At 42.3% G+C, this 56,663-nt stretch carries 60 protein-coding genes (2 of these 60 only partly in view); 35 read left to right on the top strand and 25 right to left on the bottom strand.

Annotated features, from left to right (window positions below; genetic code table 11):
* Window positions 1-28, top strand: partial view of a Na/Pi cotransporter family protein gene (locus OFO12_RS02400; RefSeq protein WP_270869332.1) — the end only. It extends 1,778 nt beyond the left edge of the window; 28 of the gene's 1,806 nt are visible here — the last part of the coding sequence; its start codon lies beyond the left edge, outside the window; its stop codon occupies window positions 26-28.
* A gap of 75 nt (window positions 29-103) precedes the next feature.
* On the opposite strand, the gene OFO12_RS02395 is transcribed toward OFO12_RS02400, so the two are convergent.
* From OFO12_RS02395 to recA, 6 genes are read right to left on the bottom strand one after another with little or no spacing between them, the layout of a single operon-like run.
* Complete coding sequence (locus OFO12_RS02395; RefSeq protein WP_270869331.1) at window positions 104-721, bottom strand: hypothetical protein; 618 nt, start codon at window positions 719-721, stop codon at window positions 104-106.
* Window positions 722-731: 10 nt separating this feature from the next.
* Entirely contained in the window at window positions 732-1,364 is a 633-nt protein-coding gene (locus OFO12_RS02390; RefSeq protein ID WP_270869330.1) for an NAD(P)H-dependent oxidoreductase, read from the bottom strand.
* A 9-nt stretch (window positions 1,365-1,373) separates the two neighbouring features.
* Window positions 1,374-2,108, bottom strand: a complete 735-nt coding sequence (locus tag OFO12_RS02385; RefSeq protein ID WP_270869329.1) for a hypothetical protein — start codon at window positions 2,106-2,108, stop codon at window positions 1,374-1,376.
* The gene (locus OFO12_RS02380; RefSeq protein ID WP_270869328.1) at window positions 2,105-2,638 is read right to left on the bottom strand and encodes an FtsB family cell division protein; all 534 of its coding nucleotides are present in this window, start codon (window positions 2,636-2,638) and stop codon (window positions 2,105-2,107) included. The genes OFO12_RS02385 and OFO12_RS02380 overlap by 4 nt, the downstream gene beginning before the upstream one ends.
* The gene (eno, locus tag OFO12_RS02375) at window positions 2,638-3,888 is read right to left on the bottom strand and encodes a phosphopyruvate hydratase (RefSeq protein ID WP_270869327.1); all 1,251 of its coding nucleotides are present in this window, start codon (window positions 3,886-3,888) and stop codon (window positions 2,638-2,640) included. The genes OFO12_RS02380 and eno overlap by 1 nt, the downstream gene beginning before the upstream one ends.
* Window positions 3,888-4,925, bottom strand: coding sequence for a recombinase RecA (recA, locus tag OFO12_RS02370; RefSeq protein WP_270858502.1), 1,038 nt, complete (start codon window positions 4,923-4,925; stop codon window positions 3,888-3,890). Before recA ends, eno begins: the two co-directional genes overlap by 1 nt.
* Before the next feature lie 132 nt (window positions 4,926-5,057).
* On the opposite strand from recA, the gene OFO12_RS02365 reads away from it, so the two are divergent.
* The 4 genes from OFO12_RS02365 (at window position 5,058) to OFO12_RS02350 (ending at window position 9,003) form a co-directional block, all read left to right on the top strand.
* On the top strand, window positions 5,058-5,921 hold the full coding sequence (locus OFO12_RS02365) for a menaquinone biosynthesis family protein (protein WP_270869326.1): 864 nt from the start codon (window positions 5,058-5,060) through the stop codon (window positions 5,919-5,921).
* Between the two features lie 265 nt (window positions 5,922-6,186).
* Window positions 6,187-7,119, top strand: a complete 933-nt coding sequence (locus tag OFO12_RS02360) for a DUF3137 domain-containing protein (RefSeq protein WP_270869325.1) — start codon at window positions 6,187-6,189, stop codon at window positions 7,117-7,119.
* A 37-nt stretch (window positions 7,120-7,156) separates the two neighbouring features.
* Complete coding sequence (locus OFO12_RS02355) at window positions 7,157-7,933, top strand: UDP-N-acetylmuramate dehydrogenase (protein ID WP_270869324.1); 777 nt, start codon at window positions 7,157-7,159, stop codon at window positions 7,931-7,933.
* Between the two features lie 83 nt (window positions 7,934-8,016).
* Window positions 8,017-9,003, top strand: coding sequence for a cation diffusion facilitator family transporter (locus OFO12_RS02350; RefSeq protein WP_270869323.1), 987 nt, complete (start codon window positions 8,017-8,019; stop codon window positions 9,001-9,003).
* Between the two features lie 193 nt (window positions 9,004-9,196).
* Here OFO12_RS02350 and OFO12_RS02345 read toward each other — a convergent pair whose 3' ends face one another.
* From OFO12_RS02345 to dnaG, 3 genes are read right to left on the bottom strand one after another with little or no spacing between them, the layout of a single operon-like run.
* Window positions 9,197-10,312: a DUF362 domain-containing protein gene (locus OFO12_RS02345; RefSeq protein ID WP_270869322.1), complete on the bottom strand. Its 1,116-nt coding sequence runs from the start codon at window positions 10,310-10,312 to the stop codon at window positions 9,197-9,199.
* A gap of 55 nt (window positions 10,313-10,367) precedes the next feature.
* The gene (locus tag OFO12_RS02340) at window positions 10,368-11,354 is read right to left on the bottom strand and encodes an argininosuccinate synthase domain-containing protein (protein ID WP_270869321.1); all 987 of its coding nucleotides are present in this window, start codon (window positions 11,352-11,354) and stop codon (window positions 10,368-10,370) included.
* Window positions 11,351-13,024 (bottom strand): DNA primase, encoded by a 1,674-nt coding sequence (dnaG, locus tag OFO12_RS02335; protein ID WP_270869320.1) that lies wholly within the window; start codon window positions 13,022-13,024, stop codon window positions 11,351-11,353. Before dnaG ends, OFO12_RS02340 begins: the two co-directional genes overlap by 4 nt.
* A gap of 60 nt (window positions 13,025-13,084) precedes the next feature.
* On the opposite strand from dnaG, the gene OFO12_RS02330 reads away from it, so the two are divergent.
* The 6 genes from OFO12_RS02330 to OFO12_RS02305 are packed head-to-tail and all read left to right on the top strand — an operon-like array spanning window position 13,085 to window position 18,088.
* Complete coding sequence (locus OFO12_RS02330) at window positions 13,085-14,110, top strand: tetratricopeptide repeat protein (protein ID WP_270869319.1); 1,026 nt, start codon at window positions 13,085-13,087, stop codon at window positions 14,108-14,110.
* The gene (gene rnhA, locus OFO12_RS02325) at window positions 14,088-14,513 is read left to right on the top strand and encodes a ribonuclease HI (RefSeq protein ID WP_270864749.1); all 426 of its coding nucleotides are present in this window, start codon (window positions 14,088-14,090) and stop codon (window positions 14,511-14,513) included. Before OFO12_RS02330 ends, rnhA begins: the two co-directional genes overlap by 23 nt.
* Window positions 14,514-14,571: 58 nt before the next feature.
* The gene (gene rnc / locus OFO12_RS02320; RefSeq protein ID WP_270864748.1) at window positions 14,572-15,243 is read left to right on the top strand and encodes a ribonuclease III; all 672 of its coding nucleotides are present in this window, start codon (window positions 14,572-14,574) and stop codon (window positions 15,241-15,243) included.
* A 9-nt stretch (window positions 15,244-15,252) separates the two neighbouring features.
* Window positions 15,253-16,323 carry a chorismate synthase gene (aroC, locus tag OFO12_RS02315; protein ID WP_270869318.1) on the top strand — a complete coding sequence of 357 codons (1,071 nt, stop codon included), beginning with the start codon at window positions 15,253-15,255 and terminating at the stop codon, window positions 16,321-16,323.
* Window positions 16,324-16,345: 22 nt separating this feature from the next.
* Window positions 16,346-17,425 carry a hypothetical protein gene (locus OFO12_RS02310; protein WP_270869317.1) on the top strand — a complete coding sequence of 360 codons (1,080 nt, stop codon included), beginning with the start codon at window positions 16,346-16,348 and terminating at the stop codon, window positions 17,423-17,425.
* A 15-nt stretch (window positions 17,426-17,440) separates the two neighbouring features.
* On the top strand, window positions 17,441-18,088 hold the full coding sequence (locus tag OFO12_RS02305; protein ID WP_270869316.1) for a CatB-related O-acetyltransferase: 648 nt from the start codon (window positions 17,441-17,443) through the stop codon (window positions 18,086-18,088).
* 55 nt (window positions 18,089-18,143) lie between these two features.
* Here the strand turns inward: OFO12_RS02305 and purN are convergent, their stop codons facing one another.
* From purN to tig, 6 genes are read right to left on the bottom strand one after another with little or no spacing between them, the layout of a single operon-like run.
* Window positions 18,144-18,722: a phosphoribosylglycinamide formyltransferase gene (purN, locus tag OFO12_RS02300; protein WP_270869315.1), complete on the bottom strand. Its 579-nt coding sequence runs from the start codon at window positions 18,720-18,722 to the stop codon at window positions 18,144-18,146.
* Window positions 18,704-20,095 carry an NAD(P)H-hydrate dehydratase gene (locus OFO12_RS02295; RefSeq protein WP_270869314.1) on the bottom strand — a complete coding sequence of 464 codons (1,392 nt, stop codon included), beginning with the start codon at window positions 20,093-20,095 and terminating at the stop codon, window positions 18,704-18,706. The genes purN and OFO12_RS02295 overlap by 19 nt, the downstream gene beginning before the upstream one ends.
* Window positions 20,092-21,609 carry a YifB family Mg chelatase-like AAA ATPase gene (locus tag OFO12_RS02290; protein WP_270869313.1) on the bottom strand — a complete coding sequence of 506 codons (1,518 nt, stop codon included), beginning with the start codon at window positions 21,607-21,609 and terminating at the stop codon, window positions 20,092-20,094. Before OFO12_RS02290 ends, OFO12_RS02295 begins: the two co-directional genes overlap by 4 nt.
* A complete protein-coding gene (def, locus tag OFO12_RS02285; RefSeq protein WP_270869312.1) occupies window positions 21,606-22,124 on the bottom strand; it encodes a peptide deformylase in 519 nt (172 codons plus the stop codon). The genes OFO12_RS02290 and def overlap by 4 nt, the downstream gene beginning before the upstream one ends.
* Window positions 22,124-22,708, bottom strand: a complete 585-nt coding sequence (gene clpP, locus OFO12_RS02280) for an ATP-dependent Clp endopeptidase proteolytic subunit ClpP (RefSeq protein ID WP_270858485.1) — start codon at window positions 22,706-22,708, stop codon at window positions 22,124-22,126. Before clpP ends, def begins: the two co-directional genes overlap by 1 nt.
* The gene (tig, locus tag OFO12_RS02275; protein WP_270858484.1) at window positions 22,708-24,018 is read right to left on the bottom strand and encodes a trigger factor; all 1,311 of its coding nucleotides are present in this window, start codon (window positions 24,016-24,018) and stop codon (window positions 22,708-22,710) included. The genes clpP and tig overlap by 1 nt, the downstream gene beginning before the upstream one ends.
* A 171-nt stretch (window positions 24,019-24,189) precedes the next feature.
* On the opposite strand from tig, the gene folE reads away from it, so the two are divergent.
* The 12 genes from folE to tkt all read left to right on the top strand — a co-directional run bounded on the left by folE (window position 24,190) and on the right by tkt (window position 33,568).
* Window positions 24,190-24,774: a GTP cyclohydrolase I FolE gene (gene folE / locus OFO12_RS02270; protein ID WP_270869311.1), complete on the top strand. Its 585-nt coding sequence runs from the start codon at window positions 24,190-24,192 to the stop codon at window positions 24,772-24,774.
* Between the two features lie 103 nt (window positions 24,775-24,877).
* Complete coding sequence (locus tag OFO12_RS02265; protein ID WP_270868510.1) at window positions 24,878-26,068, top strand: NifS family cysteine desulfurase; 1,191 nt, start codon at window positions 24,878-24,880, stop codon at window positions 26,066-26,068.
* A 9-nt stretch (window positions 26,069-26,077) separates the two neighbouring features.
* On the top strand, window positions 26,078-27,079 hold the full coding sequence (locus OFO12_RS02260; RefSeq protein WP_270869310.1) for an iron-sulfur cluster assembly scaffold protein: 1,002 nt from the start codon (window positions 26,078-26,080) through the stop codon (window positions 27,077-27,079).
* Window positions 27,079-27,282, top strand: coding sequence for a hypothetical protein (locus OFO12_RS02255; RefSeq protein ID WP_270869309.1), 204 nt, complete (start codon window positions 27,079-27,081; stop codon window positions 27,280-27,282). The genes OFO12_RS02260 and OFO12_RS02255 overlap by 1 nt, the downstream gene beginning before the upstream one ends.
* Before the next feature lie 63 nt (window positions 27,283-27,345).
* Window positions 27,346-28,017, top strand: coding sequence for a SapC family protein (locus OFO12_RS02250; protein ID WP_270869308.1), 672 nt, complete (start codon window positions 27,346-27,348; stop codon window positions 28,015-28,017).
* 23 nt (window positions 28,018-28,040) lie between these two features.
* Window positions 28,041-28,307, top strand: coding sequence for a NifU family protein (locus OFO12_RS02245; protein WP_270869307.1), 267 nt, complete (start codon window positions 28,041-28,043; stop codon window positions 28,305-28,307).
* Window positions 28,297-28,851 carry a histidine kinase gene (locus tag OFO12_RS02240; protein WP_270869306.1) on the top strand — a complete coding sequence of 185 codons (555 nt, stop codon included), beginning with the start codon at window positions 28,297-28,299 and terminating at the stop codon, window positions 28,849-28,851. Before OFO12_RS02245 ends, OFO12_RS02240 begins: the two co-directional genes overlap by 11 nt.
* Entirely contained in the window at window positions 28,835-30,124 is a 1,290-nt protein-coding gene (locus OFO12_RS02235) for a UDP-N-acetylmuramoyl-L-alanyl-D-glutamate--2,6-diaminopimelate ligase (protein ID WP_270869305.1), read from the top strand. The genes OFO12_RS02240 and OFO12_RS02235 overlap by 17 nt, the downstream gene beginning before the upstream one ends.
* Window positions 30,121-30,468 carry an aspartate 1-decarboxylase gene (panD, locus tag OFO12_RS02230; protein WP_270869304.1) on the top strand — a complete coding sequence of 116 codons (348 nt, stop codon included), beginning with the start codon at window positions 30,121-30,123 and terminating at the stop codon, window positions 30,466-30,468. The genes OFO12_RS02235 and panD overlap by 4 nt, the downstream gene beginning before the upstream one ends.
* A gap of 3 nt (window positions 30,469-30,471) precedes the next feature.
* A complete protein-coding gene (locus OFO12_RS02225; RefSeq protein WP_270858475.1) occupies window positions 30,472-30,795 on the top strand; it encodes a YbaB/EbfC family nucleoid-associated protein in 324 nt (107 codons plus the stop codon).
* Window positions 30,796-30,803: 8 nt separating this feature from the next.
* Entirely contained in the window at window positions 30,804-31,655 is an 852-nt protein-coding gene (locus OFO12_RS02220; protein ID WP_270869303.1) for a polyprenyl synthetase family protein, read from the top strand.
* A 2-nt stretch (window positions 31,656-31,657) separates the two neighbouring features.
* Window positions 31,658-33,568 (top strand): transketolase, encoded by a 1,911-nt coding sequence (gene tkt, locus OFO12_RS02215; RefSeq protein ID WP_270869302.1) that lies wholly within the window; start codon window positions 31,658-31,660, stop codon window positions 33,566-33,568.
* 68 nt (window positions 33,569-33,636) lie between these two features.
* On the opposite strand, the gene OFO12_RS02210 is transcribed toward tkt, so the two are convergent.
* Window positions 33,637-34,446: a hypothetical protein gene (locus tag OFO12_RS02210; RefSeq protein WP_270869301.1), complete on the bottom strand. Its 810-nt coding sequence runs from the start codon at window positions 34,444-34,446 to the stop codon at window positions 33,637-33,639.
* A gap of 151 nt (window positions 34,447-34,597) precedes the next feature.
* Here OFO12_RS02210 and OFO12_RS02205 point away from each other — a divergent pair, with 151 nt between their 5' ends.
* A complete protein-coding gene (locus tag OFO12_RS02205; RefSeq protein WP_270869300.1) occupies window positions 34,598-35,104 on the top strand; it encodes a glycine zipper 2TM domain-containing protein in 507 nt (168 codons plus the stop codon).
* Between the two features lie 111 nt (window positions 35,105-35,215).
* A complete protein-coding gene (locus OFO12_RS02200) occupies window positions 35,216-36,223 on the top strand; it encodes an AI-2E family transporter (RefSeq protein ID WP_270858470.1) in 1,008 nt (335 codons plus the stop codon).
* A gap of 50 nt (window positions 36,224-36,273) precedes the next feature.
* Here the strand turns inward: OFO12_RS02200 and gdhA are convergent, their stop codons facing one another.
* The 6 genes from gdhA to gltX all read right to left on the bottom strand — a co-directional run bounded on the left by gdhA (window position 36,274) and on the right by gltX (window position 43,046).
* Entirely contained in the window at window positions 36,274-37,632 is a 1,359-nt protein-coding gene (gene gdhA / locus OFO12_RS02195; RefSeq protein ID WP_270869299.1) for an NADP-specific glutamate dehydrogenase, read from the bottom strand.
* A 9-nt stretch (window positions 37,633-37,641) separates the two neighbouring features.
* On the bottom strand, window positions 37,642-38,319 hold the full coding sequence (locus tag OFO12_RS02190; protein ID WP_270869298.1) for an MqnA/MqnD/SBP family protein: 678 nt from the start codon (window positions 38,317-38,319) through the stop codon (window positions 37,642-37,644).
* 116 nt (window positions 38,320-38,435) lie between these two features.
* A complete protein-coding gene (locus OFO12_RS02185) occupies window positions 38,436-38,801 on the bottom strand; it encodes a hypothetical protein (RefSeq protein ID WP_270869297.1) in 366 nt (121 codons plus the stop codon).
* A gap of 100 nt (window positions 38,802-38,901) precedes the next feature.
* On the bottom strand, window positions 38,902-40,362 hold the full coding sequence (locus OFO12_RS02180; RefSeq protein ID WP_270869296.1) for a nicotinate phosphoribosyltransferase: 1,461 nt from the start codon (window positions 40,360-40,362) through the stop codon (window positions 38,902-38,904).
* A gap of 50 nt (window positions 40,363-40,412) precedes the next feature.
* Window positions 40,413-41,666: a malic enzyme-like NAD(P)-binding protein gene (locus OFO12_RS02175; RefSeq protein WP_270869295.1), complete on the bottom strand. Its 1,254-nt coding sequence runs from the start codon at window positions 41,664-41,666 to the stop codon at window positions 40,413-40,415.
* On the bottom strand, window positions 41,667-43,046 hold the full coding sequence (gene gltX, locus OFO12_RS02170; protein ID WP_270869294.1) for a glutamate--tRNA ligase: 1,380 nt from the start codon (window positions 43,044-43,046) through the stop codon (window positions 41,667-41,669).
* Between the two features lie 79 nt (window positions 43,047-43,125).
* On the opposite strand from gltX, the gene OFO12_RS02165 reads away from it, so the two are divergent.
* On the top strand, window positions 43,126-43,992 hold the full coding sequence (locus OFO12_RS02165) for a SurA N-terminal domain-containing protein (protein ID WP_270869293.1): 867 nt from the start codon (window positions 43,126-43,128) through the stop codon (window positions 43,990-43,992).
* A gap of 119 nt (window positions 43,993-44,111) precedes the next feature.
* Here the strand turns inward: OFO12_RS02165 and OFO12_RS02160 are convergent, their stop codons facing one another.
* From OFO12_RS02160 to selA, 3 genes are read right to left on the bottom strand one after another with little or no spacing between them, the layout of a single operon-like run.
* On the bottom strand, window positions 44,112-44,825 hold the full coding sequence (locus OFO12_RS02160; RefSeq protein ID WP_270869292.1) for a histidine kinase: 714 nt from the start codon (window positions 44,823-44,825) through the stop codon (window positions 44,112-44,114).
* A 52-nt stretch (window positions 44,826-44,877) separates the two neighbouring features.
* Entirely contained in the window at window positions 44,878-46,698 is a 1,821-nt protein-coding gene (gene selB, locus OFO12_RS02155; protein WP_270869291.1) for a selenocysteine-specific translation elongation factor, read from the bottom strand.
* Window positions 46,691-48,103 (bottom strand): L-seryl-tRNA(Sec) selenium transferase, encoded by a 1,413-nt coding sequence (gene selA, locus OFO12_RS02150; RefSeq protein ID WP_270869290.1) that lies wholly within the window; start codon window positions 48,101-48,103, stop codon window positions 46,691-46,693. Before selA ends, selB begins: the two co-directional genes overlap by 8 nt.
* 171 nt (window positions 48,104-48,274) lie before the next feature.
* Here selA and OFO12_RS02145 point away from each other — a divergent pair, with 171 nt between their 5' ends.
* The 9 genes from OFO12_RS02145 to OFO12_RS02105 all read left to right on the top strand — a co-directional run.
* Window positions 48,275-49,933 carry a 4Fe-4S binding protein gene (locus OFO12_RS02145; RefSeq protein ID WP_270869289.1) on the top strand — a complete coding sequence of 553 codons (1,659 nt, stop codon included), beginning with the start codon at window positions 48,275-48,277 and terminating at the stop codon, window positions 49,931-49,933.
* 2 nt (window positions 49,934-49,935) lie between these two features.
* Window positions 49,936-50,625 (top strand): hypothetical protein, encoded by a 690-nt coding sequence (locus OFO12_RS02140; protein ID WP_270869288.1) that lies wholly within the window; start codon window positions 49,936-49,938, stop codon window positions 50,623-50,625.
* Between the two features lie 193 nt (window positions 50,626-50,818).
* Entirely contained in the window at window positions 50,819-51,022 is a 204-nt protein-coding gene (locus tag OFO12_RS02135; protein ID WP_270864785.1) for a twin-arginine translocation signal domain-containing protein, read from the top strand.
* Window positions 51,023-51,031: 9 nt separating this feature from the next.
* Window positions 51,032-53,953 carry a formate dehydrogenase subunit alpha gene (locus tag OFO12_RS02130; RefSeq protein ID WP_270869287.1) on the top strand — a complete coding sequence of 974 codons (2,922 nt, stop codon included), beginning with the start codon at window positions 51,032-51,034 and terminating at the stop codon, window positions 53,951-53,953.
* Window positions 53,954-53,963: 10 nt separating this feature from the next.
* Complete coding sequence (fdh3B, locus tag OFO12_RS02125; protein ID WP_270862929.1) at window positions 53,964-54,518, top strand: formate dehydrogenase FDH3 subunit beta; 555 nt, start codon at window positions 53,964-53,966, stop codon at window positions 54,516-54,518.
* A gap of 94 nt (window positions 54,519-54,612) precedes the next feature.
* Window positions 54,613-55,224, top strand: a complete 612-nt coding sequence (locus tag OFO12_RS02120; protein ID WP_270869286.1) for a hypothetical protein — start codon at window positions 54,613-54,615, stop codon at window positions 55,222-55,224.
* A 2-nt stretch (window positions 55,225-55,226) separates the two neighbouring features.
* The gene (locus tag OFO12_RS02115) at window positions 55,227-55,730 is read left to right on the top strand and encodes a hypothetical protein (protein ID WP_270858453.1); all 504 of its coding nucleotides are present in this window, start codon (window positions 55,227-55,229) and stop codon (window positions 55,728-55,730) included.
* Complete coding sequence (locus OFO12_RS02110) at window positions 55,727-56,359, top strand: LysE/ArgO family amino acid transporter (RefSeq protein WP_270858452.1); 633 nt, start codon at window positions 55,727-55,729, stop codon at window positions 56,357-56,359. Before OFO12_RS02115 ends, OFO12_RS02110 begins: the two co-directional genes overlap by 4 nt.
* A 52-nt stretch (window positions 56,360-56,411) precedes the next feature.
* Window positions 56,412-56,663, top strand: partial view of a saccharopine dehydrogenase family protein gene (locus tag OFO12_RS02105; RefSeq protein ID WP_270869285.1) — the beginning only. 963 nt of this gene lie beyond the right edge of the window; 252 of the gene's 1,215 nt are visible here — the first part of the coding sequence; it begins with the start codon at window positions 56,412-56,414; its stop codon lies beyond the right edge, outside the window.

The following is a 56,663-nucleotide window of genomic DNA, read 5'->3' as shown; positions in this document are numbered from 1 at the left end:
CGATAATCTGCGCCCAAAAGAGGCATGAAATTTCGCTTTGGCGCGAATTTGCTATTTTAAATTCGCGCCAAATTTAGCCCCTTTTGGTAAAGGGGCATTTGGATTAATCTGCCAAATTTATCGTATCGATAATCTCTCTGGCATGGATTGCATAGTCGTTGGCAAGGGCTTTTTGGAAAATTTCGGCTAGTTGCTCATACGAGCCATCACCTCCGCCGAAAAACTCGCTGTCGCCGAAATTTCGCTCGTTTGTAGAGATTGTTTTATTGTAAATCGGCTTGCCGTTTTTTAGAATTTTAAGCTTCAAATCGTAGCTGATAAATGGTTTTGCTGTTACATCAAAGCCGTCTGCGCTATAAAAGCCAAATTTAAAATCGCTGATTTGCGGGACGATTAAAAGCGCGCTAGGGCTTATGAGTTTTTCATCGCTTATCGTATTTGCTCGCACCAAATACGAGCCGATAAATCGCTTCGTCTCGCCCCCGACAAACTCGCCAAGGCTAAGGGTTAGATCCTTTTTCTTGCCAAGGCTAGTTGAAGAGATGAAAGTTTGCTCGCTCATAATATCAGCCGGGATATAAATTTGGGCTTCCTGCATGGCGTTTGCGACTAGGATATTTTCATCATACGGGGCGACATCTGCGCCATTTTTAAACTCGGCCTTGTGTGCGCAACCAGCAAAAAGTGCGCAAACAAGGGCAAAAGAAAAAAGCTTTTTCACGAAATTTCCTTTATTTTATCACTTTTACGACATCGTCAAATGCACGGCGTAGTTTTTTAGGCTGCGGATTTACGCGGTATCCAAACGGAAGCACGAGTGCCACGCGGCGGTCGTTTGGCTCGTATCCTAGCACTCTTGTAAGCTCAGCCCTATCATCAATCCCCTCGATTGCGCAGCTATCGATCCCGCGGCTTGCGGCCTCGTTCATCATAGTCATTGCTGCGAACATACACTGAGCGTGCGACCAGCCAAATAGCAATTCATCGTTATTTTTGAAATTTGCATTTAAAAATTCATCGTAGAATTTTACCCTCGCCTCGCGCTCTTCTGCGCTTTTGTCCTCACGGCGAGAAATCATTTTGGCGATGTATTCGCTACCGTTTTTGAGCTCAGAAATTTTCGCCATGATTACGACAAGGCGCGCTGAGGTGGTGATTTGAGGCTGTTTCCAGCAAAGATTGCAAATTTTTTGCTTCATTTCATCATTTTGGATAACCAAAAAATCCCATTGTTCAAGCCCAGTCGAGCTTGGAGCTAAAATGCCAGCTTCTAGGATTGCTCTGAAATCCTCGTCTGATATTTTTTTGTTTTCGTCAAAAATTTTGCATGCGTGGCGAAAATTTAAAATTTCTGTATGTGTCATACTCTCTCCTTATTTTAGTTTGATTATGTAGCCATTGGCGAAATTCTCAAAACTAGCGTTTGATTCACCGCTGATTTCGAGGGTGTAAAAGCCCTCATCTCTGGTGATATTAATGTCGTAAAACCCGCCCACATTTACCATAAATCCAGCCTGACTAAGCTTCATTTCGTCCCTAAAAAGCTCGATTTTTGCAAATTTGCTTTTGTTTGTGTCGAGGGATTTAATCTCATCTTTTGTGATGATTTCAAGACTATGATTTTTGATAACGAACTGCAATTTATCGTCAAATTTAATCGTCTCTAACGGCAAATCAAGGCGTGGCGTAAAATATGGCTTAGGCATAGAAATACCGCCGTTCTGCTCCAAATTTGGGTCGTTTGAAGTGACAGAAACATCTAAAATTTTAGAAAGCGCAGGTTTAGCTCGTGCGCTTAGCATAAAATCATCTCGCCAATCCACAGAGCGATTTATGTCGATGATTTTTTCCTGTGTTGCGCCGTTTTCGTCGCTGTAACGCACCACGATTTGTGTGATTACCTTGGCGTTTGAGGGGAGTGAAAACAGCTGCGAGGTAAAGTCATCTGGCGGGATTATGGGTTTTATGACTTGAAATTTAGGCGCACTTAAATTTTGTTCTGCGCTTGAATTTTTGTCTTTGTTTGTGGAATTAGCGTCTAAATTCGCGCTAGAATTTGTATCGCCTAGCAGTAAAACTGCGCATAAAAAGGGTAGTAAAATTTTCATTTAACCAAATCCGGATCTAGCAATCTGCGCTCCAAATATGTCTTTTGAAGCTCGGCATTTTCGCTTTTTAGCCTCTCGATATCCGAAAACAAAAACGCCTTTTGCTTTTGCAAATCGCGCAAAACCTCCAACGAACGCTTGCCAAAAAGCACATCATATAAGAAAAATCCAGCATAAGCGATAGCTACTAACCCGCAAAGCGCAATGGCGATTTTTTTAAATGGCGATTCGATTTTTCTGAAATTTCTAGGTTTGCTAAATTTTGGCGAATTTTGAGAATTTTGCGAATTTTGTTTTGGCGCAGTATTCGCTGTGCGAGCAGAATTTGCGCCCAAATTTGGCTTTTGCGCCGAATTTGCGCTAAATTCTTGCTCGTAGAAATTCCCGGCTAAATTTTCACTTTTGCCCTCTTGCTCATCGTAAAATTTAGCCCCGATTTGGCTTAAAATTTCGCTATCATCGCCAAATTGTGCGCGCTGGGCGTAAGAGCCAAGCTCGCGCGCACCACTACCCTTTTTTTTAAAAAGCATTATAGTTTGTTGCCTAAAAATTCGTCGCTTTCGCACTCGATTTCAAGCAAGCGGTTGTATTTTGCGTTGCGCTCGCTTCTTGAAGTAGCGCCTGTTTTGATTTCGCCTGTATTTAGCGCGACCGCAAAATCAGCGATAAACGCGTCCTCGCTCTCGCCGCTTCTATGGCTCATAATGCAGCGATAGCCGTTGCGTTGTGCTAGGCGGACGGTTTGCATGGTTTGGCTAACAGAGCCGATTTGATTTGGTTTAATCAAAATCGCGTTTGCCACGCCTTTTTTGATACCTTCTAGCAAAATTTTCTCGTTTGTTACAAACAAATCATCGCCTACGAGTTGCACTTTTTTGCCAAGGCGCTCAGTCAGCTTTTTCCAGCCGTCCCAGTCGTCTTCGCTTAGACCATCTTCGATTGAGAAAATTGGGTATTTTTCGCACAAATTCGCGTAGTATTCGATTAGCTCTTCGCTTGTGAATTCTCTGCCTTCTAATTTGTATTTTCCGTCCTCGTAAAGCTCGCTAGAAGCGACATCTAGGGCGATTTTAATCTGCTCGCCTGGTTTGTATCCAGCCTTTTCAATCGCACTCATAATGATTTTAATCGGCTCTTCGTTGTCTTTTAAATTTGGTGCAAAACCGCCCTCATCGCCCACAGCTGTGCTATGACCTGCGTCATTTAGAATTTTCTTTAAAGTTTGATAAATCTCAGCCGCCGCTCTTAGAGCCTCGCTAAAACTATCAAAACCAAACGGCATAATCATAAATTCTTGGAAATCCACGCTATTGTTTGCGTGCGCACCGCCGTTTATGATATTAAACATAGGCACAGGCAAAATACTAGCGTTAGCCCCACCCAAATAGCGATATAGTGGCATATTTAGGCTTTTTGCAGCCGCTCTTGCAACCGCCATAGAGACGCCCAAAACAGCATTTGCGCCTAAATTTGAGTAATTCTCAGTGCCGTCAAGCTCCAACATAGTATCATCGATAAATTTTTGATTATACGCATCGGCTCCCACGATTGCCTCAGCGATTGCTTCATTTACATTAGCGACCGCTTTTAGCACGCCTTTTCCACCAAATCTCGCGTCTTTATCGCGTAACTCCAAAGCCTCTCTTTTGCCAGTGCTTGCCCCACTTGGCACTACTGCGCTCGCTACCGTGCCGTCGCTTAGCTCGACTGTGGCTTTGACCGTCGGATTACCTCTGCTATCTAAAACCTCGATTGCATACACATTTTCTACGAATACCATTATTCTTCTCCTTTATCATCATCGCTAGAATCGCTTAAATTCACGCCTTCGCTTCCCATTTGTTCTTTTATTTTGCCTAGAATTTCATCGGCTACACTTGGATTGTTTTCTAGGTAAATTTTGGCGTTTTCTCTGCCTTGACCAAGCTTCGTATCGCCATAGCTAAACCACGCACCACTTTTATCGACAATGTCGAGTTTGACGCCATAATCTATTAACTCGCCGACTTTGGAAACGCCCTTGCCAAACATAATGTCAAATTCTGCCACTTTAAACGGCGGAGCGACCTTGTTTTTGACCACTTTTACCTTCGCGCGGTTGCCGATTGGTTCCTCGTTTTGTTTGAGTGTGGCGATTTTGCGGATATCGATACGCACTGATGAGTAAAATTTCAGCGCATTTCCGCCTGTGGTGGTCTCTGGCGAGCCGTATCCTGTCATACCGATTTTCATACGAATTTGGTTGATGAAAATCACCGTTGTTCCCATTTTATGCACGACGCCTGTAAGTTTGCGAAGAGCTTGGCTCATAAGGCGGGCTTGAAGTCCTACATGCTGATCGCCCATATCGCCGTCGATTTCGCTCTTTGGCGTAAGCGCTGCGACGCTATCTACAATTATCAAATCAATCGCGCCACTTTTGGCTAGGGTTTCGACGATATCAAGAGCTTGCTCGCCAAAGTCTGGTTGGCTTACATATAGATTGTCTGTATCTACGCCCAAATTTGCGGCATATTTGACATCTAGCGCGTGCTCGGCATCGACAAAAGCGCAGATTCCGCCAGCCTTTTGGCACTCGGCGATGATATGAAGTGTCAAAGTAGTTTTACCAGAGCTTTCTGGTCCGTAAATTTCGATAATTCTGCCCTTTGGCACGCCACCGATTCCAAGGGCGATATCAAGGCCGACTGAGCCTGTGGATATCGCGTCGATCGCCTCGACTTGCTTATCGCCAAGCCTAACCAAAGTGCCTTTGCCAAACGCTTTGTCAATCGATTTTAGCGCGGCGTCAAGGGTTTTTTTCTTTCCTTCGTCCATACTATTCCTTAAAAAAAATCTAAACATCTCATTGTAGCAAAATATCTTTAAAACTTAGTTTTTATTTTTGGTAAATTTTAATCCGTTTTTTGTTATCCTTGATTTAAATTTTTAAAATTTTAAGGTATTAAAATGAAAAACATTAGCGTTGCTCACTCGCCCGATGCGGACGATATTTTTATGTATATGGCGATAAAATTTGGCTGGGTAAATTCCGCGTGGCTTAAATTTGAAAATCATGCAGACGATATTCAAACGCTAAATTTGGCAAGTCTTGCTGGGATTTATGATGTTTGCGCTATCTCTTTTGCGTTGTATCCAAAAATTTACGCTGATTATGCTCTACTTCGCACGGCTGTGAGCTTTGGCGAAGGCTATGGGCCAAAACTGATAAAGAAAAAAGGCGTAAAGCTAAAACCGAATTTCAAAGTCGCCCTAAGTGGCGAACACACGACAAATGCGATGATTTTTCGCATTGCTTACCCAAACGCTAGGATTGTGTATAAAAATTTCTTGGAAATCGAAAATGCCGTGCTTAGTGGCGAAGTCGATGCTGGGGTGCTGATACATGAAAGCATTTTGGATTTTAGCAGTGAGCTTTGCGTAGAGCGCGAAATTTGGGATATTTGGAGCGAATTAAATGGGGAAAATTTACCACTTCCGCTTGGTGGTATGGCGCTTCGCAGATCACTGCCACTCACAGACGCGATTGAATGCGAAAGGGTGCTGACTGACGCCGTGCGGGTCGCTCACGCAAATAAATCTTTGCTTTCAAAAATGCTAATCGAGCGAGATTTGGTGCGGGTTGATGATAAAAAACTCGAAATTTATCTAGGGCTGTATGCAAATGAAAATTCGATTACGATGAACGAAACGCAATTAAACGCAGTGCAAAAGCTCTTTGATTTGGGCTTTGAAAATGGCTTTTACAGCGAACAAATTTGCGCACTAGATATGCTGATACCAAGCGAATATAAGGAAATTAGGAATTTGTAGAATTTTAAATTTCGCAAAAATACTGCCCCGAAATTTTAAATTCGTGGCAATGACAAATTGAGTTTAAATTTTGCCTAATTTGTCATTGCGAGCGCAGCGAAGCAATCCAGCCACGCCGTCAAGCGTTTTTAAATTAAATTTAAAGTGAGAAAATTTGACTATAAGAGAAATAGAAGTTTTAAGAAAATTAGCATTAAATAAGATTAATGGACTAAAAATTCCGTTTTTTCTTTCAACTCTCGCAATCCCAATTGCGGTCGGATTTTTGTTATATAAATTTGGCGATATAGAATTTGCTTTGCCTTTGGCTATTGTAATTTTTGGTATGTCAGCGATGAAATATATAATGATAGATTTTATTGATGAAGACCAGCCTATGACCATAAAAAGAGAAATAATGCCATTTTTGCCACTGTTAATTTTAATGTATTTTGCTGATGATATAACCAAATTTATACCAAATTTCGGCTATGTATTGCTTACGATATTTACAATACTTGCTATGGTTATGTCGTTTTTATTGCTTGTGAAATTCGCGAAAATGGACGAAATAAAAAAATACAAAGATTTATTCAAAAATAGATATTTAAAGGACTATCTTGCAAAATTTGGCTATGAGTATCAAGAAAAAGGCTCATTAGACCAAATAATCTTAAAACATAGTAAATTATTTAACCCGTCCGAAATTTCAAACATAAACGATAAAATTTGTGGAAAAATCGACAAGGTAGAATTTGTTTTTTGTGATTTAATCATCAAAAAAGAGCTAAAAGACGCGCTGTATTTTGGCGTGTTTTTTTATGCAGAATTTAACAAAAATATAAAATCAAAAACTTTCATAAAATCAAAAGACAGCAAGATAAAAAACGCGGAAAATTTAAAAAAAATTGTTATGGACGACACGAAATTTAACCGCACTTTCGAAGTTTATAGCACAGATGCTACAAATGCTATGTATATATTAAGCCCTGCATTGATGAAGAGAATTTTAAGCCTAAAATGGCATTTAAATTTTCCGATTAGCATTAGTTTTGTGGGAAGCAAAATTTACATTTTTATCGATACAGGCAAGGATAATTTCGAGCCAAATATCGATATAAGTGCGATAAAATCGGATAGAATTATCAAAACAGAACTCTCGCACTTTTTATCAATCGTTAAAACTCTAAATTTAAATACAAGAATTTGGAAAGTGTAAAATATTGTATAATAACGCAAAAATTTAAGGCATAGTTATGGCGAAAATTTACAAGGAAATTGACTTTTCAAAATATAGTTCGGTGAAAATCGGTGGCGTGGAAAAAGTTGAAGTTTTAGACGAAAACAGCGAATTTAACGGCTTTGTCGTGGGTGGGGCAAATAATCTTTTAATCTCGCCTAATCCGCCAAAACTTGGAATTTTAAGCGATAAATTTGATTTTATTTCACTTGACGGCGACATTTTAAAAATCGGCGCAAAAACAAAAAGCGCTAAAATTTACAACTTCGCAAAACAGCAAAATCTCGCAAATTTCGAGTTTTTAAAAAATATCCCCGGCACTTTGGGCGGTCTAATAACCATGAACGCAGGACTTATGGGCTTTGAAATTAGCCAAAATTTGCTAAGCGTTCGCACAAATCTTGGCGAATTTGGCAAAGACGAGTTAAATTTCGCCTATCGCCACAGCGAAATTAACGGCATTATTTTGGAAGCCAAATTTAGAGTTTCGCGCGGGTTTAACGCAACCCTTAGCGAAGCAATCGCGCAAAAAAGGGCAAATCAGCCAAAGGGTGCAAGTTTTGGAAGCTGTTTTAAAAACCCGATTGGCGATAGTGCAGGTAGGCTCATCGAAGCTGTGGGCTTAAAGGGTTTTCGTGTTGGCGGGTGCGGATTTAGCGAGATCCACGCAAATTTTCTTATCAATTACGGCGGTGCGACATATTTTGAGGCAATCACGCTCATAAATTTAGCCAAAATGCGCGTGAAAGCCGAATTTGGCGTGGATTTACACGAAGAAGTGGTGATTTTATAGCGCGTGGTTTGCGTGCGTTTGCGATAAATAAATTTTAAGCGAATTTGCGATATAGGCTAGCCAAATTAATCACGGAGTTTTTCATGACTTGCAAGCACGATTTTTATAGCCATAAACCTATTATCCCAAGCCAAGCGTCACACTCGCACAGCCACTCTCATGGCAACTCGCACAGCCACGAGCATTTTCGCGACCACGCTCACTCGCACCACGATCACAGCCACGCAGTGGGGGCGAACACAAACAAAAAAATGCTTAAAATTTGTATCGCAATTACGATTTTTGCGATGATTTTTCAATTCGTTTATTCTATCATTACAAATTCTCTCGCACTTTTAAGCGATACTTTGCACATGTTTAGCCACGCTTTTGCCTTGACTTTAAGCTATTTTGCGGTGAAAATTTCAGAATTTAGCGGTGGAAATGAACGGACATTTGGATGTTTTAGAGCTGAGATTTTAGTCGCTTTTGTAAATTCTATTATGAGTTTTGGGTTCGCCCTTTTTATCGTGTATGAGGCTGTGTGCAAACTGATAAACCCTGAAAGCATAGATGCAAAAACCCTTTTGGTGGCTGCTTTTATCGGGCTTGTAGCAAATGCGATAAGCGGACTTTTGCTAATCAAAGCCGATATGCAAAACATAAATATAAAATCCAGTTTCATACACATGATGAGCGATTTGCTAAGCTCGGTTGGCGTTATTTTGGGTGCTGTGATTGTGTATTTTACGGGTGCGTTTTGGGTGGATTGCGTTTTGGCTATGATGATTGCCTTTGTGATTGGAAAATGGTCATATTCTTTGGCGAAAGATAGCGTAAATGTGCTTTTAGAGACTTCGCCGATACCTATACAAAGCATAAAAAATGAAATTTTATCGCATGAGTTTGTGCTGGATACGCACGATATTCACCTCAGCGAAATTACGCATAATTTTTATGTTTTGACGGCTCATATTGTCATAGAGAGGGAAAATTTAGATAAATTTTCGCAAATCATCGGTGAATTATCGCAAAATTTAATGCAAAATTTGCGTATCGCACACTGCACTTTTCAGCCTGAGTGGAATTGAAATTTGTGTTAAATTCGCGCGAAATTTAACATTGAACGATTTCTTAAATTTTAGGCAAAATTTTGAAATTTTGCAAAAACACTAACCTTGAATTTTAAATTCGTAGATTGCTTCGTCGCTATCGCTTCTCGCAATGACAGATTGGGCATAAAATTTTAAATTTATGCCCAATGAATTTTACTGATAGTTTTATTTACTGACCATCAGAGACCCATTTTCCACTGATACCCTTTACGGCGTCTGCTACTTTGATTTCCACATCGCCGTTATCTATATCTATCAGGTGATAGCGGTCGTTGCCCATATCCATTTCCTTCATATATGAAAGCTGTCTAAGACCATGGCGAGTTTCTATGCGCTCGACGAGATCGTGCTTTGATGACTCTGGCAAGGCATAGACGAGATCAACTGATGCCTGATCTGCTGCTAGGATATCAAGCGAGGCGACGATGCCGATATCAGGAGTCACGACAGGAGCTGCGGCAGTTCCTTCGCAGTCGCAAGAAACGCTCATATTGCGCAATACATTTATAAAGGCGATTTTGTGAGCGAAATATGTCGTTATTGCCTTAGTGGATTCGCTCATGCGCTCCATAAGCTCTTCTTCGCTGATGCTCCACTGATCTTTACCCTCTGCGGAGTGGATCCATTTTTTGCCTATTCGTCCATCAGCGCAACCGATACCGATATTTTTATTCGAGCCGCCAAATCCGCCCATCATGTGTCCCTTGAAGTGAGTAAGGGCAAGAAACGAATCATAATCAAGGATATTTTTTCCCATAGACATTTGGCTAAACCATTTGCCATGTGGCACTGGTAGCAACGCGGTCCCAGCTTCGTCTATTATATCTACCCTAGAAAAGGTCCAGCCATTTGTTTCGAGAGTTTTGCGGTGATCTTCTGTGTTATACCTTGCGCCTGCGTAATAGGTGTTTGTCTCTACAATAGAGGCATTAGCAAGACGAGAACTCATAAGCTCTTTTACCCATGGGCGTGGAATAATATTTGGTCCGTGTGGCTCTCCGGTGTGGAGTTTGAGTGCGACTTTGCCAACTAATACGCTTTTAATCTTGTCAAATATTTTAGTAAGTCCTGCTGGTGAAAGATCCCTTGTAAAATATACATAAGACTCAGGGCCTTTGCGCTGGTCATACGGGATATAGCGTTCTCCGCCGACACCAGGGACTGGGTTTTTAGACGCGTTTGTTCCCTCTTTTTTCTCCGCTGCGCTAGCATAGTTTGAGAGAGCACCAAGTGCCGCCGCGGCTCCTGCCATTTTCACAAACTTGCGCCTTACAATATCTTCCATAGTCTATACCTCTCTTTCTTAAACTTATATAGTATATTTAGTATTATATAATATTTTAGCTAATAAAATATTTTTGCGCTTCGGCCTTATCCTCAAACGGCGTGGCTATAAATTTTTCATTTTCGATGATGACTTCATAGCTTGTGCCTGGTTGAAATTTCATATAAGTTAGCGCAAATTTCGCCGCTAACTCCATGTCATCGCGACTAGCATCGCGCGAAATTAGCGAATATGCACCTACGAGTGGCTCGGTAAATTTAATGCGAGTAAATTTAGGATTTTGGATATTTCTTAGGCGCGCATTATCATCTTCGTTGCGTCCGATTATCATTTTTGCGCCACCGTTTAGGCGCAAATGACGGCCAAATTTTAAAATTTCAGCGTCCTGCGAAGTCTCGAATTTTTCAAATTTCATCATATCTTTGATTTTATCAGCGTAGCTTTGGATCGTAAGCAAACACCCGCCAGCTGGCGTTTCGTAATCATCAAAGCCAAATTCCCCCGCTAACTCCATTTGGCGCGTTCGCCCCCTGCCACTGATATCTAGCAGTTTTTCGCGATCGACCCAGCCGTTGATTTCAGGCGCGCTTGGTGCCATTAGTTTCGCGCTTAGCGGGCGCAAGATTAGATTATTTTCATCGCTACTTAGTTTGCGCACCTGCGCCATTGCAGCGGCTCTTTGGCTCATCGGGCGCTGTCCTAGCACTTCGCCAGAAATCACAAAACTAGCCCCCATTGCACCAAGCATAGAAAGCGCGGTTTTAAACATATACCCGTGGCAGTCTATGCAGGGGTTAAACTGCTTGCCATAGCCGTATTTTGGGCTAAAAAGCACATTTTGCAAATACTCATCTCTGATATCCACGCGCAAAAATTCAGCCCCAGCCATGCGCGCTCGCTCGCTCATAATCTCGCTTTTATCATCTTTACCACCAAAGCCAATATCCATATAAAGTGCCGTAACGCCGATATTTTGCATAGTTATTAATTTTATGGCTAGCATCGAATCTAGCCCGCCGCTAAAAAGTGCGAGTGCCTTCATTTTTTTCCTTTTAATTCGTTTATTTTTTTTTGATATTCGAGGATTTTATCGAGCCTGTCGGGGTCGTTTGAAACAAGCAATTTTTGCATTTGCTCCTCTAAAACCCTGCGACGAAGAAGCATGCAGGCCTTGATAAAATTCGTCTCATTTGTAATGGCTAAAATTTTATTATCCAAGGCAAGCGCGCGCAGACTTTGCTCGTCATCTTCGCTTTTTTGCGCTGATATTAGGGCTTCATACACCCTGCCATGCATACGGAAATCCTGCACGCTAAGGCAGTTTAGGCCGTTTGCCATGAAATTTTCGTTTAAAAGCATGGATTTTATGACTTGAAGCTCGGTTATGTCTTTTAAATTTGAGCTTTCTGGTTTTGGCGGGTTTGGCTCGGCTTTGGCACTCGGCTTTGGCGCGAAATTTGCGCTCGCACCCGAATTTGAACTTAGCGAAAACGCATTAGGCGAAACATCTAAAATTTGCGCTACCAAACTCGTATATGACTGCGCTACCACGGGATTTAGCGCGTTAGTAAATTCTTTGATTTCATTTAGAGCCTGCTCTTTTTGCACGGGGCGGGTTAGATCGTATTTTTTGGCGATTTGTCTGATCAAAAACTCTCCGCCCTCCATGCCATTAGCGTAAATTTGGGCTAGCTCGCGCACTTTGCCAGCTTGCACCATATCGGCTGGATCTGCGCCACCGCCTATGATAACCACGCTATTATCAATCCCGTTTGCGCATAATAGTCTTGCGCTTTTTATCGCAGCGTTGATTCCTGCGCTATCTCCGTCGAAGCTTAAAATCACGCGCAAATCCCCGCGTTTAATCAGTGGCAAATGTAGTGGCGTCAAAGCTGTGCCAAGCACGGCTACTGCGTTGTCGATACCTGCTTGGTGAAGCATTATGACATCCATATAGCCCTCTGTGATGATGAGAGTTTTTTTATCATACGCACTTTTTTTAGCTAGATTGTAAGCGTAAAAAATCCGCGATTTATCAAAAACTGCGCACTGGGGCGAATTTACATATTTGGCTGGATTGCCACTAATCGTGCGCCCGCCAAAGCCCACGATTTTGCCCGTGTGGTTGTGAATCGGAAATGTAATGCGCTCGATAAAGCTAGCATAGCTTCCGCGCTCGTTTTGCTTAATCGCGCCCACATTAAAGGCGTCGCGTGCTTCGATTTGCTCGTTTTGCAAAACACGGATTGTCTGCGCGCTAGATCCAGCCCAGCCAAGGCCAAATTTCTGTATCGTCTCATCGCTAAGACCGCGCGAGTGCAGATACTCTACCGCACTAGGATTGTTATAAAGCTGACTTTGGTAAAAGGCGTTTAGGATTTCTAAAATTTTTTTATCTTCGCGCTGAAAATTGCGCTCGTTTGTGTATTCGAGCTCGAAACCATACATCGAGGCTAGCTTTTCTACGGCTTCTTTGAAATTTAGCTTTTCGTAGTCTTGGACGAATTTTATGGCATTTCCACCAGCCTTGCACGAAAAGCAGTGGAAAATCCCAAGCCGTGAGCTTACGCTCATGCTAGGGTGCGAATCATCGTGAAATGGGCAAATTCCGACGAAATTTGAGCCAGAGCGTTTGAGCGGGACATATCTTTCTACGACATCTACGATATCAGCGACGGCTAAAAGCCTTTCAATACTTTCATTTTTAATCATTTGCAAATTATACCCACACTTTGCTATAATCGCCCTTTATTTTATACCACGAGGCGAAATTTGGACAATTTTTTTCTTGATGATCGCGATCCGATTTTTGGGCTAATTGTTTTAATCAGCATTATTTTGTTAGTTAGCGTTTTAAGCTATGTTTGGGGGATTTTTCACAAAAAAAACGAAAGGACAAATTTAGAGAATTTTATCAAAAAATTTGACACCCTCGACGCGCTTAGCGACGCTCACCGCGAGCTTTTATCAAGCCCGCAAATCGATCAGCCTACCCTTGGGGTGTTAGCGAATTCTTTTGTCAAAAGCGGGGATTATGAGCGGGCGATTGAAATTTATCTAATCGCGCTAAATAAAACCACAAACGGCGCACAAAGGGAGTTTGTGCTGACAAATTTAGGCATTGTATATTTTAAAGCTGGATTTATGGGCAGGGCTGAGGAGGTGTTTTTGGAGGCTTTGCGTCTGCGCCCACGCAATCAAACCGCGCTAAATCACCTAACCGTGATTTATGAGAGGCTTCGCAGGTTTGATGAGGCGTTGCAGGTTTTAGACGCGCTGCAAGAACAAGGCGTAGATGTCTGGCAAGGCGCGCAATATATCAGAGCTCAAATCATAGCAAATGACGCAAACACGCCATTTAGCGAGAAAATAAGGCAAATTTTAGCCCTAAATTTCAAGGGTGCAAAGAGATTTTGCATAGAGCTTTTTATCAAAAACAAAGAGCCATTTGGCGAATTTAGCGAATTTCCAAATTTGAGCGAGGTGATTGATCTAATCTATCCGCTAAAAACAGCCGTAAATTTGGGCGATAGCGACTATAATGCGCTGTTTTATGCGCTTGGTAGAAGCGAGAAAAAGCCAGAAAAACCTAGCCAAATTTTCGAAATAAACGCCCTTGTAGCGATGAAGGAAGCGGGATTTGCGGGGGCTAGTTTAGCGTTTTCGTATTCGTGCGCGAAATGCAAAAGCCAAGTGGGGATATTTTCTCATCGTTGCCCTGTGTGCTACGAAATGGCTAGCGTTGGTGTTGGCGCGAAAATCTCGGAAGCAAACAATGAAATCAGTCAGACTTTTTAGCGACGGTAGCAGTCTTGGAAACCCGGGAGCTGGGGGCTGGGCGTATATTTTAGAATACAAAGGCGCTAAAAAATGCGAGTGCGGCGGCAGTGCGTGCGCTACAAACAACCAAATGGAGCTAACCGCGGCAATTATGGGCTTAAAAGCGCTTAAAGAGCCATGCGAAGTGGAGCTTATCACAGATAGTCAGTATGTGGTAAATGCGATAAATTCGTGGCTTCATAAGTGGATAAAAACGGATTTTAAAAACAAAAAAAACGAGGATTTGTGGAGGGAGTATATCAGAGTGGCAAATGGCCATAAAATCACGGCAATTTGGGTCAAAGGTCATGCTGGACACCCGCAAAATGAGGCTTGCGACAGCCTAGCTAGGGGCGAGGCGCAAAAATATAAAAAGGCTTAAATTTTGCAATGAGCGTTGCTAAATTTAAGAATTTTTGCAAATTTAATAAAGGAAAAAAATGCAAAATTTATCAAATTTAGAAGAAAAACTTGGTTATAAATTTAAGGATAAGGCAAGGCTTGCGGTCGCGCTAACGCACAGAAGCGCCAAAAATGGCGCAAACAACGAGAGATTGGAGTTTTTGGGCGACGCGGTTATGGATTTGATAGTGGGGGAGTATTTGTTTGTGAAATTTAACTCAAATGAGGGCGATCTCAGCAAACTGCGCGCCGCACTTGTCAATGAGACGAGTTTTTCGAAATTTGCTAGGTTTTTGGGGATTGGGGCGTGTCTGAATATGTCGGCTTCCGAGGAAAAAAACGGCGGCAGGGAGAAAAACTCGCTACTTTCCGACGCTTTTGAGGCGACGATTGGCGCGCTGTATTTGGAGGTGGGGCTAGAAAAAACGGCCAAAATCGTAACCACTCTGCTAGAAAAAATTTATCCAAAAATCGAATTTAACGAGCTTGTGAAGGATTATAAAACCTCGCTTCAAGAAATCACGCAGGCGAAATTCGGCGTTACGCCCGAGTATCGCTTGCTAGGTTCAACCGGCCCAGATCATAAAAAAAGCTTTGAAATGGCGGTTTTCGTGGGTGGCAAGGAGTTTGCTAGGGACATCGGAAACAGCAAAAAAGAGGCCGAACAAAAGGCAGCAAAAATTGCGATTGAGATTTTAGAAAAAAATTAGGATAAAAAAATGAACACACTAGGTATAAAACTCAGGCTTTCGACTTTTGGAGAGAGCCACGGCGTGGCGATTGGCGGCGTTTTAGACGGCTTTCCGGCGGGCGTGAAAATCGATACTAAATTTTTACAAGCCGAATTAGACAGACGCAAACCCGGCGGTAAATTTGCCACTTCTCGCAAAGAAAGCGATGAGGTGCAGATTTTAAGTGGCGTGTTTGACGGGCTCAGCACAGGCGCACCGATTGGATTTGTGATTTACAACGCAAATCAGCACTCAAAAGACTATGAAAATTTAAAAGAGCTTTTTCGTCCGGGACACGCTGATTTTGGCTATTTTGCTAAATACGGCATTAGGGATCACAGAGGCGGTGGCAGAAGCTCGGCAAGAGAAACGGCGATAAGGGTCGCAGGTGGCGCGTTTGCGCAGATGCTTTTAAATGAATTTGGCGTGAGCGTGAAAAGTGGAGTTTTAAGCGTGGGCGAGATAAAGGCTGAGAATTTAGACTTCGAAAATGCCCTTAATAGCGAGATTTTCGCGCTTGATAAGGGTGTGGAGAATTCGCAAAAAGAGCTTATAGCAAATTTAAAGAAAAACGGCGAAAGCGTGGGTGCGAGTGTGCTAACAATCGCAAATGGCGCGCCAAAGGGGCTTGGAGAGCCACTTTATGCTAAGGCTGACGCGTTAATCGGCGGAGCTTTTATGGGGCTAAATGGAGTAAAAGTAGTAGAGATCGGCGACGGCGTGGAAAGCTCGCTCAAATTTGGCTCACAAAATAATGATTTTATGGATAAAAATGGCTTTAAATCAAACCACGCAGGGGGCATTCTAGGCGGTATCACGACAGGTGAGCAAATCATCATAAAAACGCATTTTAAGCCGACCCCTAGCATTTTTGCTGACCAGCCGACGATTGATAAAAACGGCGATGAAACGATTTGTTCGCTTCGTGGTCGCCACGATCCTTGTATCGGAGTGCGTGGCAGTGTCGTCTGCACGGCACTTTTACGGCTGATTTTAGCCGATTTACTTTTGCTAAATGCGAGTGCAAATTTGGGGAATTTAAAGAAAATTTACGGATAAAATTTAAATTAAAAGGCAAAAAATGAGAAAGATTTGTTTAATTTTTATATTTTTAAATGTCGCATTTGGCGATATAGCGGATAAATTCGCACAAGAGTGCGAAAACGGAGATGTTAAAATTTGCACACTCTTGGCTAGGAGCTATGAAAGTGGTTTATTAAATAACGAATTGCCATTTGCCTATGAAAAGGTTTTTTTAAAAAATGAGTGTGAAAAAAACGATGCTTTAAGTTGTGCTTTATATACAAATCATTTTGACAAAAAAGATGAACCACAAATTTGGAAAAAAGCCCTAGAAGTTGAAAAAAAAGAGTGCGAAAGTGGGAGTGCAAAAGGGTGTGATTATACAGGACATAGATACGACCATTATGAGCATTATTTTGGTGAAAAATTAGAGAATAATAGAGAAATAGCCGAGCAATACTATGAAAAAGCCAAAGGGCTTTATGAAAAGGAGTGTAAAAACGGCGTGGCTTATAGCTGTTTGCAAATTTGGGAATTAACAACTCGCAAAATGATGAATAGAGATGAAGCTTATGGCGAAAAAATGCTTGAAAAGGCACACCAAATTTATGAAAAAGAGTGTGAAAGTGGCATAGATAATATAGAAAGCTGTATAAAAAGAATTTATAATCCGAACAAACCATATAAAAAATTCATACCTATGCTTAAAACAAATTGTGAAAAAGGAAGCCTATATGCTTGTAAAACATTATTAAATTCCAAATTTTATGATCATCAAGTAGGTAAAAAAAGACTAAAAGAAAAAGAGATACAAGAAATTAGAGAAACATATTTAAGCTTTTTAGAAAAATCGTGCGAAAACGGAAGTGCGGAAGGCTGTTTAGACCTTAGTAGGGTTTATGAGGATTTTAATTTTGGAATAATGGATTTTACAAAAGCCGAACAAGTTCATAAAAAAAGTATAAATTTATTTGCAAAAGAGTGCGATAAAGGCGATAGAAGCAGTTGTCTTGCATTTAGTCGTCAAATTGGTTATTCGTCAATACCTTTTGAAAAAAATGAAAATTTAGCCAAAAAATATTATGAAAAAGCTTGTGAATTGGGCGAAACACTTGCGTGTAAAGCATTAGATAAGTAGCTATATGGAGTAAATATGAAAATTCTCCCAAATCCAAATGAAATCTTCCCCTTAAAATCGGGGTTAGGAAGCGTAACCTATATAAAGCCGACTATAAAAAATCCAAATATAATTGTCGGCGAATTTAGCTATTATGCTGGGCAGGATTTTGAGAGGCAGGTTACGCACCATTATGATTTTATCGGCGATAGGCTAATCATCGGCAAATTTTGTCAAATAGGTTTTGGGGTGGAGTTTATGATGAACGGCGCAAACCACGCTATGGGCGGTGTTAGCACATTTCCGTTTTATATTTTTAAGGGTTTTTCGCAAAATCCGCCTAGCCTTGATAAACTGCCAATCAAAGGCGACACGGTGGTCGGAAACGATGTGTGGATAGGGCAACGCTCGCTCATCTTGCCGGGAGCTAAAATCGGCGATGGCGTGATAATCGGCGCTAATAGCGTAGTCGGTGGCGAAATCCCGCCGTATAGCATAGTCGCCGGAAACCCTGCACGGCTAGTGCGAAAACGCTTCGATGATGAGATGATAAATTTGCTCTTGGGTCTTAAATGGTGGGATAAAAGCGTGGAAGAAATAGAGAATTTAACGGGGATTTTATCGAGTGATGATTTGCAAAAAGTGAAAGAAAAAATCAAAGAAATGCTTGGAAAAACCGAATAAACTTAATCAAATTTGATTGAAATTTAGCGGTGCAAATTTCAATCAAAACCAAATTTTAAATCTCACCTTTTAAAATTTTAACTATTGTGCGAGGCAGTATTTCATGCTCGATTTCGTGGATTTTGGCTTCCCACTCATCGCGCGTTTTGCCATCTCTGGCAAAAGCCTCTTGGGCTATGATTTTGCCCCCGTCAAGCTCTGCGCTGACTAGGTGCACGCTCACACCGCCCACTTGCATATCACTTGCAAAGCTCTCATCGATTGCGTGTGCGCCCTTGAAAAGTGGCAAAAGCGACGGGTGCAGGTTAATCGCCCTGATTTGCTCGCAAAATACCGGCGTAAGCACTCTCATAAAGCCCGCTAGCACAGTTAGCTCGGCGCCACTTTTTTTGATAACTTCTACTACTTTTGCGTCAAATTCCTCTCTACTAACAAACGCTTTATGATCAATAACAACGCTTGTTAGTCCGTATTTTTCGGCTTTTTGGATACCTAACGCGTTAGGTTTGTTAGTTAGTGTTAGCACGACTTCGATTTTAATATCGCCAAAAATTTTGCCATGAAGCTTTTCTAAAATCGCCTCTAAATTACTTCCGCTGCCGCTAAAAAGCACGGCTATTTTTTTCGTAACCATTTTATCTCCTCGATGATGTCAAATGGGTTTAGTGAATATGAGTTTTTCCTAAAATTTCGCCCAGCTAAGGCATGGGCCAAAACGCCATTTATCGCGGCTTCGCGCGAGCTATAACCTTGGGCTAAAAGCCCTGTGATGAGGCCTGATAGCACATCGCCACTGCCTGCTTTGGCTAGCGCGCTAACTCCCCTCTCGCACACAAAAAGCTCGCCACGATGCGCTATAATGGTGTTTGCACCTTTTAGCACGAGCACGGATTTGGTAGCAAGCGAAAATTTGCGCGCTAAGGCAAAGCGGTCTTTTTGCACTTCGCTCACGCTTAAATTTGCAATTTTTGCCGAGCTTAGCAAGGCGGCAAATTCCTTTGGGTGTGGCGTGATAACGGCGTTTTCGTTGCTTTGCAAAATTTCAATGATCGAGTCAGAGTAGCACAAATCCGCGTCGATGACGCAAGGCGTGTTAGATAGGATTTGCGTGTCAAATTTCGCCCCTCCTAGCCCCATACCAGCCCCGATTGCGCTAGCGCCCAAAAACTCGTTTTTGCGCATTAAAATCGGATTTAGATTTTTTACCTTGCCTACGACGCTTACCAACCCTGCGCCGATTGCGTGCGCGCTAAGGGCGGCGATCTGGGCTGCGCCACTCATTTCGCCAGAGGCGATAAAGGCGTGGCCAAATTCGCCTTTGTTTGTGTTTTTTTTCTTTCGAAATGGCAGGCGTAAATCGGACTTTTCTAGCAAAAACGCCTCTGGCGCACTGGCAAATTTATCCTCACAAATGCCTAAATTTGCCAGTTTTATCTTGCCGGTAAAATCTTTTGCCAAATCGCCAAAAAGCGAGATTTTCAGCGCCCCCATACACACCGTGTAATCCGCCTCGAACGCCATAGGTCTTGGCACGCCAGCCAAATCGATTCCGCTTGGGATATCAATGGCGATTTTTAGGGCTTTGGCATGGTTAGCACGCCCTAGTATCTCGCATACTTTCTCGTCCATATCGCGCGATAAACCGCTTCCAAAAACGCCGTCGATTATGCAGTCAAATTTGAAATTTTCCAAATTTTGGCTAAAATTCACGCCGACTTTTTTGGCGATTTCGCTTTGAAATTTAAACATTTCGTTTTTTGGCTCACCAAAGATTAAAAACGCCTCGCACAAATAATCCCCGCTTAGCCTGCGAAGCACGCAAATAGCGTCGTTTGCATTATTTCCTGCGCCACATAGGGCTAAAATTTTTGCCCCTTTTTTCAGCTTTTTGCGGATTAAAATTTCTACGCCACTAGCGGCGTTTTCCATTAAAATTTTCTCATCAATGCCTAAATTTTGGCTTGCGTTTTTGTCAAATTCGGCTGTGCTAAAATACAAATTTTTCATATCTCGCTCCTAGTTCGAAAGCTCAGAGCTTCGAGTAAATGGGCCTTTGCGATGACCTCGCTCTCGCTTAGATCAGCGATACTTCGCGCTACTTTTTTGGTTTTTATAATCCCTCTTTGGCTTAGATTATACCTGCTAATCGCGCTTTCTAGGATATTTTGCGCGCTTGATTCCAAAACGCAAAACTTCTGCACATCCTTATCGCTTAATTTCGCGTTTAGCTCGCTTTGCTGCCTTAGCTTTTGCGCGCGAAAGGCGCACACCACCCTCTCATACATCTCCTCGCTAGATATACTAGATCTATCGTCCTTGCTGACCTCGTCCATAGCCACATATAGATCAATCCTATCAAGCAGTGGCCCAGAAATCACGCTTTTGTATTTTTTGATTTCGTTTGCCGAACATGAGCACGAGGTCGATTGCGAAAACAAATGTCCGCACGGGCAGGGGTTTTGCGCCGCGACAAAGATAAATTTCGTCTCATACTCGGTTTTGGAATTTACCCGCGAGATTAAAATTTTATTATCTTCGAGCGGTTCTCGCAGGCTTTCTAAAATTTGCTTTCCAAAGTGCGGAAGCTCATCGAAAAACAGCTCGCCGCCGTTTGCCAAAGCCACCTCGCCGATACGCGCTCCAAGCGAACCACCGCCGAAAATCGAGCTTCTAGTGCTTGTGTGATGAGGTGAACGAAAGGCTCTGAGTGCGCTAAAATCGACATTTTTGTTATTTAATGACTCATAAGCGCACGAAAGCAAAATCTCACTCACGCTTTGAGGTGGCAAAATTTGGGCTATGCGTTTAGCGCACATTGATTTACCACACCCTGGGCTACCCTCAAAAAGTATATTATGCATACCGCTAGCGGCGATTAGGCTCGCTCTTTTGGCTCTTTCTTGGCCTTTTATGTCTTTGAAATTTAGGGTGAAATTTCGGTTTGGGACATAAATTTCACTGCCTATTTTGATAACATCTTTAAAAATCGGGTGAGTTTCGCTCATAAGGCAGGACGCAGCAAATTCATCATCGCTAAAAAATCTAATCGCTTCTGCTAAATTTTCGACCGCATAAACCTCATAATTTGGGATTGTGCAGGCTCTAAGCGCGATTTCTTTTGGGACTAAAATTTTAGCATTTTTCACATGTGCGCTTAAAAACAGCAGTGTCGAAAACAAAGAGGCTGTGGATTTAAGCGTGCCGTCAAGTCCAAGCTCGCCAAATACGAAAAAATCGTCCCCAAAGCTCTCTTTTTGCAAAGCGATTAAAAGCGCGATTGCAAGGTCGAAGTGCGAGCCGTTTTTGGGCACATCAGAGGGGGAGAGATTTATAATGATTTTAGAGGCTGGGAATTTGAAATTTAGGCTCATCAAAGCCGCTTTTACCCTGCTTTCACTCTCTTTAATCGTAGCCCCTGCAAGGCCAACGATATTAAAGCCAGGAAGGCCTCTTACAAATGTGCTTTCTACACTGACACTGATTAAAGTATCGGTAAAAACAGCGCATTTTAGAGATTTCATTTTGATTTTTCTTTTTTGTTTTTGCAGTATTCTTTGTCAAATTTTTTGCGGTTGTTGTAGCCTATGCGCTCGATAAAAAGGTGCCCGTCTAGGTGGTCTAGCTCGTGCTGGATACACACGGCTAAAAGCTCATCGGCGCTTAGCTCGTGTTTTTCGCCATTTCTATCTTGGTAATTTAGCGTGATTTTGCGCGCTCTTTTAACCTCTTCGTAGTATCCCGGCACGCTAAGGCAGCCTTCTTGGTAGATGATTTCATCTTCTTTTTGTGTGATTACAGGATTTATGAGTTCGAGCAAATCGGCTTTGTCTTGCACGCCCTCCTCGTTGGCTAAATTTATCACAACGGCTCTGATTGGATTAGCCACTTGGATAGCAGCTAGTCCAATGCCGTTTTTGCTTATCATGGTTTCATACATATCGTCTAAAAATTTCGCCAGCTCATCGTCAAATTTGACGACCTCTTTGGAGCGAACATGGAGTTTTTTGTTCGGATATGTAAGAATTTCTAAAACCATTATTTAAAGCTCTTTTCCAATACCTTGTCGATTAGTCCATACTCGCTGGCCTCTTTCGCGCTCATGAAAAAATCTCTCTCGCAGTCTTTTTCGATATCGCTTAAATTTTTGCCTGTGTTTTGGGCTAAAATTTGATTTAATTGCGATTTCATACGCAAAATTTCTTTTGCTTGGATTTCGATATCGGTGGCTTGGCCCTGGGCACCGCCGAGAGGTTGGTGAATCATAATGCGCGCATTTGGTAGGGCATATCGTTTGCCCTTGGTGCCACAACTAAGCAAAAATGCGCCCATTGAAGCAGCCTGACCTATGCAGATCGTGCTGACATCTGGTTTGATGTAATTCATAGTATCATAAATGCTAAATCCGCTCGTAACCACGCCACCAGGGCTGTTGATATACATATAGATATCTTTGTCTGGATCTTCTGCCTCTAAAAATAGCAGTTGGGCTACGATTGCGCTGGCTACATCGTCGTTGATTTCGCCACTTAGCATTACAATGCGATCTTTAAGCAAGCGAGAGTAGATATCATAGCTTCTCTCGCCTCTGCTTGTTTGCTCGATTACATAAGGTAAAAACATTATTCGCCTTCTTTGTCGTCTTTGTTTTTGCTAAAAATATTGTTGAAAAGTTTTTCCTCGATTAGCGCCATTTTAACAGCTGGTAAAACGCCTCTTTTGCGATATTCTTCAAGGTGAGCTTTTGGATCTAGGCCGTTTGAGTAGGCTTCGAAGTAAATAGCTTGGATTAGCTCTTGATCGCTTACATCAATACCGCGTTTTTTAGCCAAAGCGTCGATTAAAAATGTGATTTTTACGCTTTTTTCTGCGCCAGCTCTAAATTCATCGCGTTTTTTCTCAATTGCTTTTTGATCTTTTTTAAATTCTTCGATTGTAGCCTCATCAAATGAGCGCCAAGCGTTGTTGAATTGTAAATTTATCTCTTGCTCGACGATTGATTTTGGCAAATCAAAGTTAAATTTCTCAGCCAAAGCATCAGCCATTTTTGGTTTTAACTCTTCTTCGATTTTTTTGCGAAGTTTGTCGTTTTTGAGTTGTTCTTTAATCGTGCTTTCAACCTTTTCTTTTGTAGGTTTTTCCTCGCCTGGAAGTATGCGTTTTAGCATATCCTCATCAAGCTCAGCAGCTGGTTTTTTGCACTGAATTTCATGTAGTTTTACTTTAAAAATCGCGTCTTTTCCTGCAAGGTGTTTAGCGCCGTATTCAGCTGGGAATTTCACGCTTACATCGCGCTCCTCGCCGACTTTTAGTCCAATCATACCGTCTTCAAAACCCGGGATAAATTGATTTGAGCCGATTTCAAGCACATAATCTTTCGCTTCGCCACCCTCGAAAGCCTCATTATCAACGAAACCTTTGAAGTCAAATTTGGCAAAATCGCCCTTTTCAAGCTCTGTTTTATCTGATTTTTCTAGTGGAGCGACCATTAGTAAAATTTTATTTATCTCGTCCTCGATTTCTTTTTTGGTTACGCGAGGTGTCGAAAACTCAGGGATTAGCTCCTCGTATCCGTCGATATTAACCTCTGGGCGGAAAGAAATTTCCATCTCTACATCGATATTTCCGTCTTTTTCATCGTATTTAGAAAAAATTGGCTCGCCGATTACTTCATCGGCTTTTTTATTTACGCTTTTGATTGATTCGTCGATGATATTTTTAAAAATCTCTTGTTTTGCATCTTGTTCTAACTGCGCGCCGTATCGTTTCATCACGACTGCTACTGGGACTTTGCCCTTTCTGAAACCGTCAATTTTAAGGTTTTTGGCGGCTTTTTTAGCAAGATCATCTACTTTTTTAGCGATAGTGTCTGCATCGATTTTTGTGCTTGCTACTGCGTTAGCAGAGTTTGTTAGCTTTGCATTGATTTCCATAAATTTCCTTTTAAAAAATTTTAAAATTAAAGCGCAGAATATACCAAAATTTTGCTTAATAATTTTAAAATTTGGCAAATTTTATTGTTTGGGGCTAAATTTTGCTTTTAAATTTTAGCGTTATAAAAGGGGAGTTTAAGTAATATGCGCGAAAAATTTTAAAGGAAAAATATGGACGAAAAAAGCAGGGAAGAATTCGCTTCTTGTGTCGCTAAAATGCTAACTTTGCTTGGCGAAAATCCTAAGCGCGAAGGGTTAATAAAAACGCCAATGCGTGTGGCAAAAGCGTATGAATTTCTTACTAGCGGATACGAGCAAGACCCCAAAGATGTGCTAAATGACGCACTTTTTGAGAGTTCAAATAATGAAATGGTGCTTATTAAGGATATTGAATTTTACAGCCTTTGTGAACACCACCTTTTGCCTATTATTGGGCGTGCGCATGTGGCGTATATACCTAATAAAAAGGTCGTTGGACTATCCAAAATTCCGCGTATGGTAAATATTTTCGCGCGAAGATTGCAAATCCAAGAACAACTCACCGAACAAATCGCAAATGCGCTTCAAGAGGTCATCAAGCCCCTTGGCGTGGGCGTCGTAATCCAAGCCCGCCACATGTGTATGGAAATGCGTGGCGTGCAAAAAATCAACTCCACCACGACAACTTCGGCTTTGCGCGGACTATTTATCAGCCGAAACGACACTAGAAAAGAGTTTTTTGATTTGATAAATTCGCCAAAAACATTTGGATTTTAGCGTCGGTAAGTTAAGGTGAAATTTAGTCTAATGATTATATTATCAAACTAGCTTTCAAAAGATTAAATATATCTCATTAATAAAAATTTAAGAAAGGAAATTTATGGAGCGTGTTTATTTAGACAATAACGCTACAACTATGGTCGATCCCGAAGTTTTCGAGGCGATGAAGCCATATTTTTGTGAAAAATTTGGAAACCCAAATTCACTACATAGCTTCGGTAGCGAAACCCACCCGGCTCTAAGACGGGCTATGGACGAGCTATACGAGGGGATTGGCGCAGCAGATGCGGACGATATCGTCATCACAAGCTGTGCGACAGAGAGCAACAACTGGGTTTTAAAAGGTATTTATTATGACAAAATTTTATCAGGCGAAAAGGACAACATCATAATCAGCTCTGTCGAGCACCCAGCTATTAGCGCGACCTGTGAGTTTTTGGAGCGAGTGTGCGGGGTAAAAATCATCAGGCTAGGCGTGGATAGCAATGGCTTAATCAGCCTTGATGAACTAAGAGAGAAAATCAACGATAAAACAGCCCTTGTTAGCGTAATGTGGGCAAACAACGAAACAGGCACGATTTTCCCTGTAAAGCAAATCGCAGATATCGCGCACGAATTTGGCGCACTTTATCACACAGACGCTGTGCAAGCAATGGGAAAAATCCCTGTAAATGTGCGCGCAGCAGGCGTGGATTTTTTAAGCCTTTCTGGACATAAATTTCACGCTCCAAAGGGCGTGGGCGCGCTATATATCAAAGATAGCAAACCGCTTACTAGCTTGCTTCACGGTGGCGAACACATGGGTGGGCGCAGATCTGGCACGCTAAATGTCGCTAGCATAGTGGGACTTGGCAAGGCAATGGAGTTAGCGAATAAATTTATGGCTTTTGAAAATTCGCATGTCAAAAGGCTACGCGATAAATTAGAGGACGCTTTGCTTGAAATTCCACATGTCTATGTCGTGGGAGAGCGCGAAATTCGCGTGCCAAATACGATTTTAGCCTCGATTCAAGGCGTAGAGGGCGAGGCTATGCTTTGGGATCTAAACAAAGCTGGAATCGCTGCTAGCACGGGCTCAGCATGCGCTAGCGAAGCACTAGAAAACAACCCGATCATGGAAGCAATCGGCGCAGATAAAGAGCTAGCTCACACAGCGCTTCGTTTATCTCTTTCTCGCTTTAATACAGAGGCTGAGATTGATTATGCCATAGAGCATATCAGCAAGGCAATCACCAGACTTCGCGGGATTTCTAGCACATTTGCTTACGCCCCACAAGGTTATCAAAAATAAGGATTTAAAATGGCAAAAAACGATTTAATAAATGGTTCGATTTGGGAGCAATACTCAAACAAGGTTCAAGATCGCATGAACAACCCTAAATTTATGGGCGAAATCACAGAGGAGGAGGCCACTGCGCGCGGTGCGAAGCTAATCGTGGCTGATTTTGGCGCAGAGAGCTGTGGGGACGCTGTGAGATTATACTGGCTCATCGACCCTGCTACTGACATTATCATTGACGCTAAATTTAAAAGCTTTGGCTGTGGCACGGCAATCGCTAGTAGCGACACTATGGCAGCGCTTTGTATCGGCAAAACCGTCGATCAAGCTGTAAAGATTACAAATTTAGATGTCGAGCGCGATATGCGCGATACCCCTGACGAGCCGGCTGTCCCACCACAAAAAATGCACTGCTCAGTAATGGCGTATGATGTCATCAAAGCAGCTGCGGCAAAATACAAAGGCATAGATCCTGAGCATTTCGAAGATGAGATTATCGTGTGCGAGTGCGCTAGGGTGAGCCTTGGCACGATAAAAGAGGTGATTAAGCTAAATGATTTAAAAACCGTCGAGCAAATCACACAATACACAAAGGCTGGCGCGTTTTGTAAATCTTGTATTAGACCCGGTGGGCACGAGGCTAGGGAGTATTATTTAGAGGATATTTTAGCTCAAACAAGAGAGGAAATGGAGCTAGAAAAACTCCAAGCCCAAGCCGGTGCGTGTGCGAGTTCTGGTATGGCGCCAGAGGCGAAACTAAGCTTTGAAGAGCTAAATTTAATCGGTAAATTTAAAGCGGTCGAGGCGATACTTGATAGCGATATTCGCCCAATGCTTCAAATGGACGGCGGAAATCTCGATGTCATCGACATCAAACCAAGCGATGATGGCAAAACTGACATTTATATTCGCTATTTGGGTGCGTGCTCAGGGTGCGCTAGTGGCGCAGGCGCGACGCTATATGCGATCGAGGCGGTTTTGAAGGATAATCTAAGCGAAAATATCCGCGTAATGCCGATTTGATGATATACAGGCTAAATTTGGGCTTTTGCTTCAAATTTAGCCGAATTTTAAATTTTATAAATTTTAAATTTTCTAAAACACACGCTTTTAATTTTAAATTCACAGATTGCTTTGGCGATAAATCGCCTTGCAATGACAAATCAATGCTTTTAAATTTTGCTACAATGAATTTAAACGCTAAATTCGCAAATTTCGTGCCATAATAAATTTTATTCTAATCCTAAATTTAGTATAATCGTGGGATATTTTTTATTTAAGGACAAATCATGAGACCGGTTATACTCGATAGCGTAAAACACGCAGACCTAAAATACCACGCAGACGCGATTCCAAACGAGCCGTTTGTGCCTGTAATCGCGCCTGAGGTTCCAGCGTGTTCTGATAAATTAGTCATCGTTTTTACAAACGAGCCTGAGCCAAAAATGGTAGCACTTCTAGGCCGTTCAAAAAATCTTTTAATCGACAAAAGCTACAAAGGCATGGTGCCATCAGCTATCCAAAACTACCCATTTTTCCTAGCCAAAATCGAAGATCGCATGGTGATTTGCTTCGATGAGGACGCCAAACAAATCAAAGGTGAGGGCGAGGCGCTGTTTGAAGAGGGTAAACCAACGCAGTTTTTGGAAAATTTGAAAAGCGTAATGAAAAACTACTGGGAGCTAAACGCCATTACTAGCGAGGCTGCAAAAGAGCTAAAAGAGGCTGGCGTTTTGGAAGCAAAAGAGCTAAATATCCAAAGAGACGGCGAGACGATTACGCTATTAAACGGCTTTTTGATACTAAACCGCGAGAAACTTTTGGGCCTAGATGATAAAAAACTAGCCGAATTTGCGCGCAAAGGCTATTTGGAGCTAGCGTTTTTCCACCTAAAAAGCCTAAGCAATCTACAAACCCTAGGCGATAAAATCATGGCAAAAGACGCGCCAAAAAGCAATTAAAGAGCGAATTTAAAGGAATTTTAATGATACCATTTAGCGATGAAGAGCTTTTAGGTCCTGTCAAGGCTAGTCTCGATACTATCCGCCCAATGCTACAAAATGACGGCGGTGATATGGAGCTTCGTGGCATTAAAAACGGCGTTGTGTATGTCACGCTCACAGGACATTGTCATGGTTGCGCAGCTAGCGGACAGACACTGAAATTCGGCGTAGAAAGACAGCTTCGTATGGATATCCACCCAGAACTTAGCGTCGTAAATATCCCACAAGGCGAGAAATTTGAGCTATAAATCAAAAGGGCTAAACGCCCTAAAATCTGGCAAATTTGAGTTTGCTAAAACATTTTTTGCCCTAGCGCAAGAGCAAAAACCAAGCGATGAGCTTTTGTTTTTAATCGAGCTTTGCGATTTGGGGCTTAGCGAGCCAGAAGAGGCCTTGATGCTGTATGAATTTTACACCCTAAAACCCAAGCCAAAACCTAGCGTTTTGTTTCGAATTTTAAACTCAATTAACGAAAAAATCGCTAAGAAAAATGCTGAAATTTCAAAGAAATTTTCAGACGAGGCTGAGAGGATAGACGCGATTTTATACAAAGATTTCATGCGCGCTGTAAAGGAGAGTGGAAGCTTTAAAAATGTCTTTGAGAGCGTGATTTTCTCGTCAAAAATTGCGGTTGAGAACAAAGACGAGATGATTGAGTTTTTGCAAAATTTGCTTGCAAATGGATTTGATGAAATTTGCATTAATTATATCGAGGCGAGTTCGGAGCATTTCGCTGGGGATTTGCGCCTAGATGAGATTATAAAAAAGATAAAAAATGAAAATAGGGATTAAAAATAGTTTTATTACCGATAATTCGGGCGAGTGCGAGAGCGGGTGCTATTTTGTGCAAACTAGCGCAAATTCCAAATTTAGCGCACAAGCCGAGCAAAACGGCGCACAAATCATTTCTATTAGCAAAGCAAAGGCGCTTTTAGGGATTGATGAGAGTATCAAAATCGTAGGCATTACCGGCACCAACGGCAAAACCACGACCGCTGCGCTGATTTATTCTATGCTTTTGGATTTGGGGTATTCTGTGGGGCTGTGTGGCACCAGAGGGGCTTTCATAAACGATAAAAAAATCGATGAAAAGGGGCTTACGACAAGCTCTGTTTTTAAAACGATGAGTTATTTGCTAGAAGCAACTAAGCAAAAATGCGAATTTTTCGTCATGGAGGTTAGCTCGCACGCAATCGCGCAAAACCGCATTGAAGGGCTAAATTTCACGCTTAAAATTTTTACAAATTTAAGCCAAGACCATTTGGATTATCATAAAACTATGAGTGAATACGCCGCGGTAAAAAGCTCGTTTTTCGCCGATGAGAGTGCAAAGCTTATCAACAAAGACGACGGTCATATCGAATTTAACCTAAAAAATGCCCTAACTTATGGTGTGAAAAATCCAGCCACTTTTAGCGTGCTAGCTTACAGCGTAAAAGGCGCAATCGACGCTATGATAAAAACTCCAAATGGCGAGTTTGAAATTTCTAGCGAATTAATCGGCGAATTTAACCTTTACAACGCCCTAGCAGCCTTTGGCGCAGTTAAAATGCTAACTAATAAAAACGAAAAAGATATCGCAAAGGCAATGTCAAATTTCGCAGGAGTTGAGGGCAGGGTGCAAGTAGTAGCCAAAAATCCCCTTGTCATCGTGGATTTCGCGCACACGCCAGATGGGATCGAAAAGGTGCTAAATGCGCTCAAAGATAACGAATTAATCGTGGTTTTTGGTGCAGGTGGCGACAGAGATCCTCTAAAACGCCCATTAATGGGGGCTATGGTGGAGCATTTCGCTAAATTTGCAATCATCACTAGCGATAATCCGCGAAGCGAAGACCCTGAAAAAATCATAGCGCAAATCGAAGAGGGTATGCGACAAAAAGAAAAAATCACAAAAATCGCAGATCGCAAAGAGGCGATTAAAAAAGCCATAAATTTAGCGCAAAATGGCGAAGTGGTCGTGATTTTGGGCAAAGGCGATGAAACATATCAAGAGATAAAGGGTGTAAAATATCCATTTAGCGATAAAGATGTCGTTTTAGAGATTTTAAAGGAGCAAAAATGAAAATAACAATGCTTCAAAGCAAAATTCACAGAGCCCGTGTAACGGACGCAAATTTAAATTATGTCGGCTCGATTACGATTGATAGGGAGCTTTTAAAAGCCAGTGGCATGATAGAGTTTCAAAAGGTTGAAATTTTAAATATCAACAACGGCGAGCGATTTAGCACATATATCATCGAGGGCGAGAAAAAGGGCGAGATTTGCCTAAATGGCGCGGCTGCGCGCAAAGTCTGCGTAGGCGATGTCATCATCATAGTAAGTTATGCGCAAATGAAGCCAGACGAGGCGAAAAAATTTAGGCCAAAAATCGTGCATGTAAATGACAAAAATGAGATTGTGGAGTAAGAGATGTTTGAGGGAATGGATTTTTCTAAAATGGGCGAAATGATCGAGCAAATGCAAGAAAAAGCAAAGCAGATCCAAGAAGAAAACGCCAAAAAAGAATTTAGCGTCAAAGTCGGCGCTGGTATGGTCGCTATCAAAATCAACGGCGCTGGCGAGGTTTTGGATGTGGAGATCGACGATAGCCTTTTGGAGGATAAAGACAGCTTGCAAATTTTGCTAATCTCAGCGATAAATGACGCCGTAAAACTCATAGAAAACGAAAAGAAAAACGCCGCAACTGCCATGCTAGGCGGTCTTGGCGGACTAGGCGGATTTGGCGCGAATTAGGAATAAAAATGGAAATTTTAAAGGAATTTAAAGAGTATTTGCGCGAAAACCCGCTTCACGCACCTAGTTTTCACCCGTATTTCGAAGAGGCGTTAAATTATATGTTGGGTGCTGGTGGGAAGCATTTTCGCGCTCAACTGCTTCTTGGCGTGGTCGCTGCTATAAATAAAAATAAATTTGCAGACGCCCTGCCTGTCGCAAAAGCCCTAGAAATGGTGCATACATACTCGCTAATCCATGATGATTTACCCGCTATGGACAATGCTGATTTTAGGCGCGCTCATCAAACCATACACAAAAAATACGATGAGGTTACAGCGATACTCGTGGGCGATGCGTTAAATACTGACGCTTTTTTGGTGATTTCTAAGTCAAATTTAAGCGCAGAGATTAAGGTAAAATGCGTTGAAATTTTAGCCAAAAATGCAGGTTCGGCGGGCATGGTTTTGGGTCAAGCGATTGATTGTTATTTTGAGAAAAAACACCTAGAAATATCAGATTTAAAATTTTTGCACCTTCACAAAACAGGCGCCCTAATAGCCGCTTCGTTTGAACTAGGCGCTGTTATAGCGGGTTTGGGCGATGAAAAGGCAAGGAAATTTTATGGCGTCGGGTTAAATTTGGGACTAGCTTTTCAGATACAAGATGACATCATCGACGCCACACAAAGCTCCCAAACCGCAGGAAAGCCTACTATGCACGACACGGATAAAAATTCTTTTACGAATTTACTCGGCGTCGAACGCGCCAAAGAGTATAAAAATTCACTCATTTCGCAAATCGAAGAAAGTATGAGCGATGAGAGTGAAAATTTGCAAAATTTAGTATCAAATTTGATAAACAAATATCTGAAAGGATAAAAATGAGAAGTAAAATTTCAAACACCATTAAATTTTTGAGTGCGGATATGATCCAAAAGGCCAATTCCGGCCACCCGGGCACTCCTATGGGGCTAAGCGATGTGATGAGCGTGCTTATGGAAAAGCTAGTGCATAATCCAAAAAACCCAAACTGGCTAAACCGCGATCGCCTCGTGTTTTCCGGCGGTCATGCAAGTGCTTTGGTGTATAGCTATCTCTATCTGAGTGGCTATGATATCGCGCTGGAAGATTTGAAAAATTTCCGTCAGCTTCACTCCAAAACCCCAGGTCACCCAGAAATCACAACCCCAGGCGTAGAAATCGCCACAGGTCCGCTAGGTCAAGGCGTGGCAAACGCTGTGGGTTTTGCAATGGCGGCAAAATACGCTGCAAATTTGCTAAATGACGAAAACACAAAGGTAATCGATCATAAAATTTACTGCCTTTGCGGGGACGGCGATTTAGAAGAAGGTATCAGCTACGAAGCATGCGCGCTGGCAGGTTACCACAGCCTAGATAATCTAGTCATTATCTACGATAGCAACAAAATCACGATTGATGGCTCAACTTCGATTGCGTGGGACGAGGATATCAAGGTCCGCTTCGAAGCCCAAGGCTTTGAGGTAGCTCGCATAGACGGACACAATTTCGATCAAATCGAATTTGCCCTAGACGAGGCCAAAAACAAAACCAAACCATACCTAATCATCGCAAATACCGCTATCGGCAAGGGTGCATTGGAGCTAGAAGGTAGCCACAAAACTCACGGCGCACCTTTGGGTGAGGATCTCATAAAAAGAGCCAAAGAGGCGCTTGGATTTAACCCTGATGAGAGTTTTAGCGTGAGCGAAGATGTGCTTTTCGCCACTCGCGCAGCCGTAGAAAAGGGCGATTTGGCTGAGAAACTATGGAACGAAAAAATCGCAAATTTAAGCGCGGAGAAGAAAAATTTATTAAACTCACTTCAAAATCCAAATTTTGACGCTATACAATTCCCTGATTTTAGCGGTCAAAAGGTCGCTACGCGCGATAGCAATGGCAAAATTTTAAACGCAATCGCGGCAGCGCTTCCAAGCTTCATAGGCGGAAGCGCAGACCTTGCGGCCTCTAATAAGACCGAATTAAAGGGCTTTGGCGACTTCCCGTATGGCAAAAATTTCCATTTCGGGATTCGCGAGCACTCAATGGCTGCGATAAACAACGCCATTGCAAGATACGGGCTATTTATCCCATTTTCTGCGACATTTTTTATTTTCAGCGACTATCTCAAAAATAGCGCTAGAATGGCGGCGCTTATGAGCCTAAGGCACTATTTTGTTTTCACTCACGATAGTATCGGCGTAGGCGAGGACGGCCCGACTCACGAGCCAATCGAGCAACTCTCAACCTTCCGCGCAATGCCGAATTTCTACACCTTCCGTCCGGCTGACGGCAACGAAAATGTAGAGTGCTGGCGCGCAGCACTTGCCACAAACGCCCCTGCTGCCTTTGTTTGCTCGCGCCAAGGCTTGGAGGCTTTGCCAAAGGCTGTATTTGGCGAGGCAAAAAACGGCGCGTATTTGATCAAAGAGTGCGAAAACGCCGATATCACGCTAGTAGCTAGCGGTAGCGAAGTAGGAATCTGTCTAAAAGCAGCCGCGCTTTTGCAAAGCGAAAATATCAGAGCAAATGTCGTTAGTGCGCCTTGTTTCGAGCTTTTGTGCGAACAAAGCGAAGAATACAGGGCTAGAATTTTCAAAGGCAAAGTCCTAGCCGTCGAGGCTGCAAGTGCGCTAGAATGGTATAAATTCGCTGATGAAATTTTAGGCATGAAGAGCTTTGGCGAGAGCGCACCAGCTGGCGAGCTATTCAAACTTTTCGGTTTTAGTGATGTAAATGTCGCTAATGAAGCGAAAAAACTATTAAATAGATAATCCAAAATTTAGCCAAATTTCAAAATTTGGCTAAATTCCTTTTAAATTTCACTAAATTTTACTAAATTTTACTTGCAATCGCTTGGGGTGATTACGATAGAGGCTAGGTTGTTGTCGATTTTAGGCAGGGTGTAGCGCCACTCCATGGCGATTTCGTTATCTCTGTATTCGGCTAGCTCCTCAGCCTTGCAGTAAAGTTCCAAAAGCTCGCCACTTTTTAAAACCAAATTCGAGCGCAACTTATCCTCGATTTGGCTGATTTTTTCCATTGCCTCTGGTGGAAGGTCGAATTCATAGTAGTGCGTCAAAAGGTTGTCTTGGCAGGTTATGTCGCTATAAATCACAACGCCGTTTTTGTATGGCAAATCCTTTTTGCTAGCCTTGATTAGCGCGATAGTTTCGGCGTTTTGGCATTTATCGGCGTTTTCTTGTGCGCTTTTATTTTGATTTGGAATTGATAAAATTATCGTTTGCGTGGAAGTGGCTGGCTGAGAGGAAACGGCTGGCGCCTCTGCCATCTCAGGCTCACTTGGTGCGAGATTTTTTGTATTAGGCTCATTAGAAACACTCGGCGCGCTTTTTTCTTGCGCGAAATTTGGCGCTTCTAGCGTCTTTGGCGCGCTTGCAATTTCACCCAAGCCATCTTTGCTCGCATTAAAAGCAGCTGGCGTATCAGGCATGGCTAGCGTGGTAGAATTTATAGGTTTTGTCGGTGTTGCGGAGTTTGCGGCAGCGATTTTGTCAAATTCGCGTGAAATTTCTAGCTCTATGGAATCATTTTTTTTCGTGTTTGCTAAGCGCTGTTTTCCTCTTTTTTTCTCCTCTCCGCACCCCGCTAAAAACACCAAAAGACTAGCCAAAACTAGAAATTTTCTCATAAATTTCCTTTTTTTAAATTTTGCAAGAATTATAACGATTTAGGCTTAAATTTGTAATAGCAAAAATTTAGCCAAATTTAATATATGATTAAAATAAATTTACCACGGGAGTGTATAATCCTCACATTTTATCTCATTTTAAGGAGTTTTAATGAAAAAATCTCTACTTAGCCTTAGCGTAGTTGCGATGATTGCGCTTAGTGGTTGCTCTAACAAATCAGAAACTTTGGGACCTGATGTCTATGACGAGCACGGATTAAACCAAGAACAAAGCGCCAAAACTATCCAAATTCTCTCAATCGTCCCAGCCAAGGTCAGGGTCGACAATACCGAAAACAAACGCCTAGCCCAAGCCGCAGGTGGCGTAGTAGGCGCTGTGGGCGGAGCTGTGCTAGGTCATAAAATGGGCGGTCGCCACGAAACAGGCGGAGCTGTGGCTGGTGGCGCAATAGGTGGTGTGCTAGGAGCAGGAGCAGGATCGATGGTAAGCGATACCAAGGTAATCGACGCCGTGACAATCACATATAAAGATGGCAAATCGCTTAAAAGCTCGACACAAGCAGGTCGCGTGTGCCAGTATGCTAATGGCGAAGCACTGATGATTTCATCATACTCTGGCGAGACGAGAATCCAGCCAAACGCGGTGTGCGCTGATTAAATTTAGCCGAATTTACCCGTGAAATTTACGGGTAAATTCCACTTTGCAAAAAATCTAAAATTTACAAATTTTTATTAAAATATAGAACAAATTTCAAAATTTAGGATTACAATGAAACTTCAAATGTCCCTAATCTCGGCTGCTTGCGTGGTGATAATCATAGCAGGACTTAAAGCTGCTGGCTCGATTATCGTGCCGTTTTTGTTAGCGATTTTTATCACGGTTTTGATTTCGCCACTAATGCTATCTATCCAAAAACTGCGCGTTGGGCGATTGTTTAGCTTTTTGATTGTGGTTTTGGGATTTCTTGGCGTTATGGGATTTATGGGCGATATCGTATTTAAGGCGGTCAGAGAGTTTTCGGCGCAGTTGCCGGAGCTGGGGGCGAAATTTAACCAGGTCCTAGGTGGCGCGCAAGAGCGGTTGAATAATTACGGCATTGATTTTGACCTAGCTAGTCTTGGTGCTGAGCCCTCTGAAATGGTATCTCGCGCGACAGCTGTGGCGAAAAAAACAGGCGGAATTGTCAGCACCGGGTTTTTCGTCTTTATTTTGGTCTCGTTTATGGTCTTTGAAAGCTCGGTAATCGACGCAAAAATCAAATATTTTTCCGCGCGTAACCGCGGTATGCATAAATTTATGAAAAAATTTGCCCCAAGCCTGAAAAAATATCTACTTATCAAAACGATTTCAAGTGCCACGACAGGCGCGCTAATCGGGCTTTGTCTGTGGCTACTTGGCGTGCCGTATGCAGCACTTTGGGGGATTGTAGCCTTTATGCTAAATTATATCCCTACAATCGGCTCTATAATCGCCGTTTTTCCGACACTTTTTGTAACCTTGGCGACAATGGATTTAAGCGTGAGTATTTGGGTCGTGGCGATTTATCTTATCGTAAATGTCGTCATCGGAAATATCATCGAACCGCGTTTCATGGGCGAGGGGCTAGGGCTTTCGACACTAAGCGTGCTTGGAGGTCTTCTTCTTTGGGGTTTTGTCTTTGGTGTGGGGGGTATGTTTTTGGCTGTGCCACTTACTATGAGCATACAAATCGCGCTAAATTCGAACGAACGCACGAAATCTATCGCAACGCTTTTAAGCAATAAAATTGAGCATTAAATTTTAAAATTTTAAAATTTCGCTAGGGAAATCCTAGCGAAATTTAGCTATTAAACATAGCCTTGATCTATCATCGCATCGGCTACTTTGCGGAAACCTGCGATATTTGAGCCAAGAACTAAGTTGCCCTCATCGCTGAATTCTTTCGAGGTTTCATAGCTAGTGCGGAAGATATGCCTCATAATCTCGTGTAACCTGCCATCGACCTCCTCGAAACTCCATGATTCAAGTTGCGCATTTTGCATCATTTCTAAGCCACTTGTCGCCACGCCACCAGCGTTTGCTGCCTTTGCAGGGCCAAATAAAAAGTCTTTTTGAGCTAACATAAAATCAATCGCAGCTAGCGTGCTAGGCATGTTTGCCCCCTCGCATACAAGGCGACATCCGTTTGCGTATAGGGTTTTGGCGTCCTCTAAGCTTAGCTCGTTTTGTGTAGCGCTTGGGAAGGCTGCGTCGCATTTGACGCTCCATACGCCATTTCTGCCCTCTGGATACTCGCTAACTGGGGTAAATTTAGCGTTTTTGCGCTCTTTGACATACTCTGCAAGACCTACTCTAAGCTCTTCTTTTAGCTTTTTTAGAAGTGCCAAATCAATGCCGTCTGGATCGTAGATAAAGCCGGTAGAATCGCTAACGGTAACCGGTTTGGCTTCTAGTTGATATAGTTTTTCGACTGTGTATATTGCCACATTTCCAGCACCTGAGATTGCGCAGACTTTGCCACGAAGTGCTTCGCCTTTTTTAGCTAGCATTTCTTGTGCGAAATACACTGAGCCGTATCCTGTGGCTTGCGTGCGAGCTAGGCTTCCGCCCCATGCTAGGCCTTTGCCAGTAAGTGCGCCATCAAATCTGCGAGTGATTTTTTTGTATGCGCCATATAGGTATCCGATCTCTCTACCGCCCACGCCGATATCGCCGGCTGGGACATCTGTATTTTCGCTAATAAGCCTGTGAAGCTCTAACATAAATGCTTGGCAAAATCTCATAATCTCGCCGTCGCTTTTGCCTTTTGGATCGAAATTTGCGCCACCTTTGCCGCCACCGATATTAACGCCTGTGAGTGAATTTTTGAAAATTTGCTCGAAACCTAAAAATTTCAAAACACCCATATTTACGCTAGGGTGAAATCTAAGACCGCCTTTGTATGGGCCAAGCGCTGAGTTAAACTCGACGCGGTATCCCGTATGCACGCAAGGCTCGCCACGATCGTTTGTATAGACTACGCGAAAGCTTAGGCTTCTCTCTGGCACGGTGATTCGCTCTAAAATTCTGTGTTTTGTGTATTTTTCTTCGCGCTCGATTAGGGGAGCAAGAGAGTTAAAAATTTCAGTCGCTGCTTGTATAAAAACTTCTTCGCCCGGATTTTGCTCTTTTAGGTTGTTTAACAACCCTGCCACATAACTGTTCATATCTCCTCCTTAAATTGGTTTATAATTAAATTTGCTTGCTTTTTTTAGGAAAATTTTAAGTGCGCGCCTCTCGCGCGCGCCGACTTTGTAGCTTATGAGTTGGAGGTATTCTAAGATGTCTTTTTCAGCAATTCCTCTGCTTCTAGCGTATTTGATGAGGATATATTGCGGGATTTTGACCTTAGTGCGTAAAAACGCCTCGGTAAGTTTGGCGTAAATTTCGTGGTTTTTAACGGAGCATAAAATTCCAAAAACAAATGGCAAATTTGTGTTTTTGTGCCAAATTTCGCCCAAATCGTAAAATTTCTCCTCCCCTTGCGATAAAATCGCGCGCAGAGCGTTATCGCCGATGATGACCTCGCCATTAATGCCTAAAATTCGCGAGAGCATATTTGAGCTCATCGAGGCTGGATCTAGGCGCGGGGTGGTGTTTTTACGCACGAGCACGCTTTTTACCTTTTTTTGGGCGACTATGCCAAGAGGGTGGGTGGAGTATTTTTTGTGGCGGGATTCTATGCTAGAAATCACGGCCGCATCGACACGCATTGCGCGCAAATCACGACAGAGCTTGCTAGGCACGCCTTTTTTGAGCTCTATGAATTTTTTGGTATGCGCTGGCAAAGGTAGAGATTTTAAATACACATGAAAAGGGAGTAAATTTAAATAATCTATCTTGCCAAATCGCATCCATATTCCTATTTTAAAATTCGTAAATTATATTACTATTTTTGTAAGAAAAAGTTAAAATTTTAAAATTAATAAAACTAATAAATTTTGCCACCAAAGAAGTGGCAAAATTTGGATTAATTGACTTGTGAGATTGAGAGTGAGTTGTATTTGCTAAACTCGACTATACCCTCGCCACCCTCTTTGAAGTGGATACTGACACCTTTGTCATTTTCCATGTAAATTCCGCTAGCTGAGCGTTGGCGAGTTAGGTTGTGAGTTTTGCCCTCGCTATCAGTCAAAACCGCTGTGTCAAACAAATCGTTTGAAGCTAGGCTTAGTTTTTTGCCATTTTCGGTTTTGAAATTTAGCACTTCCATTTTGGCGGTTGCTGTGGTGTGGTTTTGCTCGTTAATCGCGTCCTCTGGGGATTGGCGAAGCTGCTTTGAGGCGCAACCTGCCAAAAGTAAAAGTGCAGTCATGCATGAGAGAATTTTGCTCATTTTCTATCCTTTTAAAATGAAATTTTACGCAAGAAATCTTGCAAACGCGCAATTATAGTCAAAATTTTTATTTCAAAAGTAAATAAAAATTTACTATTTTCTACGATTTGCCTAAATTTGCGTTTATTTCATCAATCAGTGATTTTCGCGTCTCCCAAAGCTTAGCCGATAAATCTACTTTGTAGGTTTGTGGGTGGATATTTCGCAGGTATTCGCACCAAAATTTCGCCTTAGCCTTGCGCGAAAATTCGGCGATTTGCATGACGGATTTTTTCTCGCCGACAAATTTACCATGGACAAACACAGGCTTTAACATAGCCTTTGCGCTGAAATTTTCGAGTTTTTTGCGTTTGTAGGTGTAGAGTGGGTGGAAAATTTCAAGCGCTGAGCTCTCGTCGATACTTTCATTTTCAAGCGTGATTAAATCCGCTAACGCCATGCCGCTATCTTTGTCATAGAGCCTGAAAAACTGCTTGTAGCCGGGGTTGTTTATCTTGCGTGGGTCGTTTGAAATTTTAATCTTTGGCAAAATTTTGCCCTCTTTTTCGATACCGCTTAGCTTATAAACGCCGCCAAGGCTTGAACTATCGCCACCTGTGATTAATCTCGTGCCAATGCCCCAGCTATCGATTTTAGCGTCGAAAAGTTTGAGCTGATCGATCGCGTATTCGTCCAAATCGTTGCTGGCTGTGATTTTGGCGTCCTTAAATCCAGCGTTATCAAGCATTTTACGAGATTGTTTGGTCAGATACTCCAAATCGCCAGAATCAATGCGAATTCCAAGCGGTTTGTGGCCTTGCTCGCGAAGTTCTTCAAAAACCTTAATCGCATTTGGCACGCCAGAATTTAGCGTATCGTAGGTATCGACGAGCAAAAGCGCGGAGTCTGGGTAAATTTTGGCGTAAGCGCGAAAGGCCTCGATTTCGCTAGGAAAGCTTCCAATCCACGCATGAGAGTGCGTGCCGATAGCTGGTATGTCAAAAATTTTGGCAGCCAAAACATTTGAAGTAGCCACGCAACCGCCGATTATAGCGGCCTTTGCGCCAAAAATCGCAGCACTTTTATCCTGCGCTCTGCGAAGCCCAAACTCCATAACCAAATCGCCCTTTGCACTGAAATTTATGCGCGAGCTTTTGGTGGCGATTAGGGTTTGGAAATTTATGGTGTTTAAAATCGCAGTTTCGATTAACTGCGCCTCGATGATATTTGCTTTGACGCGGATTAGTGGCTCGTGCGGAAATACGACCTCGCCCTCATCGACAGCGTAAATTTCGCCGCTAAATTTGAAATTTTCAAGGTAGGTTAAAAATTCCTCCTTAAAACTCCCAAGCGAGCGCAAATACGCTATATCATCACTGCTAAAATGCAAATTCTCTATATAATCCACCACTTCGCTCATACCGCAAAATATCGCGTAACCGCCACCACATGGGTTTTTGCGGTAATACATATCAAAAACTGCGACTTCGTGCGGTTTTAAGAAAAAATATCCTTGCATCATTGTGAGTTGATAAAAGTCAGTAAGCAGGGCTAAATTTGATGAATTTTCGAAATTTTGCATTTTTTTGATACCTTAAATTTTGAAATTTCCCGAAAAACGGGAAATTTCGATTATTTTGATTGTAAAGATTTTTTGTAAGCCTCGAAATCGAAATTGCTTACTCTTGCTACGCCATCATCGATCGCAGCTTTTGCAACAGCAGCTGAAATGATAGCAAACACGCGCGGATCAAATGGATTTGGTATGACATAATCTCGTCCAAATTTTAAATCCTTTTTGCCTAGCATTTTTAGCACATCTGGGTGGATTGGCTCACGGGCAAGCTCTGCCATAGCGCGAGAAGCGGCTAGTTTCATATTTTCGGTGATTTTTTTGGCCTTTACATCTAGCGCACCACGGAAAATGTAAGGGAAGCCCAAAACATTGTTGATTTGGTTAGCAAAGTCGCTTCTGCCAGTGCCTACGATCGCATCGTCTCTCACGGCATACACCTCATCTGGGTAGATTTCAGGCACAGGGTTAGCCAGAGCGAAGATTATCGGCGTTGGCGCCATTGATTTTACCATTTCGGCTGTTACGACGCCCGGTTTGCTAAGGCCAAGAAACATATCAGCCCCCCTCATCGCATCTGCTAGGCTTCTATCGTTTGTGTCGATAGCAAATTCCATTTTTTGCGGGTTCAAATCGTTTCTGCTAGTATGAATTACGCCTTTTGAATCGAGCATAATTACATTTTTTGCGCCAAGACTTTTATAGAGTTTCGCGCACGCGATACCTGCTGCACCAGCACCAGATACTACGATTTTCATATCTTCGATTTTTTTGCCACTGATGTAGGCTGCGTTGATTAATCCAGCGCCTGTAATCATCGCCGTGCCGTGCTGATCATCGTGCATGACAGGGATATCGACGGCATTTTGTAGCTCTTTTTCGATTTCAAAGCACTCAGGAGCTTTAATGTCCTCTAAATTTATTCCACCAAATGTCGGCGAGATAGCCTTGCAAATTTCGACTATTTTTTTAGGATCTGTTTCGTTGATCTCGATATCAAAAGCATCTACGCCAGCAAATTTTTTAAACAAAACCGCTTTTCCCTCCATTACTGGCTTTCCTGCGATTGCGCCTATATCTCCTAGCCCCAAAACAGCCGTTCCGTTTGTGATAACTGCGACAAGATTTGATTTGTTGGTGTATTTGTATGCTAGCTCATTATCGGCCTCGATTACCTTGCAAGGCTCGGCCACACCCGGTGTGTATGCTAGGGTCAAATCCTCTGGTTTCGCGCATGGGGTTTTGACATTTATGCCGATTTTTCCACCGATATGATACTCTAATGCCCTTTCTTTCAAATCATTTTGTGCCATTTAAATTCCTTTCTGTAATAAGCTAGAAATTCTAGCTTTAACCTCGTCGCTACCTAAAATTTCAATCATTTCAAATATCGACGGACTTACGCTCGTTCCTGTTATGGCGACTCGCAAAGGTTGGGCTAAATCTTTTAGCTTCACTTCGTTTGCCTCCAAAAATTCCATTGTCTTCGCCTCGATTTCGCTTGCAACGAAATTTGAGGTTAAAATTTCTTGGAATTTTGCGAGTAAGGCTATCGAATTTTCGTTGATAAACTTTTTATACGCTTTTTCATCATAAATTTTTAAAGGATTGATTAAGGTTGCAATTCCGTTCGCCATTTCGGCTAGGGTTTTTGCCCTCTCTTTGTATTGATTGATGATAAGCTCTTTTTTAGCGTGATTTACTATATCTACGCCAAATTCTAGCAGGTGGGCGCAGGCTTCGGTGGTGCTTAAATTTTTAATGTAATGCGCATTTAGCCAATCAAGTTTGGTTTGGTTAAATGTGCTTGCACTTTTGCCGATATTATTAGGATTAAAGAGTTTTTTCATATCGTTCATGCTAAAAATTTCATCGTCCCCATGCGACCAGCCAAGGCGGACTAAGAAATTTAGCAGAGCCTGTGGCAAATAGCCCATTTTTTTGTATTCCATGACATCTGTCGCGCCGTGGCGTTTAGAGAGTTTTGAGCCGTCAGAGCCATTTATCATAGCGACATGGTAAAATTTCGGAACCTTAAAGCCAAGCGCGTTATAAAGCACGATTTGTTTTGGGGTATTTGATAGGTGATCGTCGCCTCTGATGATGTCTGTAACGCCCATTAGCGCGTCATCTATAACGACCGTGAAATTATAAGTCGGCGTGCCGTCGCTTCTAGCGATGATAAAATCGTCTAAAATGTCTTTGGCTTCAAATTTCATATCGCCTTTGATACCGTCGCTGAATTCTATCGTGCCATCAAGTGGCGATTTTATGCGGATTACTGGCTCGATACCAACCGGCGGAGTGCCTGTGAAATCGCGATACCTATTATCGTATTTTGGGCGCTCTTTTCTGGCTTCTTGCTCGGCTCTTAGCGCGTCTAGCTCGGCCTTGCTCATATAGCATTTATATGCTTTACCTTCATCAAGGAGCTTTTGGACATATTCTTTGTATAAATCAAATCGTGAGCTTTGATAGACGATTTCGCCGTCGTAGTCTAGACTACACCATTTAAACGCCTCTTCGATAGCCTTTGCAGCCTCTACCGAATTTCTTTTTAAATCCGTATCTTCAATGCGAAGCAAGAATTTGCCGTTATTTGCTCTTGCGTATAGGTATGAAAACAGCGCGGTTCTTAATCCGCCGATGTGCAAATACCCTGTCGGGCTTGGTGCGAAACGAGTTACAATCATAAATTTCCTTTTTAAAATTTTACTTTTTAATGTTATAATCGTGGGATTATAAAGCAAAAAGACTAAATAAAGGTTGAAAATGATAAAAAAACTAGCCGTTGTTGCACTTTTAGGTTTTGGCGCGTTAAACGCAAATGTCGTAAATAGCGTCGTGGCTGTCGTAGAAAACGAGCCGATTACGAATTACGAATTAGCCAGAGTCCAAAAGGCCACAGGTGCCAGCCCGCAAGCTGCAATGGAAATTTTAATCAAGCAAAAATTGCAAGATTCAGAGATTAAGCGCAGAGGAATCACCGTAAGCCCAGCCGAAATAGATAACCGCATAAAAATGATTGCCGAGCAGAACAAACTCAGCCTAGAACAGCTACAAAAGGCGTTAAAACAGCAAAAAATGTCAGAAGAGGCGTTTAGAGAAAATGTGCGTCGTGGAATTTTAGAAGAAAAGCTTTATGGACCGCTTTTTGCCGATGTGCAACGCACCGTAACGCCACAAAATGTGCGCAGATTTTATGAGCAAAACCCATCTTTATTCACGACCTTTGATAGCATTACGCTAACTCGCTATATCGCAAAAACTGAAAGCGCTCTTAATCCTATCAAACGCAATCCAAACGCCCGCCCTGGCAATGTATATGTTATGCGTGGCACGCTAAAATCTAGCCAAATGGACGCAGGGCTAAAATACATCGTCACAAGCGTGGATAAGGGCAAATTCTCGCCAGTTATCCCTACGGCAAATGGATATGAGATGTTTTATGTTAATGACAAAAAGGGCGTGCAAACGGCTGATTTCGAAAGCGTGCAAGAAAAGGCAATCGAGGCCTATGTTACTAACAAACGCAAAAAAATGGTCGAGGAATTTAATGATAGAATCCGCGCAAACGCCAATGTTCGCATAATAGATCGCAACCTAAATCCTACAAATTCTACAAAAAAATCTAAATAACTTACCCAAAATTTTGGAAATTTTAAAATTTCCAAAATTTAAATTTTAATGAAATTTTGAAATTTACCCCACGCTAAATTCGTAAATTTAGCGTGGAATTTAAAGTGTAGTTTTGAAATTTATTTTAATTTTGAAGTTTCAATGATAAATGGCACTGAATTCATGCCGGCTGAGAAGTATTTATCGGCGATAGCTTTTGCGCTTTTTAGTTCCTCAGGGCTTACGCTTGAAGCGTTTGCTTTGTTATCTTCGGCATAGTATTTGCGCAAAACAGCGATTTTTTCGGCGTCAGTTTTGGCTGATTTGACTTCTTTGTAAATCAGTGCTGATTTGGCATGACCGCTATCTCCATGCACTGATGTCATTATGATTTCGACATTGTTGCTTTTAAGCGTTCGCTCGATTTCGGCTAACTCTCTACGACAAAACGGACACTCAGCGTCAGTTAGCATTAGCAAAGTTGGCTTTTTAGGGTCATTTCCAAGGGTAATGATATTGTCTTTGCTTTCGCTTTTATAGACGCTTGCTACACCTTTTGAAAGTCTAGATTGTTTGATTTGATCTTTGTAAAGAATCTGTTTTTTAGGGTCGATTACATCCATTAAAACCAAATCTCCACTAGTGAAAATCACCTCTTCTTGTGAAATTTCGCCATTTGAAATTTTCAAAATCACAGCTTGGATATCTTTTAGCCCCTCTACTGGCATACGCTCAGCCACGCTGATTTTTAAATTTGCTGGCAAACCGCCATACATAGATAAAATTTCGCTATCGCTAAGCGCGGCATTTAGGCTTAGCGCGCCCGCAAGCGAGAAAAGTAAAACTTTTTTCATTTTCTTCCTTTTTTAAAAAATCCAACGATTTTAGCCAAAATTTGTAAATAACTTATTTTTTTAAGTAGCGTTTATTATCGATTGTGATGATATCGCCTAGATTATCGAGGTATTCTAGGTAAGAAATCGCAAATTTCCTGCTTAAATTTAGGCTCTCTTTGACATTTGCTACATCGGCAAAACCAGCTTCTTTTATCAAATCATAAAGCTTTTTGATAATCTGGCTTAAATTCCCAGCCTCCACAAAGAGATTGTGCGCTAGGCGAACTACCTTTTTAGAATATGTTAGTTTTTTTAGAGCGTCATCGCCACTGACGCGGTCGATATCGAGCATTTCGTAGATATTATATGGCGCGAGCGGGGCGATTCCGCCTTTTTTGATGATGTCGAAAATTTTGCCCTCCAAGCTCTGTTTTAAATCCTGTAAATTCGCCCCTTTTTTGATATACACGCCACCGGTTTTTTCTATCACGCTGGCCCTTTCTAGCTCACTAAGCACGAGGGAGGCTAAGCTTTCGCTAGCCCAAGAGAGTTTTAGGGCGATTGAGGTTGGGGAAAATACAGCGTGCGGGTTTTTGTCTATGATAAATTTAATCAATTCTTTGATATCGCCAATCGCGCTATTATCATACACGCACAGCGTCGCTTCGTCAAAATATGTATTTGGTATCGTCTTAGCAATCGCTTTTGCGCTATCATAATCCATATCAAATCTCTGATACGCCGAAAACAGCCCAAATCCGTGGCGGTGAAATTTGCTTAAAATTTCAAAGGCTTTTTTGAAATTTTTGTGCAAAAGTGCTGTTAAAAACTCTGCCTTGTTTGCCTTTTTTAGTGGCTCGATGACCGCATTTAGCACCCTTCCACCCCCACACACGCGAGAGTTTGCCAAGCATACAAATGGCTCGTCAAATTTCAAAAACATAGTTTTTTCAAATTTGAAATTTATCAAAAATTCGCCGCTATCAAGCTCTTTGATAATGCGCGCTTTTGCTGGCGTTTGCTTTGAGCCCACACAAAAGCTCACATCTTCCCCGTGCGCTATTTTGCCACGAAAGAGCGTATCGGCTTCGTTAAATCCCCTAAAAAAGCCCTTTTTAGTGAGGATATAGCCTCGCTCTAACTCGCTAGTTTTAGCGTCAAGCGCGATTGCTACGCGGTTTGGCGCATACGCAACCTGCGTGTCGGTGTCGTGGATTTGCAGGCTTTTGGCGGTTAAAATTTTGCCACAATCTGCGCAAAGAAGCTTTTCGCCACGCGAAATTGCCCCGCTAATAAGCGAGCCAGTTACCACCGTGCCAATGCCTTTTAAAGTGAAAATTCTATCTATATAATAGTGCAAAATTCCCCCATTTTTGCGCGGTTTTGGCTTTATATTAAATAGATAAGATTTAAGCTCATCAACGCCTAAATTTGTCTTTGCGCTTAGGAAAAATGTATTTAAAATTTGCAAATTTGAAAATTTGGCTATAAATTCCTCGCACTCTTTTTTAACTTCGTTTTGGCGCGGGCTGTCCGTGAGATCGCACTTTGTGATACACAAAACCACGCTTTTTACATCTAAAAGCGATAAAATTTCGATATGCTCCCTGCTTTGGGGCATTAGCCCGTCATCACTAGCGACGATTAAAAGTGCGCAATCAAACGCATACGCCCCACTAATCATAGTCTTAACTAAATTTTCATGCCCCGGAACATCGATAAATGCGATATTTGCGTTTTTTGATTTTAAATTTGAAAAGCTTAAATCAATCGTGATTCCGCGCTCAATTTCGCTTGCCAATTTGTCGCCATCGACGCCATTTAGCGCCTTTATGAGTGCGGTTTTGCCATGATCGATATGCCCTGCTGTGCCGATTATGACGCTATTCATACATTTCCTTTAAAATTTTTATTAGTTTTTGTAAATCGTGCTTTAAAATGGCGCGAAAATCAAGCAAAAATTTATCATTTTCAATGCGCCCGATAATCCCGCGCGCCCTAAATTTCGCCGAAATTTCCTCTGGGCTAGCGTTTTGGCTAAGCACCAAAGCGACGCTATCGTAGTTTTTGCAAGGCAGACTCCCGCCACCCACAAAGGTTTTTGTGCGAATAAGGCTTGCTTGAAATTTAGTATTTTTTAGCGCGTCCAAAACACCCTGCGCGCGCCTTTCAAGCTCGCTAAGGGGCAGATGAATTTGATCAATCGTAGGAATTAGCGAAAATTCTTTGTTAATGTAAGCCTTAATCGTTTCGTTTAAAATCGCAAGTGTGATTTTATCAGCGCGAAGCATACGCAAAAGCTGATTTTTGCGCAGTTTTTGGATTAAGGATTTCTCGCCCAAGATTATCCCGCACTGCACGCTTCCAAAAAGTTTATCCCCGCTAAAACTAATCAGCCTAGCCCCAGAGGCTAAAATTTCGCCAATTTTTGGCTCGTTTTTAGTTAAATTCGCGCCCAAATCATTTACGCTCCCGCTTCCAAGATCGTAATAATCAATAATTTCGCTAAATTTTTCCTCTTCGCAAATTTTAAATTCCAGCTCTTTTTTCTCGTAAAATTCAGCCTTTTTCTCGCTCGCAAATTTTGCTAAACGCGAAATTTCGCCTATTTCCACACTTTGCGTGAAACCTGAAATTTCAAAATTTGAACGATGAATTTTCATCAAAACTGCCGTATTTTCGTTTATGGCGTTTTGATAATCCGAAATTTTAGTCTTATTTGTGGTGCCAATCTCACGCAAAATCGCCCCAGAGTTTGCCATGACCTCGCTTACCCTAAAACTCCCGCCGATTTCGACTAGCTCGCCACGACTTACCACGACTTCGCGCCCCCTAGCAAAGGTATTTAGCACCAAAAATACAGCCGCTGCGTTGTTATTTACCACAAGTGCGCTCTCGCAGCCAAAAAGCTCAGCCAAAAGCGCGCTAGTATAATCGTAGCGATTGGAGCGCGTTCCGCTATCTAGGTCGAATTCGAGGTTAGAATAGGCGCAAATCGCCCCCTGCGCGCGAGATAAAATTTCAGGCGAAATCACGCTACGACCGAGATTGGTGTGAAGCACGACGCCGGTTGCGTTGATAAGCGGGCGAAGTGCGAGATTTGCGAATTTTTCGTAGCGAGATTTGATTTGCGCGATGATTTGCTCTTCGCTAGCGCACGAATTTTCGCCATTTACCAGGCTGGTTCGAAATTCGTTTATGACCTCTTTTGCGATCCGTAAAATCACAGGCTTCAAAAGTCCATGAAATTCCGCGCTGTTTGCGATTTTATCGACTTTGGGAAGTTTGATTTGCATTTAAAAAATCCTATAAATTTTGTTTTTACGGACTATTTTTATCACTATTTTTATTAAAATTTAACATGCCAAAAAAATTACAAATTTAACTTATGTTTAGTTTAAATTTACATTTAACGATTGTTTAGAAAATGAGTGTAAAAAATGCGAATTTTGTTTTTAGGATAGAAAATGAGCGAATACGGATTTAGCCCAGTGGGCGTAAAAGAGGTCGTTTTAGGCGATAGCATAGAGGTTTGCGCTGATAGCGAAAAACACTTTGTAGTGGCAAATTCGCCTAGCTTAAAGGCTGAAATTTACGCGCCAGAGATAAATTTTTATATAAATTCCACAAACGATGAAATGCTTCAAATCGCTAGAAATGTCGAAATTTTATACGAAGCAAAGGCGGTGATGTTTGATTATGGCGCAGATAATGCCTATCAAAAACCAGTGGGAAAAAATATAATTTTCGTAAGCGATAATGAGCGCAAAAGCTGTGTAAATGCACTCAAAAACGCTGGATTTAAGGTGATTTGCCTAACTCACGCTGAGGTGAAATTCGTCTATGGTGGGATTGGCGATTTGAGTGTAAGCGTGCTAAGTAACACCGATGAATACGAGGTCGAGGCTGATTTTTTCTTAGTAGAAAATGCAAAAAGCTATCAACTTCGTCAAAGTGGTTGCTATGAAATCGCAGGGTTAAATGATGATGAAATTCTAGCTCTCGTATCCGAAAAATCGCCGATTTACACTTACAAAAACAACATTTCATTTAACGCAAACCTCTGTCAATACGAGGGCAGGAGAGTGGAGCTGTGTGCCAAATGCGTGGAGGTTTGCCCTAGTGTGGCACTTTTGAAAGATGAGCAAAATCGCAAGCTTGAAATTTCGCATATTGATTGCATAGCCTGTGGTAGGTGCGTGAGTATCTGCCCCACAGGCGCGATTAGCTCGGCAAAACAGCCACCGATTGCGATTAGCCAAATGGCGAAACTCTACGCTGGCAAAATTCCGCTTCTTGCCCATGAGGCGAGCTTTGGCGAGATTTCGGGCGTGAGTTTGCCTTGTGGGGTGCTTCCATTTGGAATTTTTGCTAAATTTCAGCTTGATGAGATTTTTTTGCTTAGCATAATGCAAGAAACAGGCTCGCAAATCGTGCTTTTTGAGGGCGAGATTTGCGAAGCTACAAAAGATGCGATAAATCTCATAAATAGCGCTACAATGGCGATTTATGGCGTGCAGGGAGTGTTTGCGGCTAGCGATGAAGCCCAGCTAAAAACTGCGCTAAATTTGGCTAAAAGCGGGCAAAAATGGAAATTTAGCCTAAATGAGACAAATTTGAGCAAAATCGAGATTTTCTCATCTCGTATGGCATTTATGGTGGGCGAGGGCGATTACGGCGTGGTCGCAAACGGCGCGTCGCAAAGCCACGCTAAAATCAGCATAAATGAGCAAACCTGCACGCTGTGCCTATCGTGCGCGGGCGCGTGCAACACAGGCGCACTTTTTGCCGATAAAAGCGATAATTCGCTCAAATTTAACGCTTCGCTTTGCGTGGGGTGCGATTACTGCGTGCGAAGTTGCGCCGAAGCTGATACAATGGCGCTTGATTTGTGTGGCGTAGAGCTTAAAAAAGAGTTTTTCGAGTATCAAATTTTAGCCCGCGACGAGTTGTTTGAGTGTATCGAGTGCGGCAAAAAATTTGCCACAAAAAAGGCGATTATGAAAATCGCAAATTTGATGAGCGCGCACTTCGCGGACGACGCAGATAAGGCAAAAACGCTGTTTTGTTGCGCTGATTGCAAGGCGAAAATTATGATTTTAAAGCAAATGCAAGAGGAGATTTGAAAATGGATTTAAATTTGATTAAGGCTAGGTCGTATTATTATGAATTTTTCGCAATTCCGTTTTTTTTCTACGAAAACGGGGCTAAATTTAGCCTGTGGAAAGAGCAACTCGAATTTCTAAAATCATCGCCGATTAGCGAAGCGGACGCTAAGAATTTTGAAATTTTGCAAAATTTTAGTTTTGAGGAGTTTAGGCGCGAGCAAAACGATGTTTTGTTTGATTTTTCCTTTGTCAATGTCCCAACGACAGCTAGTTTTTACGACGAGGGCAGGGACGAGGGCAGAATGAAAATCCTCATCACAAACACCCTTAAAAAGAGCAAATTTCGCCGTAACAGCGAGCTTTGCAAGGATAGCGAGGATTTCGTGGGATTTATTTTTTATCTGCAATCTTCGCTTTTGCGCGATGAGGCGGAGGCGCAAAATGGAAATATTTTCCTTTCAACCGAGCTTTTTGCAAGCGTGATAAATGAGTTTTGCGACCATTTTATAGGGCTTTTAAAGGAGCATAAGAGTTCGAAATTTTTTAGGGCGTTGGCTGGGATTATGGAGAGTTTTTTTGCTTTGGAGCGTTCGCTTTTGGCCATGCCAAAACCGCAAAAAGATAAAAATATCGCCAAAGAATCGATTAATGCTAAGCTTTATCGCGGAAATTTCAAAAATGCGAAGCACAATTTTGAATTTGACGAGTAAATTCGCTAAAATTTTGGCAAAATTTGGCTAAATTCGCCGAATTTTAGCCTTTCTTAAAATAAAATTAATCTTAAATTATAATTTTATTTTTAACCGCTTTATTATTAACTTTTCGTTAATATCAGCTATTTTAAGATATGTAGCAGGCGTTACGACAAAGATTAAAATAAAATTTCCTTTTAAAGGAGAGATTATGCAAAGCAAACGCAGAGATTTTCTCAAAAAATCTCTAAAAGTCGGCGCCGTCGGTGCCGTAGGTATAGCTGCTAGCGTGGCTAGTGCAAACGGTGATAAAGATACTCCCCAACCAAACACAGTTCGCGGAAAATCACCAAAAAAAGAGGTGCTTTACTTTGAAAGTGAAGCGTGGCAAAAATACTACAAAGTAGCGTATTAGGAGTAGATTATGAGTGAAAATACGATCGGCAGAAGGTCGTTTTTAAAACTCGCTGCTTTGGGCGGTGCTAGCGTAAGTGCGTTTGGAGCTAACGACACACTTCGCGAGGCGACAGAGCAAGAGATTAAAAACCCTTTTCCAAATTCGGTTTATAAAAAGACGGTTTGCTCGATTTGTTCGGCAGGGTGCGGTATCATCGCACAGGTCGATGAGAGCACAAACACTTGGATTCGCCAAGACATGGCGGTAGATCACCCGATTTCGCAGGGAAGCCATTGCTGTAAGGGAATCGATCAAATCGATTTAACCAAGTCAAAAATGCGTTTAAAATACCCACTTAAAAAAGTTAATGGTAAGTGGGAGCGCATTACCTGGGATCAAGCAGTTAATGAAATTTCAGCAAAAATGCTAGAAGTGCGAAAAGAAGATGGTCCAGATAGCGTAGAATTTCTAGGTTCAGCTAAATTTTGCAACGAACAGGCATTTTATTTTAGAAAATTTGCAGCATTTTGGGGTTCTAATAATATAGACCATGTTGCTAGAATTTGACATAGCGCAACAGTCGCCGGTGTGGCGAATACTTGGGGTTATGGCGCTATGACAAATCACTTCGGTGATATGGCAGCAAACTCAAAAATGATACTTTTCATCGGTGCAAATTCAGCCGTGGCAAATCCAGTTGGTGGTATGAAACACGCATTGCAAGCCAAAGATAGAAACGGCGCGAAAATCGTCGTTGTAGATCCTGCATTTACTAGAACTGCGGCCAAGGCTGATATGTATATCAGAATCCGCCCTGGCACAGATATTGCATTTGTCTATGGTATGTTGCATTTGATTTTCAAAAATGGCTGGGAAGATAAAGATGTCATCGCAAATCAATCTTATGCAATTGATGAAATTCGCGCAGAGGCCGAAAAATGGACGCCAGAAGAGACGGCAAATGTTACAGGCTGTAAGATCGAAGAGTTGCTCGAATTTACAAAAATGTTTGCTACGACCAAGCCAGCTACGCTGATTTGGGCACTTGGTATCACTCAGCACTCTGTGGGTAGCTCAAATACTAGAATTCTTTCGATTTTGCAATTAGTTTTAGGAAATATGGGCAAACCGGGCGGTGGAACGAATATTATTCGTGGTCACGATAATGTCCAAGGCTCTACCGATATGGGTTGTTTGGCTGATACCTTATCTATGTATTATGGATTAGGTGATGCGGCGTGGAAACACTACTGCAAGGGCTGGGGCGTAGATTTTGATACATTTGTCAAACGCTTTGCTACGACCATTAAAGAGCCAAAACAAGGCGGAAAAGTTCCTGGAACAAATTTTGATGAATATTTCCATGTCGATCCAAACGCCGAGAAAGAGATAACTTGGCGCAACGAAAAAGGCTATTCGCTCTCTAAATGGTGGCAAGGCGTGCTAAAAGAGGAAAAAACATATTCAAGCGGAAATTTACGCGTGCTTTGGGTTCAAGGCACAGGAATTACCTCTATGGCGCATTTGACCAAAATTCAACAAGCTGTTGATAAGCTAGATATGCTAGTTGTAGCTGAGCCTTTCTTAAACGAAGTTGCGATTTTAAGCGATAGAAAGGACGGCATTTATGTCCTTCCTACTTGCACGCAGTTTGAGACAGAGGGGCATTTGCAGGCTACAAACAGAACTGGTCAGTGGCGCACTCAGGTCATCAAACCAATCTATGAGAGCAAGGAAGACCACGAAGTAATGTTTATGTTCGCCAAAAAATTTGGCTTTTATGATGAATACACTCGCGGTATGAAAATGGAAGTCGTAAATGGCGAAATCAAGCAGGTAAAAGCCGATAATGAGCCTTTTGTCTGGCCAGATGACGCTACAAACGAAATCGCAAGGTGCGGTCATAGTATCGGCGCACAAGGTAGAACTGCCGAGAGATTAAGACGCCACCAAAGAAACTGGGAATTTTTCGATCCTGATACGCTAATGGGAATTGGTGGCGAAGTCGAGGGCGAATACTTCGGACTTCCGTGGCCTTGCTGGGACATTAAGCACCCAGGCACGCCTATTTTGTATGATTTAAGCAAACCTTATGAAAAGGGCGGTATGGGATTTAGAAATCGCTTTGGTTTAGAGCATGACGGCGTTTCACAGCTAGCAGGCGAGGGCATAACTCTGCCAGGAGCGAAAATTTCTGGCGGACATGCGCATTTGCTAAAAGATAATATCGAAGAAATGCTAGGAATCACGCTTAGCGAGGAAGAAAAGGCGAAAATGGGGCCTAGTTGGAGTGATGATTATAGCGGAATCATCAACCAAAAAGCGCGTGAATTTGGAATTTGTCCTTGTGGAAACGCAAGGGCTAGGGCGAAAGTTTGGGAGTTTGCCGATCCTATCCCTAAACACAGAGAGCCGTTGCACTCTCCGCGCTGGGATTTGGTGGAAAAATACCCTACATTTGACGATCAGGCTAAAAATTTCCGTGTCGAGGTTAAATTTATCAGCGAGCAGAAAAAGCAGGATTGGAGCAAGGATTTCCCTACGATTATGAGCTCGATGAGACTTGTAAATTTAAGCGGCGCTGGTATGTTAGAGCGCACTAGCAAATACCTTGCAGCAATCACGCCAGAGATGTTTGCTCATGTCAATCCAAAACTAGCGGCAGATTATGGTATAGCTGACGGGGCGATGATGTGGATACACTCGCCACAAGGCACGAAAATCAAGGTCAAATGTATATATTCGCACTCTGTTACGCCAGATCGCATAGTGCTTCCATATAACTTCGCTGGAATTATGCAGGGCGTGGATCTAAGTTCGCGCTATCCAGAGGGGGCGAAACCTTATGTCATCGGTGAGAGTTCGAACACTATCACGAATTACGGCTTTGATATAAATACGCAAATTTCGGAATTTAACGCCGGACTTTGCCGTTTGGAAAAAGCGTAAGGAGTAGATAATGGGAAGAATGAAATTTTATGTAGATGTTCAAAGATGTATCGCATGCTACGGCTGTCAAGTAGCCTGCTCTAATGCGCACGAAGTCCCTGTGGGCATTAATAGACGCAAGGTTTTAATCCTAAATGAGGGTGTTCCTGGCAAAGAGGTGGCTAGCTCGATCGCATGTCAGCACTGCACAGACGCGCCATGTGCGCAGGTTTGTCCAGTGCAGTGCTTTTATATCAGGGCTGACGGGATTGTCTTGCATGATAAAGATAAATGTATCGGTTGCGGATACTGCTTGTATGCGTGTCCATTTGGTGCGCCGCAGTTCCCACGAGATGGCGCTTTTGGCATAAAAGGCGCAATGGATAAATGCACAATGTGCGCAGGCGGACCAGAAGAGACATTTTCTAGTGCCGAGCTTCACAAATACGGCCAAAACCGCATAGCTGAGGGCAAGGTGCCAATGTGCGCGGCGATTTGTTGCACAAATGCGCTTTTAGTCGGCGATAGCACGAAAGTTTCGGAAGTTTATCGCAAACGCGTGCTTACTCGGGGCACAAATTTATAAAATTTTGGGAGAGAAATCTCCCAAAATTTCTCAATTCTATAAATTCTTAATCCTAAATTTGCTACAATCTCTGAAATTTTTTCGGAGAAATTTGATGAAAATTAAAATTTTAAGCGTTTTTACGATTTGTATTTTTGCGTTTTTTACAGGTTGCGCAAAAGCGCCGGTAAATAGCGGGATTGTGCGCACGAGCGAGCCGATTTTTATCACCAAAATGCCAGAGAAAAAATTCATCAGCGTGAGTTTTACAAACACCAGCACGAGTGATTTAAATTTAACCTCGGCTGTGAGCGAATATCTGGTAAAAGACGGATTTGTGGTAGTAAAAAACGAAAAAGACGCCACGATTAAGGTGGGCGGAAATATAAATTATTTTCGCTTGCTAAGCGTTGGTGGGGATTATTATGCAAGGCCTAGGTTTAGTTTTGGCTTTGGTTTTGGTGGTGGCAGAGGTCATAGACACAGCCACTGGGGCGTAGGTATGGGATTTCCGATGTTTTATGATCCATGGTATGATGATGTCTCTGAAAGGCTCTATGACGCGCAGGTTGGCTTGCTAATCAGCGTGAAAGAGGGCAAAGCTTGGCAGGATTATACTACGAATTTGACCTATCAAAATAGTAGCTCAAATTTGTCAAAATCGCGCGCAATCGACGCATTTAATTATAAAATTTACGAACATATAAAACAAATTTTAAGTAGGTAAAAATGATAATAAACGAAAATAAAAAACCAGTTAGAGCAACCTTAGTCGCTGCCCTTATTTTGGCAGTTTGTGGCGGATATTTGTATCATATCGGATATGGCGGGATTGCGCTTTTTATGTCGGCGACTTGTGCTGTGAGTGCGCTGTTTTGTCTGAAAAAAATGTTTAGCAAAAAACATATCGAAATCACCGACGATGCCCTAAAAATCGTCATAAACGAGCGCGAGTGTGAGTTTAAATTCGCCGATATTAAAAATATCAATGTCAAAACTTTCACCGCTGGCAAAAAGCAGGTTAAGCTTTTAAATTTCGAATTCAAGCGCGCTCTGGATTTGGACGATACTTATAATTTCTTGCATTTCTATACTGATAAAGAGGCTACGATGCCCGATATCTACGAAACCTCAATCTATGAAATAAATAAAATTTTGCGCGCTAAAATGGGCTTTGAAAACGAACCCGAAGAGCCTAGCGCAAATTCTAAAAAACACGGCAAACGCAAATGATAGACCCAGCCATCACCAGCGCATTTTTGCGCGGGGCTGGGCTCATGCTATCGATGATTGTGGCGATTGGCGCACAAAATATCTTTGTCATCTCGCAAGGCCTAGCCAAAAGCTATATTTTCGTCGTTTGCGCGCTTTGCACCCTGCTTGATATCGTTTTTACGGGCTTTGGCGTCTTTGTCGTGGGCGAGAGTTTCGCTAAAAACGAGCTTTTGACACTGATTTTGGGTGTGAGTGGAATTTTGTTTTTGCTAAGTTACGCGCTAGCCTCATTTCGTAGCGCATACAAAGGCTCGCACTTCGCCAAAATCAAAAACGCCAAAAACGCCTCACTACTTCCGGTGGTTTTAAAGACCCTAGCTGTAACCGTGCTAAATCCGCATGTTTATTTAGATACTATCGTCGTTATCGGCTCGACATCAGCACCCGTGCCAAGCGAGCTAAAAATTTGGTTTTTTTGCGGGGCGGTTTTGGTATCATTTGCGTGGTTTTTTAGCTTAGGATACGCTGCTAGGGCGCTTGCCGGGCTGTTTGCGAACGAAAAAGCATGGCGGATCATAGATAGCGTGGTGGGCGTGATAATGGTCTATATGGCGTATTTGATAGCGGAATTTTTGTTTAAAATTTAGCTTTTAAGTGCGTTTTTGATAAAATTTGCAAATTTTGTTTAAAGGAAGAAAAATGAGCCATATTTTAATTATCGGAGCAGGTGGAGTAAGCCGTGTGGCAACCGTGAAATGCGCGATGAATTCTGGGGTTTTTACCAAAATAACTCTTGCAAGTAGAACCAAAAGCAAATGCGATGAAATCGCTAAATTTATAAAAGAGCGACTTGGCGTAGAGATCGCAACGGCTAAAATCGATGCTGATGATAGCGAAGCCGTGGCAAAATTCGCCAAAGAAATCGGAGCGGATTTGCTTTTAAATGTGGCT

It is taken from the genome of Campylobacter sp. JMF_04 NA10, from assembly GCF_027737655.1.
GTDB lineage: Bacteria > Campylobacterota > Campylobacteria > Campylobacterales > Campylobacteraceae > Campylobacter_B.
Note: the sequence above shows the minus strand (reverse complement) of the source record. Positions and strands in the feature narration are given on the sequence as shown.

Bases quoted from the DNA above. Each gene is read 5' to 3' on its own strand.
- OFO12_RS02220 (WP_270869303.1), top strand. From the start codon at position 30,804: ATGGAAATTTTAAAGGAATTTAAAGAGTATTTGCGCGAAAACCCGCTT.
- OFO12_RS02265 (WP_270868510.1), top strand. From the start codon at position 24,878: ATGGAGCGTGTTTATTTAGACAATAACGCTACAACTATGGTCGATCCC.
- OFO12_RS02355 (WP_270869324.1), top strand. From the start codon at position 7,157: ATGGCGAAAATTTACAAGGAAATTGACTTTTCAAAATATAGTTCGGTG.
- rnc (WP_270864748.1), top strand. From the start codon at position 14,572: ATGCAAAATTTATCAAATTTAGAAGAAAAACTTGGTTATAAATTTAAG.
- gltX (WP_270869294.1), bottom strand. From the start codon at position 43,046: ATGATTGTAACTCGTTTCGCACCAAGCCCGACAGGGTATTTGCACATC.
- purN (WP_270869315.1), bottom strand. From the start codon at position 18,722: ATGGTTACGAAAAAAATAGCCGTGCTTTTTAGCGGCAGCGGAAGTAAT.
- OFO12_RS02310 (WP_270869317.1), top strand. From the start codon at position 16,346: ATGAGAAAGATTTGTTTAATTTTTATATTTTTAAATGTCGCATTTGGC.
- OFO12_RS02305 (WP_270869316.1), top strand. From the start codon at position 17,441: ATGAAAATTCTCCCAAATCCAAATGAAATCTTCCCCTTAAAATCGGGG.
- recA (WP_270858502.1), bottom strand. From the start codon at position 4,925: ATGGACGAAGGAAAGAAAAAAACCCTTGACGCCGCGCTAAAATCGATT.
- OFO12_RS02180 (WP_270869296.1), bottom strand. From the start codon at position 40,362: ATGCAAAATTTCGAAAATTCATCAAATTTAGCCCTGCTTACTGACTTT.
- tig (WP_270858484.1), bottom strand. From the start codon at position 24,018: ATGGAAATCAATGCAAAGCTAACAAACTCTGCTAACGCAGTAGCAAGC.
- OFO12_RS02140 (WP_270869288.1), top strand. From the start codon at position 49,936: ATGGATTTAAATTTGATTAAGGCTAGGTCGTATTATTATGAATTTTTC.
- OFO12_RS02200 (WP_270858470.1), top strand. From the start codon at position 35,216: ATGAAACTTCAAATGTCCCTAATCTCGGCTGCTTGCGTGGTGATAATC.
- OFO12_RS02210 (WP_270869301.1), bottom strand. From the start codon at position 34,446: ATGAGAAAATTTCTAGTTTTGGCTAGTCTTTTGGTGTTTTTAGCGGGG.
- dnaG (WP_270869320.1), bottom strand. From the start codon at position 13,024: ATGATTAAAAATGAAAGTATTGAAAGGCTTTTAGCCGTCGCTGATATC.
- clpP (WP_270858485.1), bottom strand. From the start codon at position 22,708: ATGTTTTTACCTTATGTAATCGAGCAAACAAGCAGAGGCGAGAGAAGC.
- OFO12_RS02175 (WP_270869295.1), bottom strand. From the start codon at position 41,666: ATGGCACAAAATGATTTGAAAGAAAGGGCATTAGAGTATCATATCGGT.
- OFO12_RS02255 (WP_270869309.1), top strand. From the start codon at position 27,079: ATGATATACAGGCTAAATTTGGGCTTTTGCTTCAAATTTAGCCGAATT.
- eno (WP_270869327.1), bottom strand. From the start codon at position 3,888: ATGGTATTCGTAGAAAATGTGTATGCAATCGAGGTTTTAGATAGCAGA.
- OFO12_RS02350 (WP_270869323.1), top strand. From the start codon at position 8,017: ATGACTTGCAAGCACGATTTTTATAGCCATAAACCTATTATCCCAAGC.
- def (WP_270869312.1), bottom strand. From the start codon at position 22,124: ATGGTTTTAGAAATTCTTACATATCCGAACAAAAAACTCCATGTTCGC.
- gdhA (WP_270869299.1), bottom strand. From the start codon at position 37,632: ATGAACAGTTATGTGGCAGGGTTGTTAAACAACCTAAAAGAGCAAAAT.
- OFO12_RS02290 (WP_270869313.1), bottom strand. From the start codon at position 21,609: ATGAAATCTCTAAAATGCGCTGTTTTTACCGATACTTTAATCAGTGTC.
- OFO12_RS02295 (WP_270869314.1), bottom strand. From the start codon at position 20,095: ATGAAAAATTTGTATTTTAGCACAGCCGAATTTGACAAAAACGCAAGC.
- OFO12_RS02165 (WP_270869293.1), top strand. From the start codon at position 43,126: ATGATAAAAAAACTAGCCGTTGTTGCACTTTTAGGTTTTGGCGCGTTA.
- OFO12_RS02245 (WP_270869307.1), top strand. From the start codon at position 28,041: ATGATACCATTTAGCGATGAAGAGCTTTTAGGTCCTGTCAAGGCTAGT.
- OFO12_RS02365 (WP_270869326.1), top strand. From the start codon at position 5,058: ATGAAAAACATTAGCGTTGCTCACTCGCCCGATGCGGACGATATTTTT.
- fdh3B (WP_270862929.1), top strand. From the start codon at position 53,964: ATGGGAAGAATGAAATTTTATGTAGATGTTCAAAGATGTATCGCATGC.
- selA (WP_270869290.1), bottom strand. From the start codon at position 48,103: ATGCAAATCAAACTTCCCAAAGTCGATAAAATCGCAAACAGCGCGGAA.
- OFO12_RS02185 (WP_270869297.1), bottom strand. From the start codon at position 38,801: ATGAGCAAAATTCTCTCATGCATGACTGCACTTTTACTTTTGGCAGGT.
- OFO12_RS02385 (WP_270869329.1), bottom strand. From the start codon at position 2,108: ATGAAAATTTTACTACCCTTTTTATGCGCAGTTTTACTGCTAGGCGAT.
- OFO12_RS02190 (WP_270869298.1), bottom strand. From the start codon at position 38,319: ATGCGATTTGGCAAGATAGATTATTTAAATTTACTCCCTTTTCATGTG.
- OFO12_RS02115 (WP_270858453.1), top strand. From the start codon at position 55,227: ATGATAATAAACGAAAATAAAAAACCAGTTAGAGCAACCTTAGTCGCT.
- OFO12_RS02120 (WP_270869286.1), top strand. From the start codon at position 54,613: ATGAAAATTAAAATTTTAAGCGTTTTTACGATTTGTATTTTTGCGTTT.
- OFO12_RS02225 (WP_270858475.1), top strand. From the start codon at position 30,472: ATGTTTGAGGGAATGGATTTTTCTAAAATGGGCGAAATGATCGAGCAA.
- selB (WP_270869291.1), bottom strand. From the start codon at position 46,698: ATGAATAGCGTCATAATCGGCACAGCAGGGCATATCGATCATGGCAAA.
- OFO12_RS02340 (WP_270869321.1), bottom strand. From the start codon at position 11,354: ATGAAGGCACTCGCACTTTTTAGCGGCGGGCTAGATTCGATGCTAGCC.
- OFO12_RS02390 (WP_270869330.1), bottom strand. From the start codon at position 1,364: ATGACACATACAGAAATTTTAAATTTTCGCCACGCATGCAAAATTTTT.
- aroC (WP_270869318.1), top strand. From the start codon at position 15,253: ATGAACACACTAGGTATAAAACTCAGGCTTTCGACTTTTGGAGAGAGC.
- OFO12_RS02145 (WP_270869289.1), top strand. From the start codon at position 48,275: ATGAGCGAATACGGATTTAGCCCAGTGGGCGTAAAAGAGGTCGTTTTA.
- OFO12_RS02260 (WP_270869310.1), top strand. From the start codon at position 26,078: ATGGCAAAAAACGATTTAATAAATGGTTCGATTTGGGAGCAATACTCA.
- panD (WP_270869304.1), top strand. From the start codon at position 30,121: ATGAAAATAACAATGCTTCAAAGCAAAATTCACAGAGCCCGTGTAACG.
- OFO12_RS02345 (WP_270869322.1), bottom strand. From the start codon at position 10,312: ATGGAAGATATTGTAAGGCGCAAGTTTGTGAAAATGGCAGGAGCCGCG.
- OFO12_RS02235 (WP_270869305.1), top strand. From the start codon at position 28,835: ATGAAAATAGGGATTAAAAATAGTTTTATTACCGATAATTCGGGCGAG.
- OFO12_RS02250 (WP_270869308.1), top strand. From the start codon at position 27,346: ATGAGACCGGTTATACTCGATAGCGTAAAACACGCAGACCTAAAATAC.
- OFO12_RS02205 (WP_270869300.1), top strand. From the start codon at position 34,598: ATGAAAAAATCTCTACTTAGCCTTAGCGTAGTTGCGATGATTGCGCTT.
- OFO12_RS02160 (WP_270869292.1), bottom strand. From the start codon at position 44,825: ATGAAAAAAGTTTTACTTTTCTCGCTTGCGGGCGCGCTAAGCCTAAAT.
- OFO12_RS02380 (WP_270869328.1), bottom strand. From the start codon at position 2,638: ATGCTTTTTAAAAAAAAGGGTAGTGGTGCGCGCGAGCTTGGCTCTTAC.
- OFO12_RS02110 (WP_270858452.1), top strand. From the start codon at position 55,727: ATGATAGACCCAGCCATCACCAGCGCATTTTTGCGCGGGGCTGGGCTC.
- tkt (WP_270869302.1), top strand. From the start codon at position 31,658: ATGAGAAGTAAAATTTCAAACACCATTAAATTTTTGAGTGCGGATATG.
- folE (WP_270869311.1), top strand. From the start codon at position 24,190: ATGGACGAAAAAAGCAGGGAAGAATTCGCTTCTTGTGTCGCTAAAATG.
- OFO12_RS02135 (WP_270864785.1), top strand. From the start codon at position 50,819: ATGCAAAGCAAACGCAGAGATTTTCTCAAAAAATCTCTAAAAGTCGGC.
- rnhA (WP_270864749.1), top strand. From the start codon at position 14,088: ATGAAATCAGTCAGACTTTTTAGCGACGGTAGCAGTCTTGGAAACCCG.